This window comes from Acinetobacter sp. 1294596, from assembly GCF_000582925.1.
Taxonomy (GTDB): Bacteria; Pseudomonadota; Gammaproteobacteria; order Pseudomonadales; family Moraxellaceae; genus Acinetobacter; species Acinetobacter radioresistens.
Genome location: NZ_JFCC01000020.1, coordinates 1 through 48316, shown reverse-complemented (window position 1 = coordinate 48316; position 48316 = coordinate 1). Strand labels below are relative to the sequence as shown.

44 protein-coding genes and 1 pseudogene are annotated in these 48316 nt (G+C 39.4%); 24 read left to right on the top strand and 21 right to left on the bottom strand.

The window, feature by feature from the left end:
* Window positions 1-320: 320 nt before the first annotated feature.
* The 7 genes from J502_RS08970 to J502_RS08940 all read left to right on the top strand — a co-directional run bounded on the left by J502_RS08970 (window position 321) and on the right by J502_RS08940 (window position 7172).
* Entirely contained in the window at window positions 321-572 is a 252-nt protein-coding gene (locus J502_RS08970) for an NADPH-dependent 7-cyano-7-deazaguanine reductase (RefSeq protein ID WP_249301536.1), read from the top strand.
* 18 nt (window positions 573-590) lie between these two features.
* Window positions 591-1526 carry a sensor domain-containing diguanylate cyclase gene (locus J502_RS08965; protein ID WP_005404097.1) on the top strand — a complete coding sequence of 312 codons (936 nt, stop codon included), beginning with the start codon at window positions 591-593 and terminating at the stop codon, window positions 1524-1526.
* Window positions 1527-1828: 302 nt separating this feature from the next.
* Entirely contained in the window at window positions 1829-3685 is a 1857-nt protein-coding gene (locus J502_RS08960; protein WP_005404098.1) for an ABC transporter ATP-binding protein, read from the top strand.
* The gene (locus tag J502_RS08955) at window positions 3685-4134 is read left to right on the top strand and encodes a MaoC family dehydratase (RefSeq protein ID WP_005014387.1); all 450 of its coding nucleotides are present in this window, start codon (window positions 3685-3687) and stop codon (window positions 4132-4134) included. The genes J502_RS08960 and J502_RS08955 overlap by 1 nt, the downstream gene beginning before the upstream one ends.
* Window positions 4135-4230: 96 nt before the next feature.
* Window positions 4231-5259, top strand: a complete 1029-nt coding sequence (locus J502_RS08950; protein ID WP_005014389.1) for an AraC family transcriptional regulator — start codon at window positions 4231-4233, stop codon at window positions 5257-5259.
* 70 nt (window positions 5260-5329) lie between these two features.
* Entirely contained in the window at window positions 5330-5704 is a 375-nt protein-coding gene (gene gcvH / locus J502_RS08945; RefSeq protein WP_005014391.1) for a glycine cleavage system protein GcvH, read from the top strand.
* A 283-nt stretch (window positions 5705-5987) separates the two neighbouring features.
* The gene (locus J502_RS08940) at window positions 5988-7172 is read left to right on the top strand and encodes an MFS transporter (RefSeq protein ID WP_034683860.1); all 1185 of its coding nucleotides are present in this window, start codon (window positions 5988-5990) and stop codon (window positions 7170-7172) included.
* A gap of 57 nt (window positions 7173-7229) precedes the next feature.
* On the opposite strand, the gene J502_RS08935 is transcribed toward J502_RS08940, so the two are convergent.
* Window positions 7230-8276 carry a 3-deoxy-7-phosphoheptulonate synthase gene (locus tag J502_RS08935; RefSeq protein WP_005014395.1) on the bottom strand — a complete coding sequence of 349 codons (1047 nt, stop codon included), beginning with the start codon at window positions 8274-8276 and terminating at the stop codon, window positions 7230-7232.
* Window positions 8277-9097: 821 nt separating this feature from the next.
* On the opposite strand from J502_RS08935, the gene hppD reads away from it, so the two are divergent.
* Window positions 9098-10156, top strand: a complete 1059-nt coding sequence (hppD, locus tag J502_RS08930; RefSeq protein WP_034683858.1) for a 4-hydroxyphenylpyruvate dioxygenase — start codon at window positions 9098-9100, stop codon at window positions 10154-10156.
* A gap of 113 nt (window positions 10157-10269) precedes the next feature.
* On the opposite strand, the gene J502_RS08925 is transcribed toward hppD, so the two are convergent.
* The gene (locus tag J502_RS08925) at window positions 10270-11049 is read right to left on the bottom strand and encodes an IclR family transcriptional regulator (protein ID WP_034683857.1); all 780 of its coding nucleotides are present in this window, start codon (window positions 11047-11049) and stop codon (window positions 10270-10272) included.
* Window positions 11050-11521: 472 nt separating this feature from the next.
* Here J502_RS08925 and J502_RS08920 point away from each other — a divergent pair, with 472 nt between their 5' ends.
* The gene (locus J502_RS08920) at window positions 11522-12907 is read left to right on the top strand and encodes an amino acid permease (RefSeq protein ID WP_034683855.1); all 1386 of its coding nucleotides are present in this window, start codon (window positions 11522-11524) and stop codon (window positions 12905-12907) included.
* 93 nt (window positions 12908-13000) lie between these two features.
* Complete coding sequence (locus J502_RS08915) at window positions 13001-14215, top strand: amino acid aminotransferase (RefSeq protein ID WP_034683853.1); 1215 nt, start codon at window positions 13001-13003, stop codon at window positions 14213-14215.
* Between the two features lie 75 nt (window positions 14216-14290).
* On the opposite strand, the gene J502_RS08910 is transcribed toward J502_RS08915, so the two are convergent.
* A complete protein-coding gene (locus tag J502_RS08910; RefSeq protein ID WP_005014406.1) occupies window positions 14291-15400 on the bottom strand; it encodes an S-(hydroxymethyl)glutathione dehydrogenase/class III alcohol dehydrogenase in 1110 nt (369 codons plus the stop codon).
* Window positions 15401-15539: 139 nt separating this feature from the next.
* On the opposite strand from J502_RS08910, the gene J502_RS08905 reads away from it, so the two are divergent.
* Together J502_RS08905 and J502_RS08900 are read left to right on the top strand one after the other, a co-directional pair.
* Window positions 15540-17093, top strand: coding sequence for a phospholipase D family protein (locus tag J502_RS08905; protein ID WP_005405002.1), 1554 nt, complete (start codon window positions 15540-15542; stop codon window positions 17091-17093).
* Between the two features lie 97 nt (window positions 17094-17190).
* Window positions 17191-17631, top strand: coding sequence for a hypothetical protein (locus J502_RS08900; RefSeq protein WP_005014411.1), 441 nt, complete (start codon window positions 17191-17193; stop codon window positions 17629-17631).
* A gap of 74 nt (window positions 17632-17705) precedes the next feature.
* Here the strand turns inward: J502_RS08900 and aspA are convergent, their stop codons facing one another.
* Window positions 17706-19160, bottom strand: a complete 1455-nt coding sequence (gene aspA / locus J502_RS08895; protein WP_005014413.1) for an aspartate ammonia-lyase — start codon at window positions 19158-19160, stop codon at window positions 17706-17708.
* A gap of 442 nt (window positions 19161-19602) precedes the next feature.
* On the opposite strand from aspA, the gene putP reads away from it, so the two are divergent.
* Complete coding sequence (gene putP, locus J502_RS08890; RefSeq protein ID WP_005404104.1) at window positions 19603-21093, top strand: sodium/proline symporter PutP; 1491 nt, start codon at window positions 19603-19605, stop codon at window positions 21091-21093.
* A 32-nt stretch (window positions 21094-21125) separates the two neighbouring features.
* Here putP and J502_RS08885 read toward each other — a convergent pair whose 3' ends face one another.
* Window positions 21126-21614, bottom strand: a complete 489-nt coding sequence (locus tag J502_RS08885; protein WP_005014418.1) for an Lrp/AsnC ligand binding domain-containing protein — start codon at window positions 21612-21614, stop codon at window positions 21126-21128.
* Between the two features lie 136 nt (window positions 21615-21750).
* Between J502_RS08885 and putA the strand changes: the two genes are divergently transcribed.
* Window positions 21751-25503, top strand: a complete 3753-nt coding sequence (putA, locus tag J502_RS08880; RefSeq protein ID WP_034683852.1) for a trifunctional transcriptional regulator/proline dehydrogenase/L-glutamate gamma-semialdehyde dehydrogenase — start codon at window positions 21751-21753, stop codon at window positions 25501-25503.
* 81 nt (window positions 25504-25584) lie between these two features.
* On the opposite strand, the gene J502_RS08875 is transcribed toward putA, so the two are convergent.
* The 5 genes from J502_RS08875 to J502_RS08855 all read right to left on the bottom strand — a co-directional run bounded on the left by J502_RS08875 (window position 25585) and on the right by J502_RS08855 (window position 30196).
* Window positions 25585-26175, bottom strand: coding sequence for a uracil-DNA glycosylase family protein (locus J502_RS08875; protein WP_034683850.1), 591 nt, complete (start codon window positions 26173-26175; stop codon window positions 25585-25587).
* Between the two features lie 186 nt (window positions 26176-26361).
* On the bottom strand, window positions 26362-27105 hold the full coding sequence (locus J502_RS08870) for an SDR family oxidoreductase (RefSeq protein ID WP_005025800.1): 744 nt from the start codon (window positions 27103-27105) through the stop codon (window positions 26362-26364).
* Window positions 27106-27117: 12 nt separating this feature from the next.
* The gene (locus J502_RS08865) at window positions 27118-27816 is read right to left on the bottom strand and encodes a histidine phosphatase family protein (protein WP_005014429.1); all 699 of its coding nucleotides are present in this window, start codon (window positions 27814-27816) and stop codon (window positions 27118-27120) included.
* A complete protein-coding gene (locus tag J502_RS08860) occupies window positions 27813-28934 on the bottom strand; it encodes a phosphotransferase family protein (RefSeq protein WP_005014431.1) in 1122 nt (373 codons plus the stop codon). The genes J502_RS08865 and J502_RS08860 overlap by 4 nt, the downstream gene beginning before the upstream one ends.
* 20 nt (window positions 28935-28954) lie before the next feature.
* Window positions 28955-30196, bottom strand: coding sequence for an acyl-CoA dehydrogenase family protein (locus tag J502_RS08855; protein WP_034683848.1), 1242 nt, complete (start codon window positions 30194-30196; stop codon window positions 28955-28957).
* A 91-nt stretch (window positions 30197-30287) separates the two neighbouring features.
* On the opposite strand from J502_RS08855, the gene J502_RS08850 reads away from it, so the two are divergent.
* Window positions 30288-31208: a LysR family transcriptional regulator gene (locus J502_RS08850; RefSeq protein WP_034683846.1), complete on the top strand. Its 921-nt coding sequence runs from the start codon at window positions 30288-30290 to the stop codon at window positions 31206-31208.
* Here J502_RS08850 and J502_RS08845 read toward each other — a convergent pair.
* The 7 genes from J502_RS08845 to J502_RS08825 all read right to left on the bottom strand — a co-directional run bounded on the left by J502_RS08845 (window position 31205) and on the right by J502_RS08825 (window position 37108).
* Entirely contained in the window at window positions 31205-32677 is a 1473-nt protein-coding gene (locus J502_RS08845; RefSeq protein ID WP_005404112.1) for an aminotransferase-like domain-containing protein, read from the bottom strand. The genes J502_RS08850 and J502_RS08845 overlap by 4 nt on opposite strands.
* A 53-nt stretch (window positions 32678-32730) precedes the next feature.
* Window positions 32731-32880 carry a hypothetical protein gene (locus J502_RS16945; RefSeq protein WP_005014443.1) on the bottom strand — a complete coding sequence of 50 codons (150 nt, stop codon included), beginning with the start codon at window positions 32878-32880 and terminating at the stop codon, window positions 32731-32733.
* The gene (locus J502_RS08840) at window positions 32873-33685 is read right to left on the bottom strand and encodes a hypothetical protein (protein WP_005404113.1); all 813 of its coding nucleotides are present in this window, start codon (window positions 33683-33685) and stop codon (window positions 32873-32875) included. The genes J502_RS16945 and J502_RS08840 overlap by 8 nt, the downstream gene beginning before the upstream one ends.
* 138 nt (window positions 33686-33823) lie before the next feature.
* On the bottom strand, window positions 33824-33931 hold the full coding sequence (locus tag J502_RS16825) for a hypothetical protein (RefSeq protein ID WP_005014449.1): 108 nt from the start codon (window positions 33929-33931) through the stop codon (window positions 33824-33826).
* Window positions 33932-33947: 16 nt separating this feature from the next.
* Entirely contained in the window at window positions 33948-34952 is a 1005-nt protein-coding gene (cydB, locus tag J502_RS08835; protein WP_005014451.1) for a cytochrome d ubiquinol oxidase subunit II, read from the bottom strand.
* Window positions 34945-36390, bottom strand: coding sequence for a cytochrome ubiquinol oxidase subunit I (locus J502_RS08830; protein WP_034683845.1), 1446 nt, complete (start codon window positions 36388-36390; stop codon window positions 34945-34947). Before J502_RS08830 ends, cydB begins: the two co-directional genes overlap by 8 nt.
* A gap of 283 nt (window positions 36391-36673) precedes the next feature.
* Complete coding sequence (locus J502_RS08825; RefSeq protein ID WP_075039889.1) at window positions 36674-37108, bottom strand: DUF2946 family protein; 435 nt, start codon at window positions 37106-37108, stop codon at window positions 36674-36676.
* 268 nt (window positions 37109-37376) lie between these two features.
* Between J502_RS08825 and J502_RS08820 the strand changes: the two genes are divergently transcribed.
* Window positions 37377-37814, top strand: a complete 438-nt coding sequence (locus J502_RS08820) for a MarR family winged helix-turn-helix transcriptional regulator (RefSeq protein WP_034682207.1) — start codon at window positions 37377-37379, stop codon at window positions 37812-37814.
* Window positions 37811-39013 carry an MFS transporter gene (locus tag J502_RS08815; RefSeq protein ID WP_034683841.1) on the top strand — a complete coding sequence of 401 codons (1203 nt, stop codon included), beginning with the start codon at window positions 37811-37813 and terminating at the stop codon, window positions 39011-39013. The genes J502_RS08820 and J502_RS08815 overlap by 4 nt, the downstream gene beginning before the upstream one ends.
* Window positions 39014-39098: 85 nt before the next feature.
* Here J502_RS08815 and J502_RS08810 read toward each other — a convergent pair whose 3' ends face one another.
* Window positions 39099-39590, bottom strand: a complete 492-nt coding sequence (locus tag J502_RS08810) for a hypothetical protein (RefSeq protein ID WP_005405471.1) — start codon at window positions 39588-39590, stop codon at window positions 39099-39101.
* A gap of 551 nt (window positions 39591-40141) precedes the next feature.
* Between J502_RS08810 and J502_RS08805 the strand changes: the two genes are divergently transcribed.
* Both J502_RS08805 and J502_RS08795 read left to right on the top strand, forming a co-directional pair.
* The gene (locus tag J502_RS08805) at window positions 40142-40354 is read left to right on the top strand and encodes a hypothetical protein (protein ID WP_005014460.1); all 213 of its coding nucleotides are present in this window, start codon (window positions 40142-40144) and stop codon (window positions 40352-40354) included.
* Between the two features lie 1083 nt (window positions 40355-41437).
* Window positions 41438-41794, top strand: a complete 357-nt coding sequence (locus J502_RS08795) for a hypothetical protein (RefSeq protein ID WP_034683839.1) — start codon at window positions 41438-41440, stop codon at window positions 41792-41794.
* Window positions 41795-41976: 182 nt separating this feature from the next.
* On the opposite strand, the gene J502_RS08790 is transcribed toward J502_RS08795, so the two are convergent.
* Window positions 41977-42453, bottom strand: a complete 477-nt coding sequence (locus tag J502_RS08790; protein ID WP_005014465.1) for a GNAT family N-acetyltransferase — start codon at window positions 42451-42453, stop codon at window positions 41977-41979.
* Window positions 42454-42857: 404 nt separating this feature from the next.
* Here J502_RS08790 and J502_RS16575 point away from each other — a divergent pair.
* A pseudogene (locus J502_RS16575) lies at window positions 42858-43049 on the top strand (DMT family transporter); the annotation flags it as partial.
* A gap of 644 nt (window positions 43050-43693) precedes the next feature.
* On the opposite strand, the gene fumC reads toward J502_RS16575, so the two are convergent.
* On the bottom strand, window positions 43694-45088 hold the full coding sequence (fumC, locus tag J502_RS08785) for a class II fumarate hydratase (RefSeq protein WP_005014466.1): 1395 nt from the start codon (window positions 45086-45088) through the stop codon (window positions 43694-43696).
* Window positions 45089-45208: 120 nt separating this feature from the next.
* The gene (locus J502_RS08780; RefSeq protein WP_005014467.1) at window positions 45209-46216 is read right to left on the bottom strand and encodes an NAD-dependent epimerase/dehydratase family protein; all 1008 of its coding nucleotides are present in this window, start codon (window positions 46214-46216) and stop codon (window positions 45209-45211) included.
* Between the two features lie 87 nt (window positions 46217-46303).
* On the opposite strand from J502_RS08780, the gene tusD reads away from it, so the two are divergent.
* From tusD to J502_RS08760, 4 genes are read left to right on the top strand one after another with little or no spacing between them, the layout of a single operon-like run.
* Window positions 46304-46672, top strand: a complete 369-nt coding sequence (tusD, locus tag J502_RS08775; RefSeq protein ID WP_005014468.1) for a sulfurtransferase complex subunit TusD — start codon at window positions 46304-46306, stop codon at window positions 46670-46672.
* Window positions 46673-46715: 43 nt separating this feature from the next.
* Window positions 46716-47066: a hypothetical protein gene (locus tag J502_RS08770; protein ID WP_005014469.1), complete on the top strand. Its 351-nt coding sequence runs from the start codon at window positions 46716-46718 to the stop codon at window positions 47064-47066.
* Window positions 47067-47084: 18 nt separating this feature from the next.
* A complete protein-coding gene (locus tag J502_RS08765; protein WP_005014470.1) occupies window positions 47085-47369 on the top strand; it encodes a hypothetical protein in 285 nt (94 codons plus the stop codon).
* A gap of 16 nt (window positions 47370-47385) precedes the next feature.
* Window positions 47386-47700 carry a TusE/DsrC/DsvC family sulfur relay protein gene (locus J502_RS08760; protein ID WP_005014471.1) on the top strand — a complete coding sequence of 105 codons (315 nt, stop codon included), beginning with the start codon at window positions 47386-47388 and terminating at the stop codon, window positions 47698-47700.
* Window positions 47701-48316: the final 616 nt, after the last annotated feature.

Below are 48316 nucleotides of genomic sequence, written 5' to 3'. Positions count from 1 at the left end.
ACATAAAAAAGGAATAAATATCTTTAGATTAATAGTTTTTATTTAAAGTTTAATAGTGCTTCATTATATATTTTGTTGAAATCTGTTTACCAAAAAAGTAGTCTTCACAGACAAATATTAAATTTTATGCTTTTTAGTATCTAGAATTTTTGTATATCTTTTATTAAATTTTATATTATTGAGAGAATAAAAGCATGAGATATATAAATGTTATTATAGCATTACTTTTATTAAGTTATATATGGAGTAGATCCTATGCTGTTCAAATCTCTCCAAATCAAATAGTAGCTACCCAGATGACATCTAAGCAGGTTATAAATATGAATGAAGAAGAACAGGTACTCAAATTCATAGATCCTGATAATATAGTAATCATTCTCAAAACCACAAATAATTTCGAAACTGCGGAACTTACTGATCAGAGAGGCATTGTTTATTATCTTAAGCGGGTTAAAACAAAAAATGGTATACGACTGGAAAATGGAAACACATCGATTCATTTTAACAGTGGCAGTGGAATCTTGAAAATTGATCAAGGTCGCCCTATTAAGGTTATAGAAGTTAAATCTTGAGATATAAAGGCTGGTTATATGGGTATTTCATATTCGAAAAACTTTGAGGAAGCAGGCCAGGCTGTTTTACGTTATCTTCATGACCGGTTCGGTTTTAATCTATGGATGATTACACGGGTTGAAGGCGATGACTGGATCGTGCTGCAGAGTGAAGATCATGGCTATAATGTTCAACCTGGACAAGTTTTTCGCTGGGCAGATTCTTTCTGTTCACATATGGTCACAGGTAATGCACCAAGAATTGCACCACGTTCTGATGATATACCCTTATATCTAAACGCCCCTATCAGGAAACAGGTAGAGATTCAGGCTTATATTGGACAGCCCTTAGTAAGTGAAGATGGTCATTTATTTGGCACACTCTGTGCGATTGACCCTCACCCGCAAGCGCCTGAACTGGTTCAAGAAGCAAAACTGATCGAAGTCTTTGGAGAGCTTTTAAGCCGGATTCTACAGGCTGAACTGCGTGAAATTGAACAGGTTAGACAACGTGAGCGTCTTGAAGTAGAAGCAATGAGTGATGGTTTGACTGGTTTATATAACCGGCGGGCTTGGGATAAATTAATAAATGCAGAAGAAGAACGTTGCAAGCAGTTAGGTCACCCTGCTGCTGTGGTTATGATAGACCTCAACAATCTTAAAACTGTTAATGATCATCTGGGTCATGAGGCTGGTGATGAGTTAATTCGCAAGACAGCTGTCGTATTGCGTGATAATGTACGTAATAATGATATTCTAGCCCGCTTAGGAGGTGACGAGTTCACCATACTAAGTATTGAAAATGATTATTCAGGTGCTGAATCATTGGTTAATCGCATTACACAGGCCTTTGAAAAGGCAAAGATTAGTGCTTCAATCGGGCTGGCTATGCGTCATCCGACTTTTGGTCTATCAGCTGCTATCAGAGAAGCAGATCAACAGATGTATACACATAAGCGGCTCAGCAAGTCCTGATTTTATTAATCCGGTAAAGTTACAAGCAGATTTTTTTATCTTTCAAAATCGCACCAGCTTTTCAAGTCTACCGCTAGCTAATAATTTTTTCATATCTGTTTTTCCTGTTGAATTCACAATTTACGCCATTATCTTTTCTCTTATATGGCGTAAAATTAAGTGTAGTACGGCTAAAAAACTCATATTTTGAATATTATTATGTGGCGGAATATGGCTAAATTAATGATTGATCAATCTCTATCTCTCCTATAAATTGAATTAAACTTATATTAGTTAATATATTGTATTCAGAGGAAAAAATAATGTTGAAGTGGTTCGAAAAGCGTGTCGATGCCTATCCCACTGAAGGTCTTTACGAACCATTACCAAGAAGGTTTTTTCCATTTATCTGGCAGGCGACCAAAGGCTTGCGTCCTTATATTTTTTTATTAGTCCTTGTAACTGCGGGCGCCGCAAGCTTTGAGGCTTTACTCTATTCGAAAATAGGACAACTGGTTGACTGGCTAGGTACAAGCCAACCTGATACTTTTTATGTAAATCATGAAACCAATCTGCTGATTCTGGCCAGCTTTCTGTTTGCCAACATCTTCTTTGCCAGTATGCAGTCTATTGTTAAGCATCAGATTTTATATAGCAATTTCCCAATGCGTCTGCGCTGGCGTTTTCACAATTTTCTTTTACAGCAAAGTCTCGATTTTTTCCATAATGATTTTGCCGGGCGCTTATCTGCCAAGGTCATGCAGACAGCGTTAGCAGTACGAGAATTTTGGGTTATTTTAGGCGACATGATGGCCTACGTAGTGGTCTATTTCACTACGATCAGTATTGTGTTTATAGGTATTTCACCTGTTCTAATGATACCCCTACTCGTCTGGTTACTTCTGTTCATGATCGCAGCTTACTACTTTATTCCACGCTTGGGTAAAGTGTCAAAACAGCAAGCTGATGCCCGTGCTGTCATGACTGGACGTGTTACAGATGCCTATACCAATATTCAGACTGTCAAGCTATTTGCACACGCCGGCCGTGAAAGTCGTTATGCCAAAGAGTCCATGATGGAATTTATGGTGACAGTATATCGGCAAATGCGTCTTGGAGCTAAATTTGAAATCAGTGTAAATATGCTGAGTGCTGTACTTTTTCTAGGTGTATTGGGAACAGCCATTCATCTATGGGTAGAAGGTAAAGCCGGTCTTGGAGTGGTTGCCGCAACCACAGCTATGATTATGAAGCTTAACAGTATGGCATTCTTTATCATGTGGCAAATTTCTGCCCTTTTTGAGAATATCGGAACAATTCAGGATGGAATGGGAACCTTAAGCAGACCGGTAGAAATACAGGATAAAAAAAATGCCAAGCCATTAAAAGTAACTGCGGGTGAAATTCGTTTTGATAATGTATCTTTTGCTTATAATGAAAAAAATGTAATTGATCAGTTGAATCTTACCATTCGGCCAGGTGAAAAAATCGGGATTGTTGGCCGTTCTGGCGCAGGTAAGTCAACCCTTATTCAATTGTTGCTACGGTTTTATACCATTCAAAATGGCCGTATTTTAATAGATGGCCAAGATATCCAAAATGTAACTCAGGACAGCCTGCGCGCTAATATTGCTTTGGTTACTCAGGATACTTCTCTACTACACCGTAGCGTATCAGAAAATATTAAATATGGTCGGCCAGATGCAACTGATGAGGAAATGTATGAAGCTGTACGTAAAGCTCAGGCAGAAACCTTTATTCCTCAGTTAACTGATCTGGGGGGGCGTCGGGGCTATGATGCGCAGGTGGGTGAACGTGGTGTCAAGCTCTCAGGTGGACAGCGTCAACGTATTGCAATTGCCCGCGTATTCTTAAAAGATGCACCTATTCTGATTTTAGATGAAGCTACCAGTGCACTGGATTCTGAAGTCGAAGCTGCCATTCAGTCAAGTCTAGACGCTCTTATGACTGGCAAAACAGTCATTGCAATTGCTCACAGGCTTTCGACCATCGCCCAGATGGACCGTTTAATTGTACTGGATCAGGGCCGGATCGCTGAACAGGGTACTCATGAGCAACTGATTCAGCAAAATGGTATTTATGCTCAACTATGGCAACGTCAAACTGGTGGCTTTTTAGTTGAACAGCAAATACCAAAGAAAGTTGAGGACACAGAATAATGCTTTATCTGGAAGATTTACACATTGGTGATCGTTTTATCAGCCGTGAATATGAAATGACTGCTGAAGAAATCAAAAAATTTGCCACTCAATATGATCCACAGGTTTTTCATCTGGATGAAGAGCAAGCAAGCCGGCATCCTGTTTTTCAAGGTCTGGCCGCAAGTGGCTGGCACACCTCTGCAATTACCATGCGTTTATGGACAGAGTGCTTTCCGGTAGCAGGCGGTTTAATTGGTACCGAAACCAGTTTACGTTGGCCCAAGCCTACCAGGCCGGGAGATCGCATTCATGTTGAAGTCGAAATTACAGCAATCACTCCATCCAGAACTAAAAATGATCGGGGTATTGTTACTTATGTCACTCAGGCTTATAACCAATTTCAGGATCTCCTATTAATCTCTACTACAAAAATAGTAGTATTTAAAAAAGCAGCAATTGAAAATTAAGCAACTGATTTGTCCAACAATTCTTCTAGTTTAAAGTTTAATTTCATGCCAAGATGTAAACAGCACGTTGGAAAGCATGAGAGCAATGGATAGCGCATGGAGATAATTTCATCCCGGCAAGATGTGGGTATTCCAGGGGTATATGGCCTGTTATTGCTAGATGTGGTGTCACGCTGGGGCTATAGCGCAGAGACTTTATTTGCCCCCTTTCATTTTAGTAGTGAACAGCTCGCACACCCGGATTACCGTATTCCAACTCCTCTTGCCAACGAACTGATAAAACATGCCTTAAAAATTACAGGCGAGCAATCTTTAGGCTACCATCTTGGTACCCAAATGCGAATTTCAATTCATGGCTTTATTGGCTATGCAATCATGACAGCCAGTAATATATCTGAAGCCCTGGTTCTTGCTGCACGTTTTATTCAACTTCGTATGCCCTTTCTACAGCTTTATTTTTCTACTTTTGGTGATAAGGCAACCCTGCAATTACAGTGTGACATACAACTTGAACCTTTAAGGACCGAAATTATTCTTGCCCTGACTATTGGTATTATCAGTATGGCCAAGGCTATTACTGGCATTAATAACCTTGAAGGAGAAATTGATTTTGATTTTGCCAAACCTGAAGGATTTGACCGCTATTTAGCCAAAATGCCTTCACATCATTTCCGTTTTAATCAGCCACACATACTTTCCAGCTTTGATAAAAAGTTTCTGGGTTTACAGATGGTTAATGCTGACCCGATTGCCAGTCAAATCGCAATTAACCAGTGTGAAGCTGAACTTTCTGCTTTGGGTGAACGCCGACGTCTGGCTATGCGGGTGCGTGATATCCTCACTCATTCAGAACAGCACTATCTTAGTATAGAAAGCGTGGCCGATCGGTTGCATATGTCAGACCGTACCTTAAAACGCCAGCTGGCTGCTGAGGGCACCTCTTTTTCTAGTCTGGTTGATGAAGTGCGCTACCGGCATGCTACATCACTTCTCTCACGGACTGACTATACCCTTGAACAGATTGCCGACGAGCTGGGCTATTCTGACGTTGCCAATTTTAGCCGTGCCTTTAAGCGCTGGAGCGGCCGCAGTCCTAGTAATTGGCGTAAAGATCCGTATTTATAGACTTTAGTTTTTAAACAAAAACCTGTATAACACAAAGCAAAAATGCTTTAAAACTTTTTGAGGAATCGGCATGAATCATCCTTCGGAACTGAAGTATGCAAGTACACATGAATGGGTAAAAATTGTAGGTGATCTTGTGGTCACTGGTATTTCCGACCACGCTCAAGATGCTTTAGGTGACCTGGTCTATGTAGAAATGCCAGAGGTTGGCAGTCAGATTACAGCAGGTGCACAGGCTGGTGTGGTCGAATCCGTAAAAACTGCTTCTGATATTCATGCACCAGTTTCAGGCACAGTTGTAGAAATCAATTCTGCACTTGAAGATGATCCAGACTTTATCAATGAAGATCCGTATGGTAAGGGATGGATCTATAAAATTCGTCCAGATAATATGCAAGATGTAGACACATTACTTTCTAATACAGCTTATGAAGCTGGACTTTAAAAATTAATTTCATCAGCTTCTTTTACATAACTTGAGATTCACTCATAGACTGTAGAAGAAGCTGTTTCTGTATTTATATATCATATGTAGCTTAATCGCTATTTCTCATAATCTTGCTTTAGTTCATCGTCTCTATACAATTTACATACTTTCACTTATAATTTACAGGTTATATGACTTTATGACGTATTTACTTTTTATTTATCTCCCTCTTTTCCTATTATAAAAAATATCAATTTCTCTGCGTCTCAAGTCATGCTCTCCCGGTTATTATAGGTTTATCATGGCATCCATAGACTCCTCTCGGTTATGGAATAAGTTCTTTATTTTTTGCTTATTCAATAACATGTTTTTGTTCATATTTTATTTCGCACAAACTGCAGTGCTACCCGTTTATATTATAAGTGACCTGAATGGTACTGTAGCTCAGGCTGGTTTAGCCATGACTCTATTTATGGTCTCTTCTATTGTAGTGCGACCATTTAGTGGCTTAATCATTGAAAAATTTGGCAAGAAAAAGACCTTTTTAGTCTCTGAGCTGATTTTTTGTCTTTTTTCATTCGCTTATCTTCTGGCAGACAATCTTAGTGTTCTGCTGGTTATCCGTTTTCTGCATGGTATCTGGTTTAGTATTCTTACTACGGTTTGTGTACCGATTGCCAATGACTTCATTCCAGAAAAACGTAAAGGCGAAGGCATGGGCTATTTTATTATGTCAATAAACTTGGGGCTGGTGCTGGGTCCACTTTTAGGGCTTAGCTTGATTCAACCATTAGGCTACACTACCGTCGCGCTGATTTTAGCAACCATTATTTGTCTAGGCTTTGCTTTCTGCCTGCTTATCCCCATTCGCGAAATTAAAAAATTACCTGAAGTTACTGAGAAAAAGATAATCAGCTTACAGGATTTTGTTGAAAAACGTGCCTTACCTGCTTCCCTGATGGTTATGCTCCTGGCATTTGGTTACTCTAGTATCATGTCTTATATTTCAACTTTTGCTGAAACTAAAGGCTTACTCAGCTCTGCTGGATTGTTTTTTGTAGTATTTGCTGTGGCTATGATGAGTATTCGTCCATTTACTGGCCGACTATATGACATTAAAGGCCCAAATATCATTATTTATCCATCTATCATTCTTTTTATTATCGGTTTGATACTTCTTAGCCAGATTGAAACTTTAACCGGTCTAATGATCAGTGCAATATTTATCGGTATGGGTTTCGGCTCACTTCAGCCCTGTTTACAAACTTTGGCAATCCAGCGTTCGCCTAGATATCGTATTGGCCATACGACTTCAACCTTCTTTACTTTATATGATACAGGGATAGCATTAGGGGCTGTATTACTGGGCTATGTAGTTGCATTGTACGGCTATACGGTGATGTACCTGCTTTGTGCTTTTATTATCGCTTTAAGCTTGATCTTTTATAAGTTTGTTGTAGACAGACAGAACCCCCTACAACCCTAAATTTACAGATATAGCCCGTATTCTTGAAGTATACGGGCCCCTGCTCTTATTTATATTTTATACTACACATTCATAGCGCATCTGCTCTGCAACAGAAAGCAACAAGGCAGATGTCTTATCCCATCCCAAGCAACCGTCTGTGACTGACTGACCATATATCATATTACAGGAGATTGCTTGGTTTCCATCTACAAGATGGCTTTCCAGCATTACTCCCCGTACATCAGTTTCACTACGCTCAGCAATAATTTGCTGGAGTACCGAGGTCTGTAATAAAGGATTTTTAGAACTGTTGCCATGACTGCAATCAATAACTAAAGGTGGAAGCACAGCTTTGTGACAGACACGTATCCGTTCAATTGATGCAAGGTCATAATTAGGGCCTGAATTTGCACCACGTAATATCAAATGTGGTAACTTGTTACCCAGACTGTTTAACATACAAGGTAAGCCATTTTGGCTCATACCCATGAACTGATGTGAGTTTCTGGCTGACTGTATGGCATCTAGTGCAATCTGAATTGAACCATCGGTACCATTTTTAAAACCAATGCTGTACGGCATATGGCTGGATATTTCTCGATGAATTTGTGATTCGCTGGTTCGTGCGCCAATGGCTCCCCAAGCCAATAGGTCATCAAAATATGCCGTAGCCATCGGATTTAAAATTTCGCTCGCAATAGGTAAACCCATACTGATGAGTTGCAGATATAAAGCTCTGGATTGCTCCAGGCCTGACTGCACATCTGAAGAACCATTTAAATGTGGATCATATAAAAACCCTTTCCAGCCGACCGTAGTACGGGGTTTCTCAATATAAGCACGCATGACCAGAAAAATCTGGTCTGAAATTTTAGTTTGGAGCTGTTTTAATTTTTGGGCATATTCGAGTGCAGCAGCCGGCTCATGAATAGAACAAGGTCCTGTAATTACCATAAGACGAGAGTCTTCGCCTGAAAGAATATTTTGTATAGTTGTACGATGCTCAGCAACTTGCCGGGCTAATGCAGGAGATAAAGAATATTGTGCTTTTAATTGATGAGGCAGGCTTAAAGTTTTTTCTGTTGTAGCCGATTGGTTTAAAGCAGTATTGAGAGCATTCATTGGTTATTCCTCTGGACTGTTTATTTCAGTCCGATGATTTATTTGAGCGTAAGGGATCTAAGCGATTGCATGTGCTGGCCAAAATAAAACCAATAAAAATTGCCAAAATAAGTAAAGTTAAATGTATACATGAGGGAAGCTCCATAATTATCAATCTATAAGACATAAAAAAACCTGATCAGGTTTGCCAATCAGGTTTTAATTTTGATGGGCAACCTTTATTTGCCCGAACGCATTCAGGCAATCATTTAAACTGCCAGAAATAATAATATGCGTTCATAAGTTCAGGTTGCTTTAACATCTTGTACCAATGTTTGAGAAAATATCTATTTTCTAAAATACGCGTACATTGTTTCTTTGACAAGAACTTAAACTAAAAAAATTATTTATTATTAAATAAACTTCTATTTATGATTAAGATTTAATGAATAAAACCTAGATAAAACAATTGTTAAACTCTATAAGGAAAAATTTTTAGCCTGTTTTGCCTCAACATAAACTTATATAATTATTACCTAAATTACAAACTACATAATTCAATTATGTATTGCATAACTTTTTGTTTTGAGTATCATTGAACCAAATGGGATGTAGTCTGTAATTTATCTAGGGCATGGAAATAAGCAATAGAATTAATTATGGGACATTCTGAAAATTTCACTAAAAATTTTAACTCTGTAACAGGCTCGGATGCTTAAGAGTAGAAAAACATATTTGAGTATTTCTATATTTCCAATCCGGATTCATGTTCAGAATTAAAAATAATTTCAGGTAGAAGGCAAAAGCTGAACAGGCTTTTGAACACAACAAGAGGAAGTTGTATGAACGTTTTAGAAAATCCTTTAGAACTCTGCGGATTTGCTTTCATTGAATTCGTATCGAAGGATGGTGAACTAGATCAGGTGTTTCAAACGATTGGTTTTACTAAAGTAGCCCGCCACAAGTCTAAGAATGTTTATTTATGGCGCCAAGGCAATATCAATATTATTTTAAACTATCAGCCAGAATCATACGCATCTTATTTCTTTAATGAGCATGGCCCTTCTGCCTGTGCTATGGGTTTTAAAACTAAAGATGCTGCAAAGGCTTATAAAAAAGCGCTTGAGCTGGGCGCTGAACCAATGCTAAACAAGGTAGGTCCAATGGAACTGAATATCCCGGCGATTAAAGGGATTGGTGGTATGCCAATTTTCCTGATTGATCGGGATATTTACCAGAGTGACTTTGAGTTCCTGGAAGGTGTAGATGCAAATCCGGTTGGAACTGGTCTAAATGAAATTGATCATTTGACCCATAATGTTTATAAAGGCCGTATGGAATACTGGGCTAATTTCTATGAAAAGATTTTCAACTTCCAGGAAATCCGCTATTTCGATATTAAAGGCGAATATACCGGCTTGACATCAAAAGCCCTGACTGCTCCAGATGGCATGATTCGTATTCCATTAAATGAAGACAGTGATAAAGAAAATGGCCAGATTGCAGAATTCCTGGCTGACTTTAATGGTGAAGGTATCCAGCATATTGCATTCATCACAGATGATCTGGTTTCGACTTGGGATAAGCTACATGACTTAGGAGCCAAGTTCATGACGGCGCCACCAGAAACCTATTATGAAATGCTGCCTGAGCGTTTACCAAATCATGGTGAACCAACAGAAGAGCTGAAAAAACGCGGCATTTTACTGGATGGTAATACTAAAGACGGCGAAAAACGCCTTCTACTTCAGATCTTTTCTGAGAATATGATCGGACCAGTCTTCTTTGAATTTATTCAGCGTAAAGATGACGACGGTTTTGGTGAAGGCAACTTCAAAGCCCTGTTTGAATCAATTGAACGCGATCAGATTAAACGTGGTGTACTCAGTGTAACTGATTAATTTATAATCCCTATATTTAGAAAATGCAGGAATTTTTTCCCTGCATTTTATAATATTTTTTATAAAATCAAGAAGGCGCTCTAATAGCACCTTCTTGATTTTAAAACAGTTATTTATCTTTCACGGATGTACTGGTTAATTGATTCGGCCATCTGCTTTAAAAATATAATTTTTTCATGGTTCGCTTGAATGGGCAGCATATCTTCACTATCAATTACCACAATACAAAACTCGATAGCATTGTAAGTATTAAAAATAGGTAAACCAACTGCGTTAATCCCGGTCAGAAGATCACCTTGTGCCACCGACATTTTTTGTGCCTGTATCTGATTTTTTAATATTAAGAACTCTTCCCAATTTTTAGGGGAAAGTGTTCTATTTGATGAGGTATGTTTTTTCCACTCTTCTTCCATAAATGGCCGCACCAGATGTTCAGGCAAGTAAGACGCATAGATCCGGCCCGCAGCAGAGTTGACTAATGGCATGATTGAGCCTACACGCGTCACGATCGATACCGGATGCAACGATTCAATTGACTGGACAACCAGAGGGCCCCGCGGCGACCATTTACTAATCTGAATACTTGAACCGATTTTGCCCTGCATTTCATAAATCTGGCTTTGAACCAGTTGCAAGGTGTCCGTATGCTGGATACAACGTAAACCTAGACGCCATGCTTGTTCACCAAGGCCATACTGGCCATCTTCAAGCTGTCTGGCATAATTCATGCGTATCAGACTGGCCAGATAACGGTGGACTTTAGCAGGATGCATGCCGAGTTTGTGTGAAAGGTCTTTCAGCATGATGGGGTTATTATGTTCTACCAGTGAATTGAATACGTGTAGTCCTATTTCTAGAGACTGAACACCACCAGAGACCTTTTCTTCACTCATGTTTTAACCCTTTTCATCCTTTTTAAATATCCGTCTTCGCTCGTCTATTCCGGTTTTATATGCTGAGACCTTAGCAAGTTTCAGCCTGCCTGATCATAGAGAGTTCATTATTTTTTAGCAATCACCAAGCCCGACAAAGCTGGAAAAAACTGAAAAATATAGTTTTCTTCTTTAAAGCTGAATGTTTTAGTTCATCACAGACTGGGCCAAAAGAAAAAATTTCAGCGTTGAGTAATTTTTCTCATGCCATATAAAGATACAGGCTCAACGGCAATTAGAATAAAATTTATGAATAATTTTTATTTATTAAAACAATAACTTATTTTTATATAATGGCTAACCCAACAATATAACTAGACTTTTCAGTCAAAAATTTAAAAAATCGGCTATGTTCTCAAGGTTTAAATTATGTTATACGTAATTAAGTATAAAATTATTACGAATACGAAAAACACAAGGAAGAAAGGATCATATGGATAATCCTCAACAAGGTGATTTAAACGCAGGTTTAAAGAATCGTCATATTCAGCTGATTGCTCTTGGAGGAGCAATCGGTACCGGTCTATTTCTGGGAATTTCTCAAACAATTAAAATGGCCGGCCCCTCAGTTATTCTGGGCTATGCAATAGCAGGACTGATTGCTTTCCTCATGATGCGCCAGTTAGGTGAAATGATTGTAGAAGAACCGGTAAGCGGTTCATTTAGTCATTTTGCTTACAAGTACTGGGGAAAATTCGCAGGATTTATGTCTGGGTGGAATTACTGGGTACTGAACGTACTGGTTTGTATGGCAGAACTCAGTGCAATCGGTCTTTATATCCACTACTGGTGGCCTGAAATTCCAACCTGGATAACCGCCTTAGGCTTTTTTATTCTAATCAACGGTATTAACCTGCTTCATGTCAAATTCTTTGGTGAAATGGAATTCTGGCTCGCTATTATCAAGGTGGTGGCGATCATTTGTATGATCGGCTTCGGTAGCTATCTGCTCACTACCGGTAGCGCAGGACCACAATCGACCATCAGCAATCTTTGGGCACTAGGTGGGTTTTTTCCGAACGGCATCAGTGGTCTGGTTATGGCCATGGCTGTAATCATGTTTGCTTTTGGTGGTATTGAACTTGTCGGTATTGCTGCAGCAGAAACGCACGAACCCGGGAAAACCTTGCCTAAAGCTATTAACCAGATTGTCTACCGTATCCTAATTTTTTATATCGGTACTCTCGTAGTAATTTTATCGCTATTTCCATGGAACAAAATGGCCGAAGGCGGCAGTCCGTTTGTGCTGATTTTTGATTCTCTTAACAGTCAGGGAGTTGCGACTGTACTGAATTTTGTAGTACTGACAGCAGCAGTTTCTGTTTATAATAGTACCAGTTACTGTACCAGTCGCATGCTGCTCGGTCTGGCCAAACAGGGTAATGCACCTGAGTTTTTGAGTAAAATTAACAAAAATGGTATTCCGGTGCCGGCCGTACTAATCTCTGCTTTTGTTACCCTGCTCTGTGTACTGCTCAATTACATGTTTCCAGAGAAAGCGTTTAGTCTGCTGATGATGCTGGTTGTTGCTGCGATCGTTATTAACTGGATGGTCATTTTTATCACTCACTTAAAATTCCGCAAACAGATGATACGTGAAAACAAAACCACGCAATTTCCAAGTTTGGCTTATCCATTCACAAACTATCTCTGTATAGTCTTTATGATTGGTATTTTAGGCATTATGATAATGACGCCAGATATGCGTATTGCAGTTATGATGATCCCAGGATGGCTGTTGTGCCTGCTGATCGCCTATCAGATTAAAAAGCGCAAGGCACTTCAACGTCATAATATGGTTCTGGAAACTGACACCTGAGCCAGTAAATCCCCTCCAGAACATGGATGATGGACTGGAGCAGTTTTTAACAGAGTACAGTTAGAAGGCTGTACGACTTAAGGAAGTAATTAAATGTTTGAGCATGTAAATCCTTATCCGGGTGATCCGATTCTGTCTCTAATGGAAGAGTTCAATACGGATGCCCGTACAGACAAGGTAAACCTGAGTATTGGACTTTATTATAATGAAGACAGTATTGTGCCACAGCTCGAAGCCGTTAAAACAGCGTACAAACATATTGCCAAGCTAAACGATACGACTAAACTGTCCCTGCCAATGGAAGGGTTCAAACCTTACCGTGAAGCTATTCAAAACTTGCTGTTTACTGAAAACAGTCCGGCTCGAGCTCAGGGACGTGTTGCTACAATTCAAACATTAGGTGGATCAGGTGCTCTTAAAGTAGGTGCAGATTTCCTTAAGAAATACTTTCCTGAGTCTGAAATCTGGGTAAGTAATCCAACTTGGGATAATCATGTAGCCATCTTCAATGGTGCAGGTATCAATACACATTACTATCCATATTTTGATGCTGAAACCCGTGGTGTGGACTTTGCGGGTATGCTAGATACCTTAAAGCAACTGCCAGAACAAAGTATCGTATTATTGCATCCATGCTGTCATAACCCGACTGGCGCCGATCTTGTTCCTGCACAGTGGGATCAGGTGATTGAAGTATTAAAAACAGGAAACCTGATTCCGTTTTTGGACATCGCCTATCAGGGCTTTGGCCACGGCATGCAAGAAGATGCTTATCTGATTCGTGCACTGGATCAGGCAGGAATGAACTTTATTGTCAGCAATTCATTTTCCAAGATTTTCTCGCTATATGGTGAACGCGTTGGCGGACTTTCCTTTGTCTGTGACGACCAAGAAACAGCTCAGCGCGTTCTGGGCCAGCTCAAGGCTACTGTTCGCCGTATTTACTCTAGCCCTCCTACAACTGGTGCATTACTGGTTGAAAATGTGCTCAATGATGAAGAACTGCACTCCCTTTGGCTGACTGAAGTTGAAGGTATGCGTACCCGTATCCAGAAAATGCGTCAGATTCTAAAAGATGAATTAAGTCGTGCATTACCAGATCAAGACTTTAGCTACCTGGTAAACCAGAACGGTATGTTTAGTTATACCGGGTTGACTGCTGAACAAGTCGATCTGCTTAAGGAAAAATACGGTATTTATCTGGTTCGAAGCGGACGTATGTGTGTTGCAGGCCTGAACCAGAAAAATATTTATTATGTGGCTGAAGCAATGGCTGCTGTTTTGAAAAAGAGCTTAGTCACTGTTTAATTTCAAATAAATAAAAAACCGGGAAAGTTCCCGGTTTTTTATTTTTTAGATTATAAAGTTTAGGTTTGCCTAGAACTAAAAATGAATCACTGTACGGATAGATTTACCCTCATGCAGTAAATCAAAAGCTTCATTAATTTTACTCAAAGGTAAATTATGCGTGATGAATGGATCAATTTTAATTTCACCACGCATTGCCTGCTGTACCATACCTGGTAGCTGGGTACGGCCCTTGACGCCACCAAAAGCCGAACCACGCCATACCCGGCCTGTTACCAGCTGGAATGGACGGGTGCGTATTTCCTGACCGGCGCCGGCAACACCAATAATAACTGACTCGCCCCAGCCTTTATGGCAGCATTCCAGTGCAGCACGCATGATGTCTACGTTACCAATACATTCAAAGCTATAGTCAACCCCTCCATCAGTCATCTCAACAATGACTTCTTGGATAGGCTTGCTATAGTCTTTCGGATTGACAACATCAGTCGCGCCCATTTCCTGAGCCAATGCAAACTTGTCCGGATTAATATCAATTGCAATAATACGGCCAGCTTTGGCTTGCACTGCACCCTGAATAGCTGCCAGACCAATTGCACCTAAACCGAAAATCGCGACAGTCGCACCTTCTTCAACTTTTGCCGTATTATGCACTGCACCGATTCCTGTCGTTACACCACATCCGAGCAGGCACATTTTTTCAAGTGGGGCTTCCGGATCAATTTTAGCGAGAGAGATTTCTGCTACTACAGTGTATTCACTGAATGTAGACGTACCCATATAATGATAAATAGGCTCACCATTATAAGAAAAGCGGGTGGTACCATCCGGCATTAAGCCTTTACCTTGAGTTGCACGAACTGCCTGGCACAGGTTAGTTTTGCCTGAAGTACAGAATTTGCACTTGCCACATTCTGCAGTATAGAGCGGAATAACATGATCACCTGGCTTCACCGAAGTAACCCCTTCTCCGACCTCAACTACAATACCACCACCTTCATGCCCTAGAACCGCTGGAAAAACGCCTTCCGGATCTTCACCTGATAAAGTAAAAGCATCAGTATGGCATACACCAGTGTGTGTAATTTTAACCAGTACTTCACCAGCTTTTGGCGGAGCAACATCTATTTCAACAATTTCCAGGGGCTGACCTGGCCCAAATGCGACTGCTGCACGTGATTTCATTACATTTTCATCCTGTAATCTGTAAGGCTGACTGAAAAATTAATACCTAACAGTAACTCTAATACGCTAAAACATTCAAGTATTTACTCAGGCATGATGTTATCTTAAATGTGAAAGAGATACGTGACACATAATTAAAATGCAATTAGATAATCATCTGAAAGGTATAATTATTGGTATGACATTGACGGGTTTAACTGGCTGTGAGCTCCCTCCCAATATCTCGGAATATACGGAGCATAAACATACGCCTTCTCGCCCCTGGATTAATGATGATGCTAAAGACGAAAAAATCCGACAGGGACTCACTGCCTATTTGGCCATGGAAGATGCATTTAGTAGTATAGCATCACGTATCCACCTGATTCGTAATGCAAAAAATACTTTAGAATTACAGTATTATATCTGGAATAATGATTTTATTGGGCACCTGATGTTTGCTGAACTCCTAAGAGCAGCTGATCGTGGTGTAAAAATAAAGCTTTTAATTGATGATCAGAATGGTACACAGCTCGACCCGACCTTAAAAGTACTCAGTCTGCATCCAAATTTTGAAATTAAAATATTTAATCCTTACAAATACCGGCATTTGCGGGTATTGGACTATTTTTTTCGCATGAAATATGTCAATCAGCGTATGCATAATAAACTTATTATTGCTGATGGAGTCATGGCCGTAACAGGTGGACGGAATATTAGCCGCGAATACTTTGATGCGAGTCAGGAATTCCAGTTTACCGACATGGACATTCTGTTTTCTGGTAAAGCTGTTGAGCAGGCTAACCAAGTATTTGCAGAATTTTGGCTGCATGAATTGAGCTACTCATCACAACAGCTGCTCGGTTTCGGTACGGTTGACCAGTTAATTGCATTACGTAAAGAATATGACCTGATTGAAAATTCTCGCAACCCGACGGAAGAACGGATTTCTCAGGCTCAGGAACTGATTAACCAATATTTGCAGGAACGCCCGATCAACTGGGCCAAAGCATATTTTGTAGCAGACTCTCCCAAGAAAATTAAAGGACTAGCAACTGGCAATGAACTGATTTATAACCAGATGATTTCTATATTGGGTGAGCCTAAAAACCATCTTGAACTGGTTTCAGCTTATTTTGTACCTACAGAAATCGGCCAGAAGTACCTTTCTAATATTTCTAAAAATGGAATTAATGTCAGAATTCTAACCAATTCTCTGCCAGCCAATGATGTTGCTTTGGTCCATGCCTTTTACGGAAAGTACCGTAAAAGTCTGCTTGAACATGGTGTGCAGCTTTATGAATTTAAGCCTTATCAGGAGCGAAAGCGTCGTACTTGGTATGAAGTCGCCACCGGTAACGTAATACCCTCCAAAGGCAAGAACAGTTCCAGTTTGCATGCTAAATTTTTTGATGTAGACGGCAAGGTTTTTATTGGCTCATTCAATTTTGATCCACGTTCAGTTAATCTGAATACAGAAGTAGGCTTGGTGATTGAATCTGAAGCTTTACAAAAACAGATTACATTAAATCTCGACAAGCACCTTCCCCAGATTGCTTATAAGCTCAAATTAGATCAAAAAGGTAACATTGTCTGGTTAGAACAGAAAAAGGACGGCAAAGTGATAGAACATCAGAATGAACCCGGGACTAGCCGTTTCCAGCGCTTCATGATGGATACTGTCTCAAGACTGCCTATTGAATGGATGATGTAAGTCTGATTTTCAAAATTTGCATTTATATCCTGTAAAAGTTGTGCCTGACGACCTGATCTTTTAAGATGGCCACTTTTACAGTTCACATCTCCCCGTAATGCAATTTTTTGATTTAAGCCGGCAATTTAATTTAAATGATATTTTGACGCCCAAGAAAACTCTGGATGACTTAGGTGGACAGGAATGGTTCCTGAGCAAGATCCGTGTGGAATATGACTGCCTGGCTTCCGACAGTAATATTCTTGAAGGTCAGGCTATTTTAAAATCTAGTGAAAATATCCAGATTGAGCTAGAGTGGGTAATTGTCGATACAGGTTATGAGCTGCAAATACTTTTTAAAGGTATTGAAGACTATCGCAACGAACACGTTATAGTGACAGTTAAAGGTGCCCAGCTTGTAGAACTTTCTGGAGAACTAGTAACCAGCCAGGCTTTAGCATTATGGATTGAGGGGACTTTACTGATAAAGCTCCCTCATATTCGCCGTGAAATTAAAAGCCGGTTAAATCTATGGGACTACATAGAATATCAGGATTAACCTGATTAATATAAAAGGATAGCTGCATGGGCTATCCTTTTGGATTTTAAAAATATTACTTTAGCCTAAATTATTCAGCTTACTTGGTCTAATGTTTGTGAAGCACTTCCGGACAATACTTCACTCACCAGATTTTCAAATGAGAAAATTTCTTCCAGTTGTTTTTCGGTCAGCAGTTTTTTCTCTAAAACTACGTCCTGAATTGTACGATTCTCAGCAATACACTGCTTACCGATTTCATCACAGGCACCATGACCAAGAATCGGTTCAAGCAAGGTAATTATTCCAACACTGCGCATTACTGCTTCATAGCAGGTCTTTTCATTGGCGTGAATGCCCTGTATACATTTTTCATCGAGTGTTTTTATGCCTTGGGTGAGTAGCCCGATTGATTCATTTAAGGCTTGCGCAATGACAGGCTCCATAACATTAAGCTGTAACTGGCCTGCCTCAGCAGCAAAGGTAATGGTTAAATCATTACCTATAACCTTAAAAGCAATCTGGTTAACCACCTCAGGAATCACAGGATTTACTTTAGCCGGCATAATAGATGAACCTGCCTGCATTTCAGGTAAACTGATTTCAGCTAGCCCGGTACGTGGTCCCGAACTTAATAAACGCAGGTCATTACAAATTTTTGATAGTTTGCACGCTAGACGTTTTAAGCTGCTCGACAGAATAATAAATACACCACAGTCACTGGTTGCTTCTACATAGTCTTCTGCTCCCGAAAGCGGCAGACCAGTAATTTCCTTTAAGCATTCTACCACTTTAGCCGCATAACCCTGTGGCGTATTTACACCGGTACCAATCGCTGTTGCACCCAGATTAATTTCCAATAATAGCTGGCGCATCTTTTGAATTAAACGTACATCTTCTTTAAGCAGAGTAGCAAAAGCACGAAATTCCTGTCCTAGGGTCATAGGTACTGCATCTTGCAGTTGGGTACGTCCCATCTTTAAGACAAAACGAAATTCAGTTGCCTTATATTCAAGTGAAGTAATTAAACTTTCGACCTGCATAAATAGTTGATCTAAAGCATAGTAGGTCGCAACTCTTAAGGCGGTCGGATAGACATCATTCGTTGACTGTGATTTATTCACATGGTCATTGGGATGAATAATATAGTATGAGCCCTTGTCATGACCGGTCATTTCTAGCGCCAAGTTGGCAATTACCTCATTGGTATTCATATTAATAGAAGTACCAGCGCCGCCCTGATAGACATCTAGCGGGAAATGTTTTTCCCAATTCTCTGGAGTATCAATTAGTTTTTGACATGCTGCCTGAATGGCCTGACTCTGCTGTTCGGTAAGTTTTCCAAAAAACTGGTTAGCTTGTGCTGAAGCTTTTTTTACCTGAGCCAAAGCGCGGATGAAATGGTGCTGTTCACCTATTTTCTGCTGAGAGATCTGAAAGTTTTCTAAGGCTCTTAAAGTATGAATGCCATAGTAACTTGAAGAAAGCACCTCTTTGGTGCCTAATAAGTCCTTTTCGGTGCGAAACCTGTTGTTTTGTCCAATATTCATTCCGTTAACTCTTAAATTGTGCACAATTATAGTGCAATAGAAGTATAATAGGACTTGTTATAATTTTCACTACTTACAATATGAAACATTTGGAAAGTTTTTACTAATTTTTATCAAGTTCTGCAACTAACGTAACTTTATGTAAATTTTGGCAGAAATTTGAACTTTTCTATTTGAAGCGCTATATAAAAGTTAAATTTTTTCACTATTTTACATTAATGCAAAATTATAGTTATAAGTTTAAAAATTAATCTTTATAAATCATTGCAATAAATTTATTGTAACTAAAGTTACACAAAGTAACATTTTGCATGTAAAATTGTATTACAAATGTAACAGTACAAAAAATCACTTTTGTGCTTGAATCACAGCCTTTCCAGGTGAATCAGATATAATGCGCTATTTGCTGGAATGCACATATACAGCATAAGGACAGGCAGGCATGGAACAGTTTAACCCTACCCTCATCACATTTATATTTTATATCATCGCTATGGTAGGTATAGGTTTGTATGCCTATAAAGCCACAAGCGATTTTTCAGATTATATTCTCGGTGGTCGAAGCCTCGGCAGCTTCGTCACCGCTCTTTCAGCCGGTGCTTCAGATATGAGTGGCTGGCTACTCATGGGCCTTCCAGGTGCAATCTACCTGTCTGGACTTTCTGAAGCATGGATTGCCATCGGCCTAATTATTGGTGCTTGGCTAAACTGGCTACTGGTTGCAGGCCGTCTGCGGGTACATACCGAAGTCCAGCATAACGCTTTAACTCTTCCAGATTATTTCACTAGCCGTTTTGCAGACCACAAGAAAATCCTGCGGATTACATCAGCAATGATTATTTTGATTTTCTTCGCAATCTACTGTGCTTCAGGTATGGTTGCAGGGGCACGTCTATTTGAAAGTATTTTCGGAATGTCTTACCAGACTGCTCTATGGATCAGTGCTATTGCAACTATCAGTTATGTATGTATTGGCGGATTTCTGGCTATTAGCTGGACTGATACATTCCAGGCTGGCCTGATGATTTTTGCTTTACTACTAACACCCGTAATTACATTTTTAAGTATTGGCGACACTACTCAAGTTATGACACTGCTGGAAACTGCTCGACCTGCTGCATTCGACATGTTCTCCAATTTGAGTATAGTGGCTATTTTATCTCTCATGGCTTGGGGTCTGGGTTATTTTGGCCAGCCGCATATCCTTGTACGTTTTATGGCAGCAGATTCAGTCAAGTCAATTCCGGCTGCACGTCGTATCGGCATGACCTGGATGATTCTATGTTTAGGCGGTGCAGTTGGAGCAGGTTTTTTTGGTATTCCCTACTTTGCACAGCACCCTGAACTTGCAGGTGCAGTGACTCAGAATCCAGAAACTGTATTTATGGAATTAACCAAGATCCTTTTTAATCCTTGGATAGCAGGTATTATTCTTGCTGCGATTTTAGCAGCTGTGATGAGTACATTAAGCTGCCAGTTATTGGTATGTTCAAGTACTTTGACTGAAGACTTTTATAAGACTTTCCTACGCAAAAATGCTTCCCAGAAGGAACTGGTTTGGGTAGGCCGCCTTATGGTTCTGGCAATTGCAGTGTTGGCGATTATTCTTGCAGGTAATCCAGAGAGCAAGGTTTTAGGTTTAGTTTCTTATGCATGGGCAGGTTTTGGTGCTGCATTTGGTCCACTCATTATTCTGTCCCTGTTCTGGAAGCGCATGACCCTAAATGGTGCTTTAGCCGGAATGATCACAGGTGCAGTGGTAGTAATTTTATGGAAAAACCTGTTTGCTGAAACTGGTATCTATGAAATTATTCCTGGTTTCATTTTGGCATGGGCAGTGATCATACTGGTCAGCCTGATGGGTAAAGTGCCAGGTCGCGAGGTAACTGATCGTTTTGAAGAAGCTGACCGTCTGTATCATGAGCAGAAATAAACCGGATATCCATATCTAAAACAAAGGGGCTTTTAAGCCCCTTTATTTTTAACTGCTGTTTTACTTTTAAGCTTTAATCGGGTTGTGGTTTTGAGCTCTTCCATCACCGGATAACTGCGTGTTTCCTTTACGCCTGGCAGTTGCCAGAGCACCTGTCCTGCCATTTTACGAAATTCTTCCATATTGGCACTGCGCACCTTAAGCAGAAAGTCGAATCCTCCACTCATTAAATGGCATTCAGAAATTTCCGGATAGTCCAGAATTGCCTCTTCAAACTCTTCAAGAGCATTTGGGGTTGTCTTGTCCAGCATCACCTCGACAAAAACAACAAAGCCGGCATCCAGCTTGTTTGGGTTAAGTTTAGCTTCATAACCAAGTATATATCCTTCCTTGGTAAGCTTTTGTACCCGTGAAATTACAGCTGTGGGAGAGAGGTTAACTAACTCAGCCAGTTTACTGTTGGCAATACGTCCATCACACTGTAATAGTTCAAGTATTTTGAAATCTGTACGATCCAGCATAATTTCCTGTCTTCCATGAATAATTCACTAAATTATGAACTATTTTTAGTGAGTTATTCGCTATTTATTTTGTAATTATAAAATTATCTAAAGTGACTGATCATCACAGTTTTTAATATTGTCATCGGATACTGACATGAATGTAATGGATACATACAGCGCTCGGGAAAATGCCCAGCCACACTTCGGCTACATCACTGCTTTCAAGGAAGAAAGTAATTTTGAAGAACAGATTAATACTGCCTGGCGCCGTGCGGAGCCTGAAGCGGTAGAAGAGCTATTACAGGCAGCTGAGCTTTCTGCAGAGCTGGACCAGAAAATTCATGAACTGGCTTTTAATCTGGCACACAGTTTACGTGACCGTAAATCAGGTTCGGGTAAGGCTGGAATTGTACAGGGACTTTTACAGGAATTTTCTTTATCTTCGCAAGAAGGTATTGCACTGATGTGTCTGGCTGAAGCTCTTCTTCGTATTCCAGATACAGCTACCCGGGATCTGCTCATCCGTGACAAGATTAATCAGGGCAACTGGAAAGAACATTTGGGCCAAAGCAACCTGATGTTTGTAAATGCGGCAGCTTGGGGGCTAATGCTGACCGGTAAACTGATGGAAACACCAACTCGTACCAGCCTGTCAAGCATCCTGACAGGTATTCTGGCACGTAGCGGGCGTGGCATTATTCGTAAAGCTGTTGATGTTGCCATGCGTATGATGGGCGAGCAGTTTGTAACAGGTGAAACCATTGGTGAAGCACTGAATAATGCGAAATCACTTGAAGATAAAGGTTTCCGCTATTCTTATGACATGCTGGGCGAGGCTGCCCTCACAGCTGAAGATGCTGAACGCTATTATGATGATTACAGCCAGGCCATTCATGCAATCGGTCAGGCTTCTAAAGACAAAGATGTATATGATGGCCCGGGTATCTCAATCAAGCTTTCCGCCCTGCATCCGCGTTATCAACGTGCTCAGGTTATCCGAGTACATGAAGAGCTTTATCCTAAGATTCTCAAATTAGCCGAGCTGGCCAAAGGCTATAATATTGGCCTGAATATTGATGCTGAAGAAACCGAACGTCTGGAACTGTCTCTAGAACTATTAGAACGTCTATGTTTCGAGCCATCTCTGGCCCAATGGAAAGGTATTGGCTTTGTTATTCAGGCTTACCAAAAACGCTGCTTCAATCTGGTCGATTATCTGGTTGATCTGGCAAAACGTTCTGAAAAACGTTTGATGATCCGTCTGGTTAAAGGTGCTTACTGGGATAGTGAGATTAAAAAAGCCCAGATTGAAGGTATGTCGGACTATCCGGTATTTACTCAAAAAGTCCATACTGACCTGTCTTATATTGCATGTGCGAAGAAACTTCTCGCCGCACCTGAACAGATTTATCCGCAGTTTGCCACACACAATGCGCAAACACTGGCAACGATTTACCAACTGGCTAAACCGGAACAATATTATCCGGGTCAGTATGAATTCCAGTGTCTGCATGGTATGGGTGAGCCGTTATATGAGCAGGTAGTAGGTTCACGTCAGGACAAAAAACTGGGCATTCCATGCCGTATTTATGCGCCTGTCGGCAGCCATGAAACTCTTTTGGCCTATCTGGTACGTCGCCTGCTCGAAAATGGCGCCAACACTTCATTTGTAAACCGTATTGCTGACAAGAATCTGAGCATCGAAAGCCTGATCCGCAATCCTGTTCAGGAAATTAGAGAGACTGCAGCCTTTACCGGAAAACTGGGACAGAAACATCCTTCCATTCCTTTCCCTCAAGATTTGTATGGCAATCTGCGCCACAACTCTAAAGGCCTGGATTTGGCAAATGACCAGGTATTGAAAGCTCTAAATGATGCAGCAACCCGTTTTCATGATCAAACCTGGTCTAGCCAGCCTATGCTGGGACAGGAAATTGATTCCAGCCTGGAACGTAGTCTGGTCACGGTATTAAATCCATCTTCTCATCAGGATATTGTGGGTTATGTACATGAAGCGGAAGCTCAAGATGTAGAACTGGCACTGACTCTGGCACAAAAAGCTGAATCAGACTGGGCAAATACCACACCGGACCAGCGAGCAGGTATGCTGAAAAAAGCAGCTGACTTGATGGAAGAACGTATTCAGGAGTTACTGGTTCTTCTTTCTCGTGAAAGCGGTAAAACCTATGCAAATGGTCTTGCCGAAGTTCGTGAAGCGGTAGATTTCCTGCGTTATTATGCTACTCAAATGGAGTCAATTGCGGCTCAGAGTATAGTCACACCGTTGGGTACCGTTTTATGTATCAGTCCATGGAACTTCCCGCTGGCAATTTTCAGTGGACAAATCGCTGCGGCACTGGTGGCCGGTAATTGTGTAGTTGCAAAACCGGCAGAGCAAACTCCTCTCATTGCTGCTCTTGCCGTTGAACTGCTATGGGAAGCTGGTATTCCTCATAGCGTGCTGCAGCTTATGCCAGGCCGTGGTGAAACTGTAGGGGCATTACTTAGCCAGGATGCACGTATCCAGGGCATCATGTTCACCGGCTCAACTGAAGTTGCCAAGATTCTGCAAAAAACCGTATCAGGTCGTGTAACCCGTCATGGTCAGCCAGTGGTATTCATTGCTGAAACAGGCGGTCAGAATGCGATGATTGTGGACTCCTCTGCCCTAACTGAACAAGTGGTGCTCGATGTTTTGAGCTCAGCCTTTGACAGTGCCGGCCAACGCTGTTCCGCACTACGTATTTTATGTGTGCAGGAAGATAATGCAAAACCGCTTTTACATATGCTAAAAGGTGGCATGCAGCAGTTACGGGTTGGCAATCCGGTTTATCTGAATACAGATATCGGACCGGTAATTGATCAGGAAGCAAAAACCAATATAGAAAATCACATCCAGAAAATGCAGAAACAAGGTTACCCGGTATACCAGTTTGCGCATAATCCGGAGCAAAACCAGTTTAAAGATGGGACTTTTATTCTTCCAACACTTATTGAGTTACCAAACCTTAATGAACTCAAACGTGAAGTCTTTGGACCGGTATTGCATGTAATTACCTACAAACAGGGCCAGCTTGCGCAGTTACTTGATGCCATTCATGCTAAAGGCTATGGCTTGACTATGGGTTTACATACACGCATTGATGAAACAGTTCAAACGGTTATTCAACATGCAGAAGTAGGCAACCTTTACATTAACCGTAATATTGTAGGTGCCGTGGTAGGTGTACAGCCTTTTGGCGGAGAAGGTTTATCTGGTACAGGGCCAAAAGCGGGTGGTCCGCTCTATCTATACCGCTTGATGCAAAATTGTCAGCCTAAAAAACTGGAACAGCCGTTTGCAGTACAGACAGTGAACCATACAAGTGCTAATCCGTTATATGTCGATTTTCTGGCTTGGGTAAAACAGAATCTGCCACAATATACTTTGGGCCAAGAGCAAAGCTTCTTTGCAGGGAAAGTATTTGAATTGCAGGGACCAACCGGGGAATCAAACCAGTATGCTGTGTTACCACGTAAAAGAACTTTAAGTCTGGCAGAGAGTGAGCAGGAACAGATTGCTCAACTTATTGCAATTTTCTCGGTAGGCAGTCAACCAGTTTTACTTAAAGGTAATAACTTCTATCAAAAACATGCAGCCAGGTTACCTGAAGTTATACGTCAGCAATTCCACATCATTGAAAATATTCAAACTGGTGATTTTGATGCCGTGTTACATCATGGTAGTCAAAACCAACTTATGAATCTGCAGAAACAGATCGCACAGCGCGAAGGTGCAATTGTTGGAATTACTCACTTAGAGCCGCAACAGTTACAGATTCCGGTTGAGCGTTTAGTTATTGAACGTGCAATCAGTATTAATACTGCTGCTGCAGGTGGTAATGCCAGCCTGATGACGCTGGTATAAGCTGGCTATAAAAATCTAACAAAAATGCGGTCTATATAGGCCGCTTTTTTAATATGGATCCTTTTGAAATGATCAGATTCATTAAATCAGGCCAATTTCCTGAAAAAAGTTCCCATATAATTCCGCTTTTTTTTCAAGAGCTAATGGATATGCGCGTGATGAAGATGGCATACGGTATAGATTCAGGTCTCTGCCCATAAAATGGGTATGGCTCGGCATAGCAATAGTGGGTTTTTCAGTTCCTTCAGGTAAAAGGGAAATTAGTGTTTCTGTTGCTTTATCTCCTGTGGTCATTAGAGTATGACATTCAGGAATCGGCATAAGCAGCTCTTCAAGCTTGACTGTAGTCACGATTTGCAAGAATTTATCTGAAGCATTGCCCTTTAGACGAATTACTTTTTCCGCAACATCATAAATGGCTATACCTTTATCTACCAGAAACTCGCAAATTAAAGTTTCATTAAAACTTTTTTTATCCATATCAAGAAAATAGTTTTTATTTTCAAAAAAAATAAGACCGAAGATTCGCCACATATCATTTTGAAAGTTCGGATAGTAAAACTCCATTTTCCAGCGCTCACGCGATGGTGGAAAACTTCCTAACATCAACAGCTTTGCATTTTCTGGTAAAAAAGGTGTAAAAGGATGAGTTTCAATCTGGTTTTCAAGCATACTGACTAATTTCCTGAATCACGTGTGCACTTTGATTTTTTGGTCTTCAAAATCTAATCTTTATAAAAATTACTTTAGTTTCAGATATAGTTCCATGCATACTTTGTTCAGGCTGTTAATTTCGGTAAACAGTACCTACATTTCTTTTTAATTCTGTTCAAAAAAAGACTCCGGAGAGTCTTGGTACTAGCTAAGTTTATTCACCAGTTTTAAAGGCAATATCTTCATTGCGATACCCATGGGTAACCATGGCCATTTTGGAACATAAGCTTTAACGGGCTCTCTTTCAATGGCTTCGACGAGTGCTTTGCTACCGGTTTTTTCATCCACTTCAAATGGAAGTTTTTTAGCCCCTTCATTCAGTTCGGTTCGAATATAACCAGGGAAAATTGTTGAAACCTTGATGGGAGTATTTAAAAGTTCAGCACGGATTCCTTCTGCCAGATGCGCTACAGCCGCTTTACTGGCAGCATAGGTAGAAAGGTGCTTTGGCAAGCCACGCATAGCACTCATGGATGAGATTACGACAAGATGACCGGCATTTTGTGCACGGAAAATTTCCACAGCTGCTTCACACTGGGCTAAAGCAGAAATAAAGTTAGTTTCTGCTGTAGCACGGTTAACTTCAAAATTTCCCTTACCAATACGGCGGCCTTCACCCACTCCTGCATTTACAATAATTCGATCAATTTTTCCGAACTCTTGCTTAAACGCCTTAAATACTTCAAAAACTTCATTGTAATGCGTTACATCCAGAGTTTTTGCAATAACTCTAATACCGTATTGAACCTCCAGCTCCTGCTTCAGCTGCTCCAAGCGCTCCATCCGTCGCGCACAAATTGCGAGATTATAGCCTTTTTGTGCAAATTCGCGTGCCATACCCGCGCCTAACCCAGAACTGGCGCCAGTAATTAAGATTGTTTTAGCCATGGTTTATTCCTTTTATATCCATGTAAGTAATTCAGGGTGAGTAGCCTTGATAAAATGATGTTCATTTAGGCTGAGCAATTGTGGCTCATTACCTACCAGACGCATAGTAGTTAGACTGGTATTGGCGATTGCCCAGTTAAGCGCAAAAGTCCGGTCAGGATTAAGCTCCAGAAGTTTGCCGACTGCTACCGATATAACCCCTCCTGAAGTGAAAACAATTGCATAACGTGGTTTAGATTTTTCTAGCTCATTACACAGGTTTACGAGTGCTGTTTCTACACGTTGCTTGAAGTGAGGCCATGATTCATCATATTCATGATGATAATCACCTCCTGTCCAACGCTGAATGGCACCTTCGAAGATTTTAGCCAGGTAAGCGCGTGGATTGCTTTCTTTGGCAACATCCTGCTTGAGCAGTGCAGGCTCATTAAAACGGGGTTCATAGCGAGAGAAAACCTGCTGATGGTTAAACTCATTCCATTCGCTCAATGTCTGGACCGGAACTTCAGGAAAGTATTCTGCAAGTGCCAGTTGAGCGGTCTGCTGATGACGCCGCATGCTTCCTGCTACTACATAAGGTTCATCTTTTAGAATCTTATTGAAGTACTGACCTAGAAGTTTAGCCTGCAGTTCTCCATTAGGAGATAGCTGGTCATAACTAGTGGCGCCAAACGAAGCCTGACCATGTCTAACCAGATATATTGTAGTCATTTTTTCAGGATCTCCTGCAACTTATGTACATATTTCTGGGCCAGCGGGTTTTCATGAATTTTCTGCTGAGCAATCAGTTTCAATGCACGTACATGCAAGGCCTGAATTATGATCCAGAAGTTTTTAAAGGCTGGATTTCGAGTTTGCCTATGAAAATAACGATAATAAATCTGTTGGGCAATGACCGCTAAACGAAAAATACCGAATACCTCATAAAAGGTCCAGTTATCAGGTTTCAGGCCAGTTTTATCCAGATAATATTCAACCACTTGTTTGCGGCTAAACATACCCGGTAAATGAGTTGGTTGACGTCGGGTAGAACGGAAGATCATATTATCAGTTGGTTCTACCCAGTAAGCCAAGGCGCTGCCCAGATCCATTAATGGATCACCCAAGGTGGCCATTTCCCAGTCTAAAACACCAATAACTTGTGTGGGCTGCTGCGGACTCAACACTACATTGTCAAAACGCCAGTCGTTATGAATTAAGCAGGTCTCTGAATCCTCTGGTATGTTATCCAGCAGCCATTTTCGGACATACTTAAAAGAAGGTACATTGATGGTTCTGGCCTTTTCATAGCGTTTGTCCCAACCTTCTACCTGACGCCGGCAATAGCCTTCGCCTTTACCAAGTTTTTCCAGCTCAGTTCCCTGATAAGGTACTTGATGTAATTCAATGAGCTTATCAATGACATTAATACATAGCTCATGTACTTGTGCTTCACCCAACTGAAGCTCTGGCGGCAGTTTGGCACGTGGAATAATTCCCTCTATACGCTTCATCACATAAAAGTCGCAACCGATGACAGACTCATCCTCACAAAGGGCGACCATTTGTGGTACTACCGGATAATAAGGTGCCAGATTTTTCTGTACTGTATATTCACGAACCATATCATGTGCAGATTTGGCTTTAGTCCCTTTAGGTGGACGACGTAGTATCAGATCCAGATTTTCATAGTTCAAGCGGTAAGTCCAATTTGAAGCCCCTCCCGAATACTGAGTTACTTCAACCTTACCCTGCAGATCAATACCCTGCTGTTTTAGCCATTGTTCTACAGCTTCAATATCTAGTTCTTCGCCTTTTTTGATCTGTCCACCAACATCAATTACCGTCATTTATTCTATTCCTGGAATTTTTAAGCTTTTCTTCGGGTACTATAACCACGTTTTGCCAGTTCTAGTTTGGCGATCATACCCTTATGTACTTCATCAGGGCCATCTGCCAGACGCAGACTGCGTGCCTGTGCAAAGAAACCTGTTAATACCGTATCACGTGACATACCGGCACCACCGTGAATCTGGATAGCCATATCTACAACTTTCTCAAGTACGCTAGGCGCCACCACTTTAATTGCAGAAATCTCTGTTAAAGCTGCCATATTTCCTAAAGTATCCATTTTGTAGGCAGCATACAAGGTTAAAAGTCGGGCCTGATCAATAGCTACACGTGCTTCTGCAATCCGCTCGAGATTGCCTCCCAGTTTTAGAATTTCCTTACCAAATGCAGTTCTTGACATACCACGCTCAATCATTAAATCTAATGATTTTTCCGCAGCTCCAATACATCGCATGCAATGATGTATACGCCCTGGTCCCAAACGTCCCTGGGCATTTTCAACCCCTTGCCCTGCCCCGCCAATAAAATGACTGAGTGGTACTCGTACATTGTTAAAGCTGATTTCACCATGTCCATGCGGAGCATCATAATCACCAAAAACAGGTAACATACGCTCAATAGTCACGCCTGCTGTATCAATGGGTACTAAAACCATAGAATGCTGGTGATGCCGGTCTTTACTCTCATCTGGCGTATGGGCCATAAAAATAATAACTTTAGCATTTGGATCCCCTAAACCTGATGACCACCATTTACGGCCATTAAGTACAATCTCATCACCTTCAATGACTGCTGTTGCCTGCATATTGGTAGCATCACTAGAAGCCACAGCAGGTTCAGTCATACAAAATACTGACCGGATTTCGCCTGCCAGCAATGGACTGAGCCACTGCTGCTTTTGCTCTTCACTACCATAACGCCAGAGTAGCTCCATGTTGCCACTATCTGGCGCATTACAGTTAAATACAGTAGGCGCCAGCAGACTACGGCCGGTCAGTTCAGCTATATGAGCATACTCCTGTACAGAAAGCCCTGCACCAAGCTCAGCATCTGGTAAAAACATATTCCACAGGCCAGCAGCCTTAGCTTTTTCTTTTAATACCGTCAACTGTTCAGGCCATTGCCAGCTCTTCCAGTTTCCATCGGGATTAAGTTGATGTACTTCTTCCCAGAATACTTTTTCTACAGGTTCGATTTCTGTTTCTATAAATTTACGGGTACGTTGAACAAAATCTTGTGCACGTGAAGAGAGCTCAAACATTTTTTATCCTTAGAAATCATCTTATTTTCTATTTACATTACCATAGCCTGAAACTTAATATGAACCAAATGATTTTATTCAATACTCAAATATGCATGAAATTCATAAAGAAAACTATCTCGACATTGCCATTTTTCATCATATGGATATCAATTTATATCCTCTTTTCATTGCAGTTTATGAGCAAAAAAGTATCTCCAAGGCAGCCCAAGTTCTATGCATCAGCCAGTCTGCTGCAAGCCATGCCTTGCAACGGTTACGATTACATTTAAAAAATGAACTGTTTATACGTAGCGGAGCGAGGATGCGGCCTACTCCTTTTGCCGAACAAATCTATTTACCTGTCAAACATGCCTTACTGGCGCTTCAGGGAATTTCAGTCCTTCAGCATCAAAATTTTGATGTCGGCATGGTTCACAATTTAAAGATCGCTATTCACGATGAAATCGAGCCATTAATTTTCCCCAAACTGATTCATCATTTTCAGAAGCTGAACAGTGATATTGAATTTTTGAGCAGTAAACTTGACCGAAAAATGATTATTAGTGATCTTGCTACACAACAAACGGATTTTGTCATTGATCTCGAACAGGATTTTGGACAAAGACTTTGCAATGAAAGGCTGGTTGAAGACCGCTTTGTAGTGTGTACACAGCTACCTGAAATGTCTAAAGAGTTATACTTTTCGGCCCAGCATATTGGTGTGTCATCACGGCGTAGTGGTGTATTGCTGGAAGATATTTATTTAAACCGTCAGGAACTGGTCCGTAAAATTTTTCTGCGCTGCCAGCATTATTCTACTGCCTTACAGGTTTTGGAACAGAGTGATCAGTTCATATTAACTATTCCAAAAAATATATTAGACAATCTTCACTACTCAAAACAGGTGCAGGTATATGAGTTACCTTTTGAACTGCCAGCCTTAAATCTGGCAATGTATTGGCATAAAGATCTAGATAAAAATATAAGACATCAGTTTTTAAGGAATGAAATTTTTAATCTATTTTCCTAGGGAACAATAATATTATTCACTCGCTTCAGTTCTGTCGTAATCAGGCTATGCAGTTGTAGCATACATGACTTAATTTCTGTCGGGTTCAGTGAGCTGAACCCCAGTACAAAACCATAGCTCGGATGCTGTGCATAAAACTGACTTAAACGAGTCAAACTAATATTCTTGAGTGCTGCCGCCTGGACAAGACTTTCCTCAAGTTCATCAGGTAAATTTTCTTTAAAGTAACAGGCAACCTGCATTGCAGGCGAATGCTCATGGATAAAACAAAATTCACTTAAATACTGATGAAAATAAAAAATAAAGGCTTCATAACGCTCGTGATAGATCCGCTGCATTTGAGTAAGGTATTCAGCGTAATAACCCCGCTGCATAAATTTCCCAAGAATGGTTTGAAAATACTGGGAAGGTGCACTGCCATCTATATAGTTCCGATAACGAGTAAAGGCATCTACCAGTGCATTGGGCAAAATCATGTAAGACATACGCAGGCTTGGTAATATATATTTGCTAAAAGACCCGATATAAATAGTGCGCTGACAGGAATCCAGACCCAGTATTGCGTCATTTTCTGATCTATTTAAAAGTAGGGCATCATAATCATCTTCAATAATAAAACTATTTTGCTGCCGGGCGTATGCCACAATTTCTTTTTTGCGCTGCATACTCATTTGTATTCCAGTTGGATACTGGCTTGCCGGTGTCACATAAATAGCTTTAATATCAGTAAAATGATGGCAGTGCTCAATCATTAAACCTTGGGCATCAATATCACAATAGTGTATATTTAGCCCCATCATTTTAAAAAGATGACTGGCATTGGAATAGTAAGGATTTTCCATGATTACCCGGTCATTAGGGTGAAATAATACTCGTCCGCATAAATATAATGCCTGCTGTGTACTATTTACGATCAGTATATTTTCTGGTTGTACCCGGCTATGACGCTGTGTATTAACCAGATTGGCGATTTCTTGTCTGAGTAATGGAAGACCTTGAGTATTATCTTTTAAAAAGATATTTAGTCCGTTCTGCTCTAAAGCCAGTTTTTCGGTGTCATACCATTTTTTAAACGGAAAATTTCGTACCTCTGGCATACCATCTGCGAAAAAATCCAGATTTTGATCAAAAAATAGAGTCTCCAGTTGAATCAATTGTTCAGGCAAGCTGAAGTTGCTTTCTTCCTGAATAGTACGTGGAATTTGAGAAGGAATACTAAAAGTCCCTTTACCCTTGACCCGATATACTAGTTTTTCGTTTTCTAAAAGTTCGTACGCTTTTTCAATAGTATCCCGTGAAATCCCCAAACTTTCAGAAAGGAAGCGGCTAGAGGGAAACTTAAATTCCTGAATATAATCTGATTCCTGTAAAAAATTCTTAATGGCCTGAAAGACTTTAAGAGTAAGCCGCCTTTCGGAGCTATGTTTGAGCCCATTTTTAACGCGCTGGAAAAACTCATTATTATTCATTAGCCACCTGAAACAAGCCCCAGATTTACTGAGGCTACTATTTTATAATGCTATCACTGATTCGCCATTTTTTTCTGATATGAAGGCATATATTCCGGTTCCTGAGTAACAGCCAGATAAAAGAATCCTAAAAACATACAGCCAAGTAAAATACTGATCAGTACTGTAATAATAGGAAACTTGGAGGAGGATTTTTTAGACATAAGAGGCTCTCTTAGTTAATTCGGTTTTATGTTTAAAAATAGTGTCTATAAATTCTTCATAAACAGATATTTTTTCCAGAATATGTTCGCTATATAGTAAGTCTTGAATAAGCTTTAAATTATTATTAATACTTAGGCTATTATTTAAGGTACTAAGTAATTCTGCATTGGTCTCAGCAATGAGCTCACATATTTCTGCCGCCGACTGAGTTTTTTTCTTACCTAATAAGCCAGCTAAGCTTGACCTGGTTATTTGCAGTTTACTGCTAGAAAACGGCAGATAGATAATCTTCGCATGCAGAGATTGCTCTAACATTTTCAGATTTTTATCATCGTAATTTTGAAGGTCAATAAAAATCACCTGTCTAAGTTTCGGATCAAGAAAAGCTCTTAATAGGCTGTATAGCTTGGTTTGCACACTGTTTAACTGCTGTGGTGCTATCTGAATAAAAAGTCCCATTTCATCCAGAGATTTTTCTTGTTTTATAAAATGAAGATTATCTATATTTAAATAATGACCTAACCATAACTTGGAGCTTACAGGTAAATAACAACTTATCTTGTACTGGAGAACAGCAAGAATAAATGGAGAAAAAAGATAAGCTATATTTTCCTGTTTATTTTCAATTTGTGCTATATGTACATATTCACAAGATTCAGGAAAATTCTGGCGCTGATAGATAGCATAGCCTAATCTCTGCTCCATCATCTGGCCAGAAGTGATATTAAAAAAAGGAAGTACAGTATCAAGATCGGAAGCTGTAGCTTGAAACGTCTGAAGAATTCGGTCAAGCAAAGGAGTCATACTTATTCCAAAAATATCGGCCTTAAATATTACTGCTTCACTATAGAGAAGACTGCTGGGAAAGTGGTCTGAAGCACTAAATGGAGGTGGTCTGTTTTAAACAGACCACTTTTTAATACTATACTGCAAACTGTACAATTAATAGGCAAGCTGTATTAAGACACGAAATAGCCCGGCCACTAAAACCAGACTGAAAAATCCCGCCAGCCATAACACTGCAAACCACTGCTTTTCTGAAAGCTTCATTATAACCTCCTTCTAGTTAGTGATAGCCTTCATCTCCTACCCGAACTTTATGGCGGAATACCCAATATGCCAAGCCGGTATAAACCAGAATAATCGGAATAAGAATTACAGCGCCCACCAGTGTAAACAGCTGACTGCTATGTGGGGCTGCTGCCTGCCAGATCGTTACGTCATAAGGAATAATGTAAGGCCATAGACTGATCAGGAAGCCAGTGAAAGCCAGAAAAACCAGCGCTAGAGTAAAAATAAATGGCTTATGTTCATTTTGTTTCTTGACAGCGCGTAAAGCAAGAACTGTGAAGATTACTACAAGAATTGGTACCGGACTGAAGTAGGTTAAATACGGCTGAGTAAACCAGCGCTCTGCTATAAGTGGCTGAGCAAAAGGTGTATATAAACTAATAGCTGCAAAAATAACCAGTAAAGCGATCAGCATTTTTGGCATTAAATGAAACATTTTCTGTTGTAGATCATGATCAGTTTTCATAATGAGCCAACCGCAGCCCAGAGTTGCGTACATTACGACCACACCTACTCCAGTGAATAGAGAAAATGGCGTTAGCCAGTCTAATGCACCCCCTACATATCGGCCATCTGCAATTTTAATTCCCTGAATGTACGCGCCCAAGATCACACCTTGGAAAAAACTTGACAGCAAAGAACCTAAAATGAATGATTTATCCCAAAAATGTTTTGTCCGGTTGGCTTTAAAGCGAAACTCGAATGCCACTCCACGAAAAACCAAAAATACAACCATCAAAATTATGGGCATATACAATGCAGACAGCACGGCGGAATAGACAATTGGAAATGCTGCGAATAACCCTGCACCACCGAGTACCATCCAGGTTTCATTACCATCCCAAACGGGAGCTACGGTATTCATCATTACATCGCGTTCCTGTTCCCCTTGAATAAAGGGAAACATGATACCAATGCCCAGATCGAATCCGTCCATTACTACATACATCAATACACCCAAGCCAATAATGGCTACCCAGATCAGAGATAAATCAATCATGATGTTTCTCCTTTATATCTTGATCGGTTGTGTCTGTTTTTTCAGTAGCTGCACTAAGTGGGCGCATTGGTGTTTTAAAATGTCCCGGTCCGCCATGATCGACAGGATCTGCATGAACAAATTCCGGACCTTTATGCATCAGACGCAGCATATAATAAATGCCGATTCCAAATACCACCGTATAAACCACTACAAAAATGATTAGTGTCAGACCGACTTGACTTGCCGGTACAGGCGACAAGCCATCTGCAGTCCGCATAACGCCATATACTACCCAAGGCTGACGCCCTACTTCTGTTGTAACCCAGCCAGCAAGCAGCGCTACAAATCCCGCCGGTCCCATTACTAAAGCAAAATATTGTAGCCCTCTATTTTCATATAAACGACCACCTTTACGTAGCAGTAATCCTCCTAAAGCCAGTAACAGCATTAATATGCCCAGACCGACCATAATCCGGAAACTCCAAAATACAACCAGAGAATTTGGACGATCTTCTGAAGCAAAATCCTTGAGGCCTTTTACGGTACCATCCATACTGTGAGTCAGGATTAAGCTACCCAGGTTGGGAATACCGACCGCATATTTGGTTTCTTCTGCTGCCATGTCTGGAATACCGAACAGGTAAAGTGGCATTCCTTCATTGTGGTTGGTTTCCCAATGTCCTTCCATTGCGGCAATCTTTGCTGGCTGATGCTTCAAAGTATTCAGACCGTGCATATCGCCAATGAAAATCTGTAATGGGGCAAGCACCAGCAACATCCAGAGTGCCATAGAGAAAGAAGTTTTTACCATAGCATCGCGACGGCCCTTTAACAGATGCCATGCTGCAGTTGCACAGACCAGTAAAGCTGAGACCAGAAAAGCTGCCATTCCCATATGGAATAAACGGTATGGAAATGAGGGGTTAAATATAATCGCTAGCCAGTCTTGCGGTACAATGATGCCATTTTCAATAGCATAGCCCGCAGGTGTCTGCATCCAGCTATTGGAAGACAGAATCCAGAACATTGAGATACAGGTACCTAGAGCGACCATAAGAGTGGCAAAGAAATGTGCTTTAGGACCGACCCTGCCCCAGCCAAACAACATAATACCCAAGAAACCAGCTTCAAGGAAAAATGCGGTTAACACTTCATAGGTCAGCAATGGCCCGGTGACACCACCTGCAAAACGTGAGAATTCACTCCAGTTGGTACCAAATTGATAACTCATTACGATACCGGACACTACGCCCATACCGAATGCTACAGCAAAAATCTTAATCCAGAACTTGTAAAGATCTTGAAAAATTGGATTTCGGGTTCTCAACCATCTCCATTCGAGTACAGCAAGAAAGCTTGCCAGCCCAATGGTAATTGAGGGGAAAATGATATGAAAAGAAACCGTAAAGGCAAATTGTATTCGTGCAAGCTCAAGCGCTGTTAAACCTAAGTCCATTACTTCACCTATATTATTCTACAGAGCACTGTATTGTTATTGTTAAGCACAAGTTGAGGTTGGAGCTTAAAGAAGCTTATCAATTCACAGTACTGAGATTGTTCAAAAGAAGCATGTGGCTTTATGTTTTGTTTTGTACGCAAGATATTGGTAATAATCCATGCGATAGATTTAACTTGCCGTACTGTAGCGTCTGAAGATAGTAATAACATAACTATTCTCTTTCTAAATTTAGATAAAACTGGTCTAGAGTAATGATTACCCTAAAGTTTAAGTTAATGATTTAGACAGGAATATATAAAGGAGGCGCTCGTCCCTGCGGAAGCAGGAACAGTCTTTGCAGACTAAAATAGATATGCCGAAATAATTGTTCAAGTGTAATGAGACGAATCTGTATACGAATCAGGATTTCTTTAAAATCTAAATAAGGGGGAAGGACCAGATTTCCATAGACTGTACAGTACTGGCATTGATGATTAGGATCATGGTGACTGCTGTCATGATCATGAACTGAGGAATCAGAGAGAAACCGGTGCTGTGATGTGTCATCCAAAGAAAAATACAGCTCATGCTGGTGCGGAGGCGCAAGTAATACATGAGTAATTTTCTCACAGACTGGCGCAACCTGATATCGCTGCGGTAATAATGGCTGCAAGAATACTGCAATCTGTAAACATACTGTTGCCAAGGCCAGCAACAATCCAGCACGTAATAGCAAAGCTTAATCTCGACCTGAACGGATTTCCGATTGATAAGCTAAAGCATGAAAAACATTGAAAAATAATTCCAACTTTTTGTGTATGCTTTCACTCTTTCCTTACTATAGTTTATAAAAACATATTTTGAAAGTGGCCTGAGTTAAAAACTTAATGTGGTCTGTTTTTAATACCTTTCCAAACACAACTTATAACAGATATGTAGTAGGACCTTGATTCTTACTGAACTCGGCACTATATTGTCAGATTTTAGTTACCCTAGTTAACTATATGTCTAATCTTCCTACTTTTCGTTCTGCACTTCTGGTTTCGGCTAGATTGATGAGTGATCAGATTAATACCATTCTTGAACCTTACAGCCTGAATTATTCATTATGGCAGGGACTACATACCATTCACTTTAAACATTCATGTACCTCAATTGATATTGCTGAATATTTAAATATCTCCAAGCCTGCTGTTGCAAAGCGAACACATATATTGATAGAGCTTGAGCTTCTGGAGCAAATTGATACAGAAGATAAACGGCAAAAAATGCTAACTTTATCTTCAAAAGGCTTGTCCCTGTTTGAACAATGCAGCAGTTGTATTGATCAATTTGAATATTCATTAATTCGGCACATTGAACCAGAACAACTGGCACTTGTAAAAGCCACGCTGGAATTAGTGTTGAAGCAACTTCAAGACTCCAAAAGAGGTGCAATATGAAAGACAGTGCTCCCTTATGGACCCAAAATTTTATTCTGGCCAGTGCTATTAACTTTCAGCTTATTCTGGTCTTCTATCTTCTAATAGTGGTTATTGTAGGTTATGCAGTCGCTGAACTAGGTGCTTCCACCGCACAGGCAGGTCTGATTTCTGGTCTTTATATTGTAGGAACCTTATTTGGGCGCCTGCTGATTGGAAAATTTTTATCTCGATTTGGACACAGGCTTACTTTGCTTACTGGCCTGAGTGGATTTTTCCTGTTTTCTGGCCTTTATTTTATAGAATATGGTATTGGCTTTTTACTATTTGTACGTGCTATTCATGGTTTCACAATGGGTGTAGCTTCTACTGTTCTAGGAACCCTGATTGCACAGATTTTACCAGTGTCTCGCCGTGGTGAAGGTATTGGTTATTATAGTATGAGCAGCACCTTGGGCACTGCTATCGGACCATTTCTAGGAATCTGGCTTAGTTTAAATTTTGATTATAATGTAATTTTTATATTCTCAAGCATAATTGCATTCTGCTGCCTGTTTACTGCTCTAGGTATAAAAATGCCCAACTTAGTAAGCAGACAGGAAACAGCAACAGCTTTACCTCCAAAATCTAGCTGGATTACACAGTTTATTGAGCCGCGTGCTGTGCCGATTGCCATTATTGTACTATTAACTTCAGTCTGCTATTCAGGTGTTCTTTCCTTTATTAATTTCTATGCAAAAAGTTTAGATCTGGCTAAGGCGGCTTCTATTTTTTTCCTGATGTATGCATTAGCGATACTATTTTCTCGTCCTTTTACCGGCCCTTTGGTGGACCGAAGAGGTGAAAATATCACCATGTATCCGGCTATTTTAATTTTAGCATTCGGCTTGTTCTTGCTAAGCCAAGTTCAAACTGCAAGTATGCTGCTAATTTGTGCGGGTTTACTAGGATTAGGTTTTGGAAATATTCAGTCAGTGTGTCAGACCATTGCTGTTAAAAGTACCAGTTTAGAGCGCATGGGACTTGCTACCTCAACCTTTTTTATTTTTCTGGATGCAGGGTTGGGATTTGGGCCTTATATACTCGGAAAATTACTGGAATATATAAACTACTCGCAGTTATATTTTATAAGCAGTCTTCTGGCTCTTATTTGCATTGTCCTATATTATCTGCTGCATGGTCGCAAGGTACGCGCACCATTTAAAACAGTAAACTTATAGAATAATTTTCTATTCTGATTTTAAGAATAAATTATCTTTAAATAAGAAGGATAGCTGTTGCTATCCTTTCTCAATCATTTTTAAATTATAGCTTTGCCATTAAAACCCGGTCTGAAACAAGTGATTTCCAGCTATCACGTAAAACAGGTAAATAAAATTTTTCACCCACTTCTACCAGTTCGGCATCAATCAAAGCATGGATTTCATGCATAAATAGATAATCTAAATCTATATCTGATAACTCAGGATGCTCTAATGATAAAGCTTTACGTTTTGCTTGGGCCTTTTTAACTAACTGATCTGCAAATTTTTTATCTTTAAATTTGGCAATAGCACCTAAACGTAGCTCAATGATTCCCCAGCCATTCAAAAGTTTCTTGAATAGTTCAAAATCCTGGGTTGTTGATTCCCAAGTCATTTTTTCCAGATCTTCATCATCCGGTAAAACGGGTAAAATCAGCTCCATCACGCTAGGAAAGATCTTTTTAAAATTTAGAATAAATTTAACTGGATGTTCACCTGGATAATCCTTAAATTGCACTTGTTTCTGAACATCTGTTAAATAAATATCGAGCATTAAAAATTTCCATAAATAAGTTACTGTTTTATAATGGCTTAAATTTTACCCAGCAAAACTTTAGCAAAATAATTGCAAAACAGTATTAAAAAGCAGTTTGCATTTTAGCAATTATGCCAACTAATTCAATGTTATTTGGCCAATGATTGAACTTATAAAAAGCCCTCAGTTGGGGGGTTACTCTTGCATGTATTACGCTCTAGTGTTTATTAATTAGCTAGACATCTCACATCATTCTCTTTTTATGATCAATATGCGCAAATTTAGTCATGTTGGGCTTTACAACCTCTGCCGATGAGTGCGGTCAGGATTGTTTCGGATAATATTACGAAGTACCAGAAGTTTTATTAACTGCTGAGGAAATAGAAGAACAACAATTTAAGGTGATTGGCGGGGTTTGGCAAATCTCATTTATAAAGATGGTAATTAAATTTCGGGTGTTAAATGTTCAAATATTCGGCATAATAAAATTATAATCGACATATAAATAGTCAATAAAACCTATTAATTGTGAAGCCACTCTATTTCAATATTTATGGAGAATAAAAAGAATGACCACCAAATCTGAAATTTGCCATACGGCAAAAGAACAAGTGGCTTTTGAGCTTATGAAGTACATAGCCGAGGTCGAAGCCTCAGAAGACCAGGAAAAGTACCATAAGCCTACTGTACGCGAATATTATTTACGTCTATATGGTAAGTGCCTACATGTGATTGAGTTTCCGGACTCAGACTTTAGAAAGCTGATGGATGATAGAGAATGATGTATATATTAGGATAGAAAATAACTAAATAAGAGAGTGTGTTAGACACAGTACTCTAGTAATGCTACTTAGATTTTCCCAAAAAAGGAAGACAAGTCAGTTTTTATGAGAGTTTAGTATTGATATTTATGAATTAGTAGAGAATTTGACAAATGACAAAATTGGCTTCAACTTTTTGCTAAAAATATCAATTTGTAAACCAGGTCAAATGGTCTAATAGAACCGCTTGCGGGGGAGTTGCGGCTTTACTTTTTCTCTAATTTTTTCCTCTTTGAAGAATCTTTATATTTTGATAAGTTTAATGCTCTAGATAAGATTAAATATTTCTGTAAATCACACAAATCTACATTTATTGAAAATGGTTATCTAATGGCAGGATTCTCCATTAAACAACTCGACTTTAAAGTTATTGAGTATACTGAACTTCTTAGTAAACTAATTAATTACCAATATAGGTCTAGAAGACTTCAAGCTATAGAGGATATTTTAACTTCTATAAGAGTGGTTTTTGAAAGAAAGTTTTCATCTATTGAAGTTAGTCCTAAACTTATAGGACATTTAGGATAGAAATATGATTTCAACTTTGCTCACCATGCGACATTTATTGATTATATTAAAGCGGATAAAATAAGAAGAATGCTCAATCCAGAAAATGATTGAGACTAAAAACCTTAATAGTGATATTTCATTCAATAAGATTATTGATGATTTAGAGAATGATTAGTCTAAATCAGAATAGATGATTTTTTCTGGTTATAATAAGGTTCAGTCTCTATCTAAATTTCTAGCAAGTTGAATATTCTTAATACTTTCCACCTTCAACGGTAGGTTTTTCTTTTAAATAGAATTCTGAAAAATTAAATAAAAAGATACTTAGCAACATACTCAAGAAACCCGCACCTCTTGCATCCATATGATTTCTGATTTTATTATGCAGGATATGAGGTCCAAAAATCATCTCAGTAAGAGCTTACACATTCAATTTTATATTTTTATTTTAAATCAAAGAATTAATTTTTTTAAAGTTTCTTTTTTACAAACTAAAATTTATAATTAGCAAGCTTTAATTAAAGGCAAACCTCGATGAAAACAGAAGTAGTCCTTATCCTTCTTTTCACTTTAACCATTACTGCATGTCAAAAACAACCTGAACAGCCTATGGCTGCTGAGCCTTCAAATGAACCAACAGTAACAGCAAAATTTGATCAGGCAGATAAAAAAATCACAGACTTTCTGGACCAGCTTGATCATCCTAATACATCACAGGAACGGCGCACCCAGATCATCTGTAAAGACTACCCTGCTGTTTATAAAAATGAGTATATACCGGCTTTACTAAAGCTCTCACCAAATGAGTATACTGAGCCTAAACTCCTTCAGGATATGAAGATTGCCTTAAACTATTATGTTCAGAAAGATAAGGTAATCTGTAACGAGTAATACCAGACTCGCTTATTCGTTAATTAGCTGATCTTCTAGCTAGAGTTGAACCAAATCTATTTTATTTACACTTATAAGCACTATTTTAAGGATTATAGAATAAACTGTAATTTATGAGGCCGCTATCTGAGCTTTACAAATACAGGTAACTAAGAGCTAATAAACAGTTAATAACTAATCTATTACTTATTAACGAGGGTCAAGCTATAGCGAAGCCTTGGAGCGGTATGAGTCACAGTAAGTCCTAGTGATTTCCAGAAAAAATTTGCGGGTTTAAGCTCATCGGTTTCAAGTTCGACAAGAACCGCGCCAAGACTTTGCCCCCAACTTATTACATTCTGCCATAGCGCTTTTCCAAGACCATGCCGATGGTATTCATCACGGACATAAAACTCTGCAACATTCAGGATAATATCGTCATCTTTGCTAAGCCAGGCATTAGCAATGGCAACAGGTTCATCGTTGAGATACATAATAAAAAATCCTCGATCTCCCTGCTTAAATCGTTGCTTCAAATCGGATGAGATCAGTTCTTGAATTTTGGTTTCACTATTATTAGTGTAAACATTCGGCCAGTGACGCTGAAAATATTCACAGCCCAATACAATAAAATCCTGCCACGCTTTCGATTGGGGATCAATACGTTCTATTCTTAGCATTATAAGTATCCAATGGTGGCATGAATAATCTCAACAACCCAGATTGTACATAGCCATTTGACACAGTGTCTATCCGGTTTTAATTAAAGGTAAATTTAGATAAAAAAATAACCCTCACCTTTCTTTTCGTTAAGAGGATAGATAACAGTAAAATTAGGGCTAACTAAACTCAATTATCTTGTTATTATATCCATACTAGTCCTGTGTTTTTATTATTTTTATTCAAGCATATATTGAGTAAGCAATACACCTTTTACTATTCTCTTATTAGTTTTACTTTAAGGTCCACTTATTATATTCAAAGTAGACGACTTCTACTGGTGCATTTTAAACTAAGCTGCACCAGTTTACACTTGTCGGGACGAGCTGATCGCTATTTAAAGTTAGCGATTATGGCATGAGTTATTCTACTTGTTGCAGGTATTTCTGAGATTGTCTGGGCGTATTCAATGAAGCTATCAGCAGACTTTACTAAACTCACCCCTAGTATTATTACCCTTTTCTTTATGGTTCTTAGTTTTGGTGTGCTTGCCTATTCAATGCGCACACTTTCCCTTGGTACGGCTTACACCATCTGGACAGACATTGGTGCAATGACCTGAGTATAGAAATTGCTGCTAACATTGACCAGAGTTATCAAACTTCGAACATAAGTTGGGGATTTTAAGCCTTAAATCTGGCAAGAATGCTGCTTCACACGACACAATATCTATCAAGAACATTTTTAACAGCGATTAAGCAAGTCAATGTCAATCTTGGATTAAGTAGTCGGCACTTACCAAGCTTTCATGAAATACCTATACTTCCATTCCCTTGTATAAGAAAGCTGGAAAATCAGCCTAAACCCTCGCAGACCATACAACTAAAAGAATAACAGAAATATATACTTCAAGGCATAAACTTATCTGAAATGAGGCAGATATTGGGATTGATCTTCCCTTTGATATGAATAAAAAATAAGCCACTTCTTGTGGCTTATTTATTGGATAAAATAACAGGAAAGTAGCCAGTAAAGCTAGATCATAATCCTTTATTTTACATGGTTTCCCAAGTAGCGATTTGGGCATATTTTTAAATAAAACTAATCATATAAAAATATTATGAAAAATAGCTGTTATATCTTTCCTGGAAATTAATATATATCTAACCAAATCATCAGCAGTTAATACCTATTGGACGAATTTATCCGCCTGATAAAAACTGCCGATGTTTAATTGGCTAGAAAATAATCCTGTCTAGATTACTTAGTATTTGGTGAAACCATTTTTTCCGGTCTGACTACTTCATCAAATTGCTGTTCAGTGACCAGATTAAGTTCTACAGCAACCTGCTTTAGTGTCTTTCCTTGTTTATAAGCTGTTTTAGCTACCTTGGCTGCATTTTCATATCCAATCACTGGATTTAAAGCCGTCACAAGCATAAGCGAGTTATGCAAGAAATAATCTATTTTTTCACGATTCGGCTCTATACCTACTGCACAGTTATCATTAAAACTATTACATGCATCACCTAGAAGCTGGATTGATTGTAATAAATTGAATGCAATCACTGGCATAAAAACATTTAACTCAAAGTTCCCTGAAGCTCCAGCAATATTAATTGTGGTGTCATTGCCCAATACCTGAGCAACCACCATAGTCATGGCTTCACTTTGGGTCGGGTTCACTTTTCCAGGCATAATACTTGAGCCCGGTTCATTTTCAGGAATATATAACTCTCCCAAGCCACAACGTGGCCCACTTGCCAACCAGCGAATATCATTAGCAATCTTGTTTAGGCTTGTAGCAAGCGTCTTTAAAGCACCTGATGCAAATACAGCTGCATCACGGCCTGCCAGAGCCTCAAATTTGTTAGGGGCTGTTACAAAAGGCAAGCCAGTGAACTGTGACAGTCGCGTTGCAGCTTTTTCAGCATATTGGGGATGAGCATTTAAACCTGTGCCTACTGCTGTACCCCCTAGTGGCAATTCGTACAATCCTTCAAGAGCCTGATTCAGACGTTTTAATCCATGATCTAACTGTGATACATAGCCACTAAATTCTTGACCTAACGTTAAGGGGGTTGCATCCTGCAAATGGGTACGACCAATCTTAACAATATCTTTAAATTCTTTAGATTTTCGTTCTAAGGTATCTTTTAATCTGGTGACCGCCGGTATAAGAAGTTCATTAATTTGCAAACTGGCTGCTACATGAATTGCAGTCGGAAATGAATCATTAGTAGATTGGGCCCGATTTACATGATCATTTGGATGAACCGGCTTTTGTGAACCTAAAGCATTTCCCAATTTCTGGTTGGCAATATTGGCAATTACCTCATTACAGTTCATATTGCTCTGGGTGCCTGAGCCAGTTTGCCATACGACTAGCGGAAACTGGGCATCCCATTTACCTTCAATCACCTCTTCAGCAGCACCAACGATATAACCAGAAATTTCATCTGTGATCTGGCCAAGTTCGGCATTGGTCATTGCTGCCGCCTTTTTAACCAGCCCCATTGCACGAATCATAGGACGCGGCAGACGTTCCTGTCCAATTTTAAAGTTTTGCAAACTGCGCTGTGTTTGAGCTCCCCATAAAGCTTCATTTGGGACTTCAACCTCACCCATAGTGTCGTGTTCGATTCGAGTTTGCATAAACGTCCTCTATCTTTGTACTGAATTAAGAATATATTCAATCATTTAAAACTGCTCGTAATCTATTATGCTAAGCAATAATCACCTTTATGTAAATAATAATCATTTTTATTAAAGTAATTATTGCCCTTGTAGTGTATTCTGATAAAAACGCCACTCATCCTCAATCATCTGTTTCAAGGTGCGTTTAGGCCCCCACTGAAGCTGAATTTTAGCTTTATTCAAATTAGCACCTAACTGCTCAAGCTCATCGAGTTTATGGGTTGCATCGATGGTACGAATGTCTGATTGAGTATGAGTCGCTACCTGATCTAATAGGGCTTGTATAGAAACTACTTTCTCTCCGGCAATATTAAATGCTTCACAACAATGATATTGATTTTGCAGCCAGAGCAAGCTTGAAATTATTGCATCACATGCATCAAGTACATGTAAAAAACTTCGCTCTACAGTGTGATCCTCTGTATTTGCGTGACGCTGTAATTCAATATATTCCCGTTGCATTGCTGCGGCCTGCATAGCCATCGGCATAATGTTTTTTGGTAAAGGTGTCACATATTCCCCTAAAACTCCGTGTTCAAAAGCTCCCGCCACATTACCCAGCCTTAAAATAGCTATTTTCCATTCATTATCTGTTTTATAAGTATCATAAATAATCTCTTCAACCATCTGTTGAGATTTAACATAAGGATTCGGGTAGGTATAGTTAAATGGCTCATCTTCTGTGAGATCCAAACCGGATTTACCATATACCGCCAAAGAAGATAAATGTACTAGAGAGCGGACACCTGTGCGCTGCATTGAACGTAACAGACTCATGATACAACTGACATTATCATTGTAATATTCAAGTGGTTTTAATCTAGATTCTTCAAGAGACTTGAATGCAGCAGCATGAATCACAGCATCAACTGAATACTGTTCAAAAACTTTATTCAGGGCAGGCGTATTACGTACATCAATTTTTACAAATGGCACATACATTCCGGAAATATATTCAAGTCTTTCCAGAGTTTGCAAATTAGCATTGGCCAGATTATCAACAATAATGACCTCTTGCCCTTGAGCTAGCAAGTTTAAAACTACATGCGAGCCGATAAAGCCTAAACCACCAGTCACTAAAATCATTGTATACTACCCTTAAATGATGATGCGTATTGCTCCGTCATAACCCTGATCGAAACAAATCACTGATCTAAACCGAATGAATATTTAATGAGTACCCTACTACTAATTACCTCTGCTCCGACTTCAATATATGCCTGGCATGCACTTGGTCTTGCTCAGGCCTTAAAAACTAAAGATGAAAACTTTCGTGTATTTTTTTACCAAGATGGTGTAATGGTAGCCAATAGCTTGCAATGGTTACCAGATGATCAGCGCAGTTTGACTCACGAGTGGCAAAAACTAAATATTCGCTTACCGGTATGTGTCAGTGCAGCACTAGCACGTGGCATTACTGATGAGCAGAATGCACAGCGTCATCAGATCAGTCAATACAACCTTGCTCAGGGATTTGAACTGGTTGGATTAGGTGAACTGGCAGATGCCGTACAGTCTGCTCAACGTTTAATTCAATTCTAAGTTGTTATTTTCAATAGATTGTTGCTTTTAAAAGGTGAATTGTGTGAGAACTGTACTTGTTATATTAACCCAGCCTAACCTTGGTAGTTTACAGATACATGAAAGCCTTTCAGCCACAATGGTTTTGGCGACTTTTGGCTGTCAAGTCAAAGTGTTACTGCAAGATGCAGCTCTCACTCTATTACGCTCCAAATTAGAATTTGACCAGTTACGCTATGCCTTCAAGATTGCATCAAATCTGTTAGATAGTTTTGAATTTTATGATTTAACACCTGTACTTATAGAGGAAGAAGACCAAAACTCTTCTTTTGTAAAAAATACTCAGCAGGAAATTCAAATTGTAAAGTTTGATGCCGAATTAATTCGCTCTTTTGATCATGTTCTGTATTGGTAATTTTCACGAGTAATATATATGACAGATAAAACCCTTTTTCTTGTACAGTCAGATTACTCCTCCACTCCTCAGGCATTAAGCAAATTAGAGAAAATTTATAGTCCTGAAGATACCATAGTCCTTATGGGTGAAGCAGTGCTGTATTTTTCTGTCGAGTGGTTAAAAGAGTGTACCTCCCTTTTCATATTAAGAACTGATACAGAACTTTTAATAGAAGAACTCCCTGATTTTATTGATCAAATTGATTATTTAAAATTTGCAGATATTATTTTGCAATTCAATCGTTGTATTCGCTTGAAATAATACTTAGGCTATTTTTATGAATCTTAAACTGGATCAGGACGGCCATCTGGTCGATTATACATTGTGGAATGAAAAGGTTGCTCAGCAACTGGCAAAATCACTGGAGCTTGAATTAACTCCTTGGCACTTCAGAGTCTTACAAGCCGTACGTCAGTTTTACCATCAGTATGGGCATTCTCCTGCCACCCGCCCGCTAATTAAGTATCTGATCAAGACTCTGGATGATCCATTAATTGATAATGCCCTTTTACAGGAAAAATTTAATACCGGTCTAGTTGCTCGGCACTTGAGCCGTCTTGCTGGTATTCCTAAACCTGCTAACTGCCTTTAAAAGTATTTTAAATAGGAAATGAGCAAGATGAAGCCAATTAAAATAGAATAACTTCTTGTTTCCTCTTCTTTTGCTCAAGATATAAACAGGAAAACTTACTGGTAATTAAGATTTTGCCAATATGACTTGCTGAATACTCAGACTGGGATGAGATCAAGTTCCAGCTAGTATGAACAAAAAGGTCAACTTGCTGTATGATATTTATACTATATATTTTTACTGAAAATTTATTTAGATTAAGTAAATCTCCTATTTATTTTCTTTAGATCTATTGGCTACTTAATAACTATAAATTCACCTTTAGTAAATTTTTCAATTAAAAATTTTTAAGTAGATTCATGAGTAAATGAAGAAAAACCCAACTTTATGTATGCAAACCTTCTTTAATAGGACTCTCGTTAAAATCCTCTTCTTTTTAAAAAAATTTTTTTAATTTCAATAGTTTAATCATATATTATTAAAAATAAATTTTTTATTTATCATTCATTTAAGATATTAAATTAAAAAATAGAATCCTCGAATTTCCGCATAAATCAAACATTTTATAGATTTAAAAATTTATGTAATAATTTTTAAATCTATAAAAAAATATTTACAGAAAAATTAATGATAAAAT

Coding starts and splice junctions, on each gene's coding strand:
- J502_RS08970 (WP_249301536.1), top strand. CDS start 321: ATGAATGAAGAAGAACAGGTACTCAAATTCATAGATCCTGATAATATA.
- J502_RS08965 (WP_005404097.1), top strand. CDS start 591: ATGGGTATTTCATATTCGAAAAACTTTGAGGAAGCAGGCCAGGCTGTT.
- J502_RS08960 (WP_005404098.1), top strand. CDS start 1,829: ATGTTGAAGTGGTTCGAAAAGCGTGTCGATGCCTATCCCACTGAAGGT.
- J502_RS08955 (WP_005014387.1), top strand. CDS start 3,685: ATGCTTTATCTGGAAGATTTACACATTGGTGATCGTTTTATCAGCCGT.
- J502_RS08950 (WP_005014389.1), top strand. CDS start 4,231: ATGGAGATAATTTCATCCCGGCAAGATGTGGGTATTCCAGGGGTATAT.
- gcvH (WP_005014391.1), top strand. CDS start 5,330: ATGAATCATCCTTCGGAACTGAAGTATGCAAGTACACATGAATGGGTA.
- J502_RS08940 (WP_034683860.1), top strand. CDS start 5,988: ATGGCATCCATAGACTCCTCTCGGTTATGGAATAAGTTCTTTATTTTT.
- J502_RS08935 (WP_005014395.1), bottom strand. CDS start 8,276: ATGAATGCTCTCAATACTGCTTTAAACCAATCGGCTACAACAGAAAAA.
- hppD (WP_034683858.1), top strand. CDS start 9,098: ATGAACGTTTTAGAAAATCCTTTAGAACTCTGCGGATTTGCTTTCATT.
- J502_RS08925 (WP_034683857.1), bottom strand. CDS start 11,049: ATGAGTGAAGAAAAGGTCTCTGGTGGTGTTCAGTCTCTAGAAATAGGA.
- J502_RS08920 (WP_034683855.1), top strand. CDS start 11,522: ATGGATAATCCTCAACAAGGTGATTTAAACGCAGGTTTAAAGAATCGT.
- J502_RS08915 (WP_034683853.1), top strand. CDS start 13,001: ATGTTTGAGCATGTAAATCCTTATCCGGGTGATCCGATTCTGTCTCTA.
- J502_RS08910 (WP_005014406.1), bottom strand. CDS start 15,400: ATGAAATCACGTGCAGCAGTCGCATTTGGGCCAGGTCAGCCCCTGGAA.
- J502_RS08905 (WP_005405002.1), top strand. CDS start 15,540: ATGCAATTAGATAATCATCTGAAAGGTATAATTATTGGTATGACATTG.
- J502_RS08900 (WP_005014411.1), top strand. CDS start 17,191: ATGCAATTTTTTGATTTAAGCCGGCAATTTAATTTAAATGATATTTTG.
- aspA (WP_005014413.1), bottom strand. CDS start 19,160: ATGAATATTGGACAAAACAACAGGTTTCGCACCGAAAAGGACTTATTA.
- putP (WP_005404104.1), top strand. CDS start 19,603: ATGGAACAGTTTAACCCTACCCTCATCACATTTATATTTTATATCATC.
- J502_RS08885 (WP_005014418.1), bottom strand. CDS start 21,614: ATGCTGGATCGTACAGATTTCAAAATACTTGAACTATTACAGTGTGAT.
- putA (WP_034683852.1), top strand. CDS start 21,751: ATGAATGTAATGGATACATACAGCGCTCGGGAAAATGCCCAGCCACAC.
- J502_RS08875 (WP_034683850.1), bottom strand. CDS start 26,175: ATGCTTGAAAACCAGATTGAAACTCATCCTTTTACACCTTTTTTACCA.
- J502_RS08870 (WP_005025800.1), bottom strand. CDS start 27,105: ATGGCTAAAACAATCTTAATTACTGGCGCCAGTTCTGGGTTAGGCGCG.
- J502_RS08865 (WP_005014429.1), bottom strand. CDS start 27,816: ATGACTACAATATATCTGGTTAGACATGGTCAGGCTTCGTTTGGCGCC.
- J502_RS08860 (WP_005014431.1), bottom strand. CDS start 28,934: ATGACGGTAATTGATGTTGGTGGACAGATCAAAAAAGGCGAAGAACTA.
- J502_RS08855 (WP_034683848.1), bottom strand. CDS start 30,196: ATGTTTGAGCTCTCTTCACGTGCACAAGATTTTGTTCAACGTACCCGT.
- J502_RS08850 (WP_034683846.1), top strand. CDS start 30,288: ATGCATGAAATTCATAAAGAAAACTATCTCGACATTGCCATTTTTCAT.
- J502_RS08845 (WP_005404112.1), bottom strand. CDS start 32,677: ATGAATAATAATGAGTTTTTCCAGCGCGTTAAAAATGGGCTCAAACAT.
- J502_RS16945 (WP_005014443.1), bottom strand. CDS start 32,880: ATGTCTAAAAAATCCTCCTCCAAGTTTCCTATTATTACAGTACTGATC.
- J502_RS08840 (WP_005404113.1), bottom strand. CDS start 33,685: ATGACTCCTTTGCTTGACCGAATTCTTCAGACGTTTCAAGCTACAGCT.
- J502_RS16825 (WP_005014449.1), bottom strand. CDS start 33,931: ATGAAGCTTTCAGAAAAGCAGTGGTTTGCAGTGTTATGGCTGGCGGGA.
- cydB (WP_005014451.1), bottom strand. CDS start 34,952: ATGATTGATTTATCTCTGATCTGGGTAGCCATTATTGGCTTGGGTGTA.
- J502_RS08830 (WP_034683845.1), bottom strand. CDS start 36,390: ATGGACTTAGGTTTAACAGCGCTTGAGCTTGCACGAATACAATTTGCC.
- J502_RS08820 (WP_034682207.1), top strand. CDS start 37,377: ATGTCTAATCTTCCTACTTTTCGTTCTGCACTTCTGGTTTCGGCTAGA.
- J502_RS08815 (WP_034683841.1), top strand. CDS start 37,811: ATGAAAGACAGTGCTCCCTTATGGACCCAAAATTTTATTCTGGCCAGT.
- J502_RS08810 (WP_005405471.1), bottom strand. CDS start 39,590: ATGCTCGATATTTATTTAACAGATGTTCAGAAACAAGTGCAATTTAAG.
- J502_RS08805 (WP_005014460.1), top strand. CDS start 40,142: ATGACCACCAAATCTGAAATTTGCCATACGGCAAAAGAACAAGTGGCT.
- J502_RS08795 (WP_034683839.1), top strand. CDS start 41,438: ATGAAAACAGAAGTAGTCCTTATCCTTCTTTTCACTTTAACCATTACT.
- J502_RS08790 (WP_005014465.1), bottom strand. CDS start 42,453: ATGCTAAGAATAGAACGTATTGATCCCCAATCGAAAGCGTGGCAGGAT.
- fumC (WP_005014466.1), bottom strand. CDS start 45,088: ATGCAAACTCGAATCGAACACGACACTATGGGTGAGGTTGAAGTCCCA.
- J502_RS08780 (WP_005014467.1), bottom strand. CDS start 46,216: ATGATTTTAGTGACTGGTGGTTTAGGCTTTATCGGCTCGCATGTAGTT.
- tusD (WP_005014468.1), top strand. CDS start 46,304: ATGAGTACCCTACTACTAATTACCTCTGCTCCGACTTCAATATATGCC.
- J502_RS08765 (WP_005014470.1), top strand. CDS start 47,085: ATGACAGATAAAACCCTTTTTCTTGTACAGTCAGATTACTCCTCCACT.
- J502_RS08760 (WP_005014471.1), top strand. CDS start 47,386: ATGAATCTTAAACTGGATCAGGACGGCCATCTGGTCGATTATACATTG.